General features: G+C 43.5%; 53 protein-coding genes (1 of these 53 running past the window's edge). 20 read left to right on the forward strand and 33 right to left on the reverse strand.

Annotated elements, in window-relative coordinates; all coding sequences use genetic code 11:
* Positions 1-127: 127 nt before the first annotated feature.
* Positions 128-688: a hypothetical protein gene (locus QZX97_RS17390; RefSeq protein ID WP_295655016.1), complete on the forward strand. Its 561-nt coding sequence runs from the start codon at positions 128-130 to the stop codon at positions 686-688.
* A 179-nt stretch (positions 689-867) separates the two neighbouring features.
* On the opposite strand, the gene QZX97_RS17395 is transcribed toward QZX97_RS17390, so the two are convergent.
* Positions 868-1629 carry a glycosyltransferase family 2 protein gene (locus tag QZX97_RS17395; RefSeq protein ID WP_295655018.1) on the reverse strand — a complete coding sequence of 254 codons (762 nt, stop codon included), beginning with the start codon at positions 1627-1629 and terminating at the stop codon, positions 868-870.
* Between the two features lie 64 nt (positions 1630-1693).
* On the reverse strand, positions 1694-2146 hold the full coding sequence (locus tag QZX97_RS17400) for a 3-oxoacyl-ACP synthase (protein ID WP_295655020.1): 453 nt from the start codon (positions 2144-2146) through the stop codon (positions 1694-1696).
* A gap of 547 nt (positions 2147-2693) precedes the next feature.
* Here QZX97_RS17400 and QZX97_RS17405 point away from each other — a divergent pair.
* The 3 genes from QZX97_RS17405 (at position 2694) to QZX97_RS17415 (ending at position 15882) form a co-directional block, all read left to right on the forward strand.
* Positions 2694-12140, forward strand: coding sequence for a gliding motility-associated C-terminal domain-containing protein (locus QZX97_RS17405; protein WP_295655022.1), 9447 nt, complete (start codon positions 2694-2696; stop codon positions 12138-12140).
* 90 nt (positions 12141-12230) lie between these two features.
* Positions 12231-13130, forward strand: coding sequence for a PorP/SprF family type IX secretion system membrane protein (locus QZX97_RS17410; protein WP_295655024.1), 900 nt, complete (start codon positions 12231-12233; stop codon positions 13128-13130).
* A 217-nt stretch (positions 13131-13347) separates the two neighbouring features.
* Positions 13348-15882, forward strand: coding sequence for an outer membrane beta-barrel family protein (locus tag QZX97_RS17415; protein WP_295655025.1), 2535 nt, complete (start codon positions 13348-13350; stop codon positions 15880-15882).
* A gap of 28 nt (positions 15883-15910) precedes the next feature.
* Here QZX97_RS17415 and QZX97_RS17420 read toward each other — a convergent pair whose 3' ends face one another.
* Genes QZX97_RS17420 through QZX97_RS17440 form a run of 5 tightly spaced genes read right to left on the reverse strand, consistent with a single transcriptional unit; the run spans position 15911 to position 20834 of the window.
* A complete protein-coding gene (locus tag QZX97_RS17420) occupies positions 15911-16930 on the reverse strand; it encodes an asparaginase (protein ID WP_295655027.1) in 1020 nt (339 codons plus the stop codon).
* A 39-nt stretch (positions 16931-16969) separates the two neighbouring features.
* Positions 16970-17737 carry a TatD family hydrolase gene (locus QZX97_RS17425; RefSeq protein ID WP_295655029.1) on the reverse strand — a complete coding sequence of 256 codons (768 nt, stop codon included), beginning with the start codon at positions 17735-17737 and terminating at the stop codon, positions 16970-16972.
* A gap of 53 nt (positions 17738-17790) precedes the next feature.
* Positions 17791-18774, reverse strand: coding sequence for an FKBP-type peptidyl-prolyl cis-trans isomerase (locus QZX97_RS17430; protein ID WP_295655031.1), 984 nt, complete (start codon positions 18772-18774; stop codon positions 17791-17793).
* A 60-nt stretch (positions 18775-18834) separates the two neighbouring features.
* On the reverse strand, positions 18835-19821 hold the full coding sequence (locus QZX97_RS17435) for an FKBP-type peptidyl-prolyl cis-trans isomerase (RefSeq protein ID WP_295655033.1): 987 nt from the start codon (positions 19819-19821) through the stop codon (positions 18835-18837).
* 2 nt (positions 19822-19823) lie between these two features.
* Positions 19824-20834 (reverse strand): bifunctional oligoribonuclease/PAP phosphatase NrnA, encoded by a 1011-nt coding sequence (locus QZX97_RS17440; RefSeq protein WP_295655034.1) that lies wholly within the window; start codon positions 20832-20834, stop codon positions 19824-19826.
* Positions 20835-20955: 121 nt separating this feature from the next.
* Between QZX97_RS17440 and QZX97_RS17445 the strand changes: the two genes are divergently transcribed.
* On the forward strand, positions 20956-21375 hold the full coding sequence (locus QZX97_RS17445) for a nucleoside-diphosphate kinase (RefSeq protein WP_295655036.1): 420 nt from the start codon (positions 20956-20958) through the stop codon (positions 21373-21375).
* Positions 21376-21646: 271 nt separating this feature from the next.
* On the opposite strand, the gene QZX97_RS17450 is transcribed toward QZX97_RS17445, so the two are convergent.
* Together QZX97_RS17450 and QZX97_RS17455 are read right to left on the reverse strand one after the other, a co-directional pair.
* Entirely contained in the window at positions 21647-21937 is a 291-nt protein-coding gene (locus QZX97_RS17450; RefSeq protein WP_295655038.1) for a DUF721 domain-containing protein, read from the reverse strand.
* Complete coding sequence (locus tag QZX97_RS17455) at positions 21924-23033, reverse strand: DNA replication/repair protein RecF (protein WP_295655040.1); 1110 nt, start codon at positions 23031-23033, stop codon at positions 21924-21926. Before QZX97_RS17455 ends, QZX97_RS17450 begins: the two co-directional genes overlap by 14 nt.
* 132 nt (positions 23034-23165) lie before the next feature.
* Between QZX97_RS17455 and QZX97_RS17460 the strand changes: the two genes are divergently transcribed.
* The 3 genes from QZX97_RS17460 to ytxJ all read left to right on the forward strand — a co-directional run bounded on the left by QZX97_RS17460 (position 23166) and on the right by ytxJ (position 25040).
* On the forward strand, positions 23166-23843 hold the full coding sequence (locus tag QZX97_RS17460; protein ID WP_295655042.1) for a tetratricopeptide repeat protein: 678 nt from the start codon (positions 23166-23168) through the stop codon (positions 23841-23843).
* A gap of 134 nt (positions 23844-23977) precedes the next feature.
* Positions 23978-24472 (forward strand): 6,7-dimethyl-8-ribityllumazine synthase, encoded by a 495-nt coding sequence (gene ribH, locus QZX97_RS17465; RefSeq protein WP_295655044.1) that lies wholly within the window; start codon positions 23978-23980, stop codon positions 24470-24472.
* A gap of 238 nt (positions 24473-24710) precedes the next feature.
* Positions 24711-25040, forward strand: coding sequence for a bacillithiol system redox-active protein YtxJ (gene ytxJ / locus QZX97_RS17470; RefSeq protein WP_295655045.1), 330 nt, complete (start codon positions 24711-24713; stop codon positions 25038-25040).
* Between the two features lie 89 nt (positions 25041-25129).
* On the opposite strand, the gene QZX97_RS17475 is transcribed toward ytxJ, so the two are convergent.
* Positions 25130-25531 carry an OsmC family protein gene (locus tag QZX97_RS17475; RefSeq protein WP_295655047.1) on the reverse strand — a complete coding sequence of 134 codons (402 nt, stop codon included), beginning with the start codon at positions 25529-25531 and terminating at the stop codon, positions 25130-25132.
* 96 nt (positions 25532-25627) lie between these two features.
* Here QZX97_RS17475 and lipA point away from each other — a divergent pair, with 96 nt between their 5' ends.
* Genes lipA through QZX97_RS17495 form a run of 4 tightly spaced genes read left to right on the forward strand, consistent with a single transcriptional unit; the run spans position 25628 to position 27904 of the window.
* On the forward strand, positions 25628-26506 hold the full coding sequence (gene lipA, locus QZX97_RS17480) for a lipoyl synthase (RefSeq protein ID WP_295655049.1): 879 nt from the start codon (positions 25628-25630) through the stop codon (positions 26504-26506).
* A gap of 24 nt (positions 26507-26530) precedes the next feature.
* Positions 26531-27082, forward strand: a complete 552-nt coding sequence (locus QZX97_RS17485) for a sigma-70 family RNA polymerase sigma factor (protein ID WP_295655051.1) — start codon at positions 26531-26533, stop codon at positions 27080-27082.
* A gap of 2 nt (positions 27083-27084) precedes the next feature.
* Entirely contained in the window at positions 27085-27339 is a 255-nt protein-coding gene (locus tag QZX97_RS17490; protein WP_295655053.1) for a hypothetical protein, read from the forward strand.
* A complete protein-coding gene (locus QZX97_RS17495) occupies positions 27314-27904 on the forward strand; it encodes an anti-sigma factor (protein WP_295655055.1) in 591 nt (196 codons plus the stop codon). Before QZX97_RS17490 ends, QZX97_RS17495 begins: the two co-directional genes overlap by 26 nt.
* A gap of 7 nt (positions 27905-27911) precedes the next feature.
* Here QZX97_RS17495 and dcd read toward each other — a convergent pair whose 3' ends face one another.
* Positions 27912-28448, reverse strand: a complete 537-nt coding sequence (gene dcd / locus QZX97_RS17500; RefSeq protein WP_295655056.1) for a dCTP deaminase — start codon at positions 28446-28448, stop codon at positions 27912-27914.
* Between the two features lie 70 nt (positions 28449-28518).
* On the opposite strand from dcd, the gene QZX97_RS17505 reads away from it, so the two are divergent.
* From QZX97_RS17505 to QZX97_RS17515, 3 genes are read left to right on the forward strand one after another with little or no spacing between them, the layout of a single operon-like run.
* Complete coding sequence (locus QZX97_RS17505) at positions 28519-29160, forward strand: 4'-phosphopantetheinyl transferase superfamily protein (RefSeq protein WP_295655057.1); 642 nt, start codon at positions 28519-28521, stop codon at positions 29158-29160.
* Complete coding sequence (lipB, locus tag QZX97_RS17510) at positions 29160-29882, forward strand: lipoyl(octanoyl) transferase LipB (protein WP_295655059.1); 723 nt, start codon at positions 29160-29162, stop codon at positions 29880-29882. The genes QZX97_RS17505 and lipB overlap by 1 nt, the downstream gene beginning before the upstream one ends.
* Positions 29879-30589: an SGNH/GDSL hydrolase family protein gene (locus QZX97_RS17515; RefSeq protein ID WP_295655061.1), complete on the forward strand. Its 711-nt coding sequence runs from the start codon at positions 29879-29881 to the stop codon at positions 30587-30589. The genes lipB and QZX97_RS17515 overlap by 4 nt, the downstream gene beginning before the upstream one ends.
* Here the strand turns inward: QZX97_RS17515 and QZX97_RS17520 are convergent, their stop codons facing one another.
* From QZX97_RS17520 to QZX97_RS17545, 6 genes are all read right to left on the reverse strand, one after another.
* Positions 30590-32017, reverse strand: coding sequence for an L-serine ammonia-lyase (locus QZX97_RS17520; RefSeq protein WP_295655063.1), 1428 nt, complete (start codon positions 32015-32017; stop codon positions 30590-30592). It lies immediately after the preceding gene.
* 215 nt (positions 32018-32232) lie between these two features.
* Positions 32233-33021: a mechanosensitive ion channel domain-containing protein gene (locus QZX97_RS17525; protein WP_295655064.1), complete on the reverse strand. Its 789-nt coding sequence runs from the start codon at positions 33019-33021 to the stop codon at positions 32233-32235.
* Between the two features lie 34 nt (positions 33022-33055).
* Positions 33056-35002, reverse strand: coding sequence for an OmpA family protein (locus QZX97_RS17530; protein WP_295655066.1), 1947 nt, complete (start codon positions 35000-35002; stop codon positions 33056-33058).
* 14 nt (positions 35003-35016) lie between these two features.
* On the reverse strand, positions 35017-36009 hold the full coding sequence (locus QZX97_RS17535; protein ID WP_295655069.1) for a PorP/SprF family type IX secretion system membrane protein: 993 nt from the start codon (positions 36007-36009) through the stop codon (positions 35017-35019).
* On the reverse strand, positions 36006-37070 hold the full coding sequence (locus QZX97_RS17540; RefSeq protein ID WP_295655071.1) for a gliding motility-associated C-terminal domain-containing protein: 1065 nt from the start codon (positions 37068-37070) through the stop codon (positions 36006-36008). Before QZX97_RS17540 ends, QZX97_RS17535 begins: the two co-directional genes overlap by 4 nt.
* Before the next feature lie 6 nt (positions 37071-37076).
* Positions 37077-38594, reverse strand: a complete 1518-nt coding sequence (locus QZX97_RS17545; protein WP_295655073.1) for a hypothetical protein — start codon at positions 38592-38594, stop codon at positions 37077-37079.
* A gap of 434 nt (positions 38595-39028) precedes the next feature.
* Here QZX97_RS17545 and QZX97_RS17550 point away from each other — a divergent pair, with 434 nt between their 5' ends.
* The 3 genes from QZX97_RS17550 (at position 39029) to QZX97_RS17560 (ending at position 40446) form a co-directional block, all read left to right on the forward strand.
* Positions 39029-39445, forward strand: a complete 417-nt coding sequence (locus QZX97_RS17550) for a hypothetical protein (RefSeq protein WP_295655075.1) — start codon at positions 39029-39031, stop codon at positions 39443-39445.
* A gap of 28 nt (positions 39446-39473) precedes the next feature.
* Entirely contained in the window at positions 39474-39860 is a 387-nt protein-coding gene (locus QZX97_RS17555) for a hypothetical protein (RefSeq protein ID WP_295655077.1), read from the forward strand.
* A gap of 103 nt (positions 39861-39963) precedes the next feature.
* Entirely contained in the window at positions 39964-40446 is a 483-nt protein-coding gene (locus QZX97_RS17560; RefSeq protein WP_295655079.1) for a hypothetical protein, read from the forward strand.
* Between the two features lie 362 nt (positions 40447-40808).
* Here the strand turns inward: QZX97_RS17560 and groL are convergent, their stop codons facing one another.
* From groL to miaB, 8 genes are all read right to left on the reverse strand, one after another.
* Positions 40809-42449, reverse strand: coding sequence for a chaperonin GroEL (gene groL / locus QZX97_RS17565; protein ID WP_295655081.1), 1641 nt, complete (start codon positions 42447-42449; stop codon positions 40809-40811).
* Between the two features lie 85 nt (positions 42450-42534).
* Positions 42535-42810, reverse strand: a complete 276-nt coding sequence (locus tag QZX97_RS17570; RefSeq protein WP_295655083.1) for a co-chaperone GroES — start codon at positions 42808-42810, stop codon at positions 42535-42537.
* 231 nt (positions 42811-43041) lie between these two features.
* Positions 43042-43401: a preprotein translocase subunit SecG gene (gene secG / locus QZX97_RS17575; RefSeq protein WP_295655085.1), complete on the reverse strand. Its 360-nt coding sequence runs from the start codon at positions 43399-43401 to the stop codon at positions 43042-43044.
* A gap of 11 nt (positions 43402-43412) precedes the next feature.
* A complete protein-coding gene (locus tag QZX97_RS17580; RefSeq protein WP_295655087.1) occupies positions 43413-45467 on the reverse strand; it encodes a hypothetical protein in 2055 nt (684 codons plus the stop codon).
* Between the two features lie 21 nt (positions 45468-45488).
* Positions 45489-45998: an LptE family protein gene (locus tag QZX97_RS17585; protein ID WP_295655089.1), complete on the reverse strand. Its 510-nt coding sequence runs from the start codon at positions 45996-45998 to the stop codon at positions 45489-45491.
* A 9-nt stretch (positions 45999-46007) separates the two neighbouring features.
* Positions 46008-47234, reverse strand: coding sequence for a sigma-54 dependent transcriptional regulator (locus QZX97_RS17590; RefSeq protein WP_295655091.1), 1227 nt, complete (start codon positions 47232-47234; stop codon positions 46008-46010).
* 82 nt (positions 47235-47316) lie between these two features.
* The gene (locus QZX97_RS17595; RefSeq protein WP_295655092.1) at positions 47317-47700 is read right to left on the reverse strand and encodes a four helix bundle protein; all 384 of its coding nucleotides are present in this window, start codon (positions 47698-47700) and stop codon (positions 47317-47319) included.
* 40 nt (positions 47701-47740) lie between these two features.
* Positions 47741-49162: a tRNA (N6-isopentenyl adenosine(37)-C2)-methylthiotransferase MiaB gene (gene miaB, locus QZX97_RS17600; RefSeq protein ID WP_295655094.1), complete on the reverse strand. Its 1422-nt coding sequence runs from the start codon at positions 49160-49162 to the stop codon at positions 47741-47743.
* A gap of 200 nt (positions 49163-49362) precedes the next feature.
* Between miaB and QZX97_RS17605 the strand changes: the two genes are divergently transcribed.
* Entirely contained in the window at positions 49363-51204 is a 1842-nt protein-coding gene (locus QZX97_RS17605) for a hypothetical protein (RefSeq protein ID WP_295664849.1), read from the forward strand.
* On the opposite strand, the gene QZX97_RS17610 is transcribed toward QZX97_RS17605, so the two are convergent.
* The 8 genes from QZX97_RS17610 to gcvH form a co-directional block, all read right to left on the reverse strand.
* Complete coding sequence (locus tag QZX97_RS17610; RefSeq protein ID WP_295655097.1) at positions 51205-52059, reverse strand: DUF4198 domain-containing protein; 855 nt, start codon at positions 52057-52059, stop codon at positions 51205-51207. It abuts the gene before it with no gap.
* A 79-nt stretch (positions 52060-52138) separates the two neighbouring features.
* Entirely contained in the window at positions 52139-52441 is a 303-nt protein-coding gene (locus QZX97_RS17615; protein ID WP_295655099.1) for a type II toxin-antitoxin system RelE/ParE family toxin, read from the reverse strand.
* The gene (locus QZX97_RS17620) at positions 52438-52662 is read right to left on the reverse strand and encodes a hypothetical protein (protein WP_295655101.1); all 225 of its coding nucleotides are present in this window, start codon (positions 52660-52662) and stop codon (positions 52438-52440) included. The genes QZX97_RS17615 and QZX97_RS17620 overlap by 4 nt, the downstream gene beginning before the upstream one ends.
* Positions 52663-52713: 51 nt before the next feature.
* Positions 52714-53328 carry a SprT-like domain-containing protein gene (locus QZX97_RS17625; RefSeq protein WP_295655102.1) on the reverse strand — a complete coding sequence of 205 codons (615 nt, stop codon included), beginning with the start codon at positions 53326-53328 and terminating at the stop codon, positions 52714-52716.
* 59 nt (positions 53329-53387) lie between these two features.
* Positions 53388-55499, reverse strand: a complete 2112-nt coding sequence (gene feoB, locus QZX97_RS17630; protein WP_295655104.1) for a ferrous iron transport protein B — start codon at positions 55497-55499, stop codon at positions 53388-53390.
* Between the two features lie 12 nt (positions 55500-55511).
* Entirely contained in the window at positions 55512-55727 is a 216-nt protein-coding gene (locus tag QZX97_RS17635; protein ID WP_295655106.1) for a FeoA family protein, read from the reverse strand.
* Between the two features lie 195 nt (positions 55728-55922).
* On the reverse strand, positions 55923-56318 hold the full coding sequence (locus tag QZX97_RS17640) for a VanZ family protein (RefSeq protein ID WP_295655108.1): 396 nt from the start codon (positions 56316-56318) through the stop codon (positions 55923-55925).
* Positions 56319-56699 (reverse strand): glycine cleavage system protein GcvH, encoded by a 381-nt coding sequence (gene gcvH / locus QZX97_RS17645; RefSeq protein ID WP_295655110.1) that lies wholly within the window; start codon positions 56697-56699, stop codon positions 56319-56321.
* 121 nt (positions 56700-56820) lie between these two features.
* Between gcvH and QZX97_RS17650 the strand changes: the two genes are divergently transcribed.
* Positions 56821-57671, forward strand: partial view of a Gfo/Idh/MocA family oxidoreductase gene (locus tag QZX97_RS17650; protein ID WP_295655112.1) — the 5' portion only. It continues 166 nt past the right edge of the window; 851 of the gene's 1017 nt are visible here — the first part of the coding sequence; the start codon lies at positions 56821-56823; the stop codon falls past the right edge of the window.

Genomic DNA, 57671 nt, shown 5'->3' on the forward strand with positions numbered 1-57671 from the left:
AACTCTGAAAGCAGATTCATCATCGCATTGATTACAAGGTTTTAACCCTAAAGCAGGTGCCGTCAACAGCTAACGGCACCTGCTTTACTTAATTAATTTTTGGCTGGAACTTTTAAAAATTAACACAATGAAAAATTTACAGTTATGCATTTTGTTTGTTGTAGGGCTTTTTTTACAAAACGCTATAGCGCAAAAGCCACCTATGGGTATATACCTTACCCAAGCCGATTATTTGAACCACAAATTGAGTTATGTTACCCAAGAGGGCAACATCAGGCTGAATAATATGTTTAAAAGCAGCAATATAGTGGTGAACGATGCCGGCACAAAAAAGGTATTGATGAAAAAAGAAATATTTGGCTACCGCTCAGAAAATACTGACTACCGTTTTTTTAACAACCAGGCCTACAAAATAGTGGATGGTAAAGATTTTTACATCTATACCCATCCGATTTTGGTGCCCGACCAGAAAGGTTTAAAAAGCGTTACCGCCTATTACTTCAGCCCAAAAGTTACCGACACCATTGAAGCATTGACCAAAGGCAATGTGGAAGCGGCGTACGCGCAAAACACAAAATTCAGGTACATGGTCGAGGGGCAGTTCCGGTCGGACGATGACCTGGCGGCTTATGACAGTGTAATCAAATCCTTTAAAATCAAGTACCTCTACGCGGAAAGTACAAAATAATTACAAACAAACCGTATAAAGTTTGTTTAAAGAAACATGAACTGGTTAAACTAATTGTTGTTTATTAGTTTGATTGATTGAGAATCTGAGTTCATGAGTGAGTGCAAGGGGGTGGGAGCATCCCCTTGTGTTTTTTCTAAGCTTCTCGATATACAGTTTGTTTCATTATGGTTTCACCCTTATCGGGAAAACACATTGTATTTAATGGTACAATAAATAGCGCGGAAAGCGTCTTTCATACCTATCTTTTTCCCTTCCTCGTAGGTACGGCCGTAGTAGGATATGCCCACTTCATAAATACGGATGCCCGGTATGCGCGATATGCGGGCGGTTACCTCGGGCTCAAAGCCAAAGCGTTTTTCCTGCAATTTGAGCTTTTGTACCAGCTCGGTCCTAAACACCTTATAGCAGGTTTCCATATCGGTCAGGTTCAGGTCGGTAAAGGCGTTTGACACCAAAGTGAGGAAACGGTTGCCTATGGAGTGCCAAAAGAACAAGATACGGTGCGGCTTGCCGCCCATAAACCTGGAGCCGTACACCACATCGGCATGACCTTCCAATATGGGCCTTAGCAGAATGTTGTACTCGTTAGGGTCGTACTCCAAATCGGCATCCTGGATGATGAGGTATTGGCCTGTAGCCATTTTTATACCGGTATGCAGCGCCGCGCCCTTGCCCTGGTTATAATCATGTTTGTAATATTTGATATTGACATCCGCATTGTTGGAGGCGTAGTTGTTGATAGCATCTTCAGTGCTATCGGTGGAGTGGTCGTTAACGATGATGATTTCCTTATCCAAACCATGGATCAGTTGCACCGACTTGACCTTGTCGAGTATTAAATGAATGGTCCTGCTTTCGTTATAGGCAGGGATAATGATGGATAGGGTTTCGGCCATATTGAATATCGGGTGCATGCCCGTTTTAGCGGACAATATCAAAGTGGCAAAGATATATTTTATTTTGAGAACCCCTTTTTGTACGAGCCAATTTTGGGTATCCGCTTTAATAAACAGCTATAATTTTATACTGCTTTCCGTTCATATCAAAACTATCGCCCGCCTTGCAACCCGTTAGTTTGGCTCCAATCGGCGATGCTTGCGATAACGCGAAATAAGTTTCATCATCAATCATAAAAGTACCCGCACTGATAGCGATGTAAAAATTACCGTGGTCGGTATGCACCAAACTACCTGGTTGCGCAATGGCCGAGGTAGCCGATATCGGTATACGCTTTAAGGCGGCCATCAGTTTATTGGCCTCGTTGAGTTGCCCGGCATTGCGGTCGGCTTCCTGTTGCGCCATAGCGCGGCCGGTTTCGTACCTATCGTCGGCGCTGCTTTTGGTTTCTTCGTTGGCCGATTGTTGAGATGCATGGATGGCATGGGCGACAGAGTCGATACGGTTTTGAACATAATCAATGCAATATTGGTGCAATACTGCTTTCAAATCGTACATAACGGATAACTTCTTTCTAAAATCATGGGCGAAAAATTTCTAAAAACTATGCGAAGATGTACATTTACTGCAACCAATTGTAAAACCCGGTCAAATATTTAAATCGAAAAAAGTGTCGCAAAAACAAATTATAGCAGAAATATAATTTTTTTGCAACAATGATAGTAACATTTACAAAAAGATAACTGTATGATTGACGATATATCAAATTTACCGCCATTTTATACAAATTACGGGCTTTTATTAGCGCCTAAGGATGCAAAAAGCATGACACTACAGGATGGCTCATCCAACTTTTAATTATAAGTTCGTAGCTACAATTATTAACCTTCTATAACAATAGAAACAAAAAAGTACGAAAAGTGTAGCCTTTACATTTAATTATTTTTTTCTTAAAAGGAAATTATGGTTAGATTTTGCAGCTTACCCTTTTACAATATACATATAACCAAGCAGATACCATATTTTTTATAAAATTAAACTAAACAGTTTTAACTGTATATTAAATTTATTGTTACGACCAATTAAACTAAATGAAACCCAAAAGATGAAAAAACTCTACTTATTCATTTTCATGATTGTAATGGCCCTATCGCAAAACACAGCGGTATATGCCAGTACTTACAAACCAGTTACCGCAAAAGTAATTGCACCACCTGCCGCGCAAACCATTACTTTTACTCCATTTACCACCCCGCAAACTATTACTGCGGTTGTTAACGATGTAACCTTAACCGCTTCTGCTACTTCGGGTTTGGCAGTAAGTTTTAGCAGTAGCAATACTGCCGTTGCAACAATAATAGCGGGTAAAATACACCTGATAGGCCCGGGTACAACAACCATCACAGCCTCGCAGGCCGGTGATGGTGTGAAGTGGCTGGCAGCAACAAACGTTTCGTACACGTTAACAGTAAACGCCGGTGTACAAGCGGTACTTAGTGCATTTCCAAGCGTTTCGGTTGCTTTACAATCTGCCGACCTGGCTTTGCCGGCTGTTAGCTCTTACGCGGTTGCAAGCTTTCCGAACAATCCTATTATATATAGCATAACCGGCACAAGCGGGCCAAATGTGGCAACCATTATAAACAACCGTTTGCATATGCTGGGCACGGGTACGGTAACCATATCGGCAACACAACCGGGTAATGGTAAATTTGCCGATGCCGCCGCGTTAAGTGCTACTTATACTTTGACAGCACCGGCCATACCCGTGTTTACCCTCACTATTGGCAACAAAGCATTAGGAACTGTTGATTTTGACCCTGGCGCTACATTTGCAGCCACGGCGTGGACATCCACCATTACCTATTCAACTACCAGTTCGAATATTTCTATCATAAATAATAAAGTACACTTAATCAGTGTAGGTACAGCAATTCCGATTACAGCGACAATTACCTATCCTTTAGGAAGCGGTGGCACGGCAACCGTATCATCAGCAGTCAATACCACTTTAAACGTTACGGCGGCGGCCGTGGTAGCATCCCCGGTGATCAACTTCACCGCACCGGGATCGAAAGCATTTAGCAATGTGGATTTTACACCGACTATTACCAGTACCAGCACATCAACTTCGCCCATAACATTGACCAGCAGTAACCCTTTAGTGGCTACCATAGTTAATGGTAATATACATTATGTAGGTGTGGGTACATCTGTTATCACAGCAGATCAGGGCGGTATACCTTTAGGCGTGCAAGGATCGCTTCCGGCCGATGTTTCACAAACCTTAACGGTTACTGCACCAACAATTACGTTAACAAACCCAGGCGCAAAAACAGTAAACACTGCCGATTTTGCTCCCGCGGCTACCGCATCGTTAACCAATATCCCGGTAACATTCAGCGTATCACCTGCCTCTATAGCTGTCATGCTTAATGGCAATATTCACTTAACAGGAGGAACGGGCACAGTAACGCTTACAGCAACACAATCTGCCGCCGCAATTGCTGCCGGTTATCCCGGCCCTGCGGATGCGACAACTACATTCACTGTTGGCGCGGCCACCACTACCATACCGTCCTTTACATTTGCTGCATTAGGAACTGTTGCCTTTACAAGCACCGATAAGGCTGCACCATTAGCGACTTCTACAAATACAGTAATACCCATTACTTACACCAGCAGCAACCCGAACGTAGCTGTTGTAACCAGCTCCGGTACGTTACACTACGTTGGCGCACCACCGGCACCAAATAATACAACTATCATTACTGCATCACAAGGCGGCGGCACGCTGGGTTCGACCACTATCCCACCGGATGTACAAAACTTATTAACAGTTACACCACCGCTTATCACATTCCCTACTATCGGTACAAAACCGTATACCGCTACAGATTATAGCCCCGGTGCAACCAGTAACAACGCGGCCAACTTTATTTATTATACCAGCAGCAACCCTGCTGTAGCCACTATCAACAATACCCTTACCGGTACGTTGGCCGGTGGTACAGGCTACACTAACGGCACTTACAATAATATAGCTTTGGTTGGAGGTTCGGGTAGCGGCGCTGTTGCAGCTACTGTAATTGTGGCCAGTGGAGTAGTAACTACGTTTATTGTCACCACACCATCAGTACCAACAAGCCCATCAAGTTATGCAGCCGGCGATGTTTTGACGTTGGCCATCCCCAATGCCATAGGTAATGGCAGCGGTTTTTCGTTTACAGTTACCGGTATTACCAGTTTGGTACACTTTAACAGGAATGTACCTGCGGCCCCAAACAATACTTCAGTTATTACCGCTACACAAGGTGGCGGTGTAAACGGTATCCCGTACGGTTATATTAACGGTAGCAGCACCATTGTAGGTGGTTCGGGTTATACAAATGGCACCTATACCGGTGTACCGCTGACAGGCGGCTCAGGTACCGGTGCTTTAGCAACAGTGGTTGTAAGCGGCGGCGCTGTAACTTCGGTATTGGTTACCACAGGAGGTTCTGCCTATACTATAGGTAACGTTTTAAGCGCAGCGGCAACAAACATTGGTGGCACGGGTACAGGCTTTAGCGTTACCGTATCGAGCACTACAGCCCTTGCAGCCGATGTAACGCAGGTTTTAACACTAACCACACCTGCAATCAACTTCCCGCCATTAGGCACAAAACAATTTACTACTACCGACTTAAACCCCGGTGCAACAGGTGCTTATTTGAGCACAAACAGCGTTGATGCCGTTAGTATAGTAGCCGGAAGCGGTTATACCAATGGCAACTATTACAATGTTCCACTGGCGGGCGGTACAGGTACCGGTGCTACAGCAAACATTACCGTTATAAACGGCGTTGTAACCTCGGTGCTGATTACCAATCCGGGCACGCAATATTCAGTAAACAATGTATTGACGCCGGCTACGCCATTCAGTGCTACCGGATCGGGCTTTAGCCTTATTGTTAGCTCCGTAAGTGCAAGCTTGCCTGTAACCTATACCAGCAGTAACCCTGCAGTTGCTACCATTGTTAACGGCTTTATACATTTTACAGGCGCGCCTGCTGCGCCTAATAATACTACGGTTATTACTGCATCGCAATCGGGCCCGGCCAATGGCACCAGTTTAGGCGCATTCGCAGTACCTGCTCCTGTATCGCAAACATTGACCGTTACCCCACCAACAATTACTTTTAACCCTTTAGGTACAAAAACTTATTCGGCGACAGACCTTAACCCAGGTGCATCGAGCCCGGTTAATACATTAATAACCTATACCAGCAGCAATACAGCTGTGGCAACTATCAATAATAGTGGTATAGCAGGTCTCAAGTCTTTAACAAATAGCAATGGTCAAAGCATATCAGGTGGTACAGGCTATACTCCTGGTACCTATATCGTACCGTTAACTGGCGGCACAGGTACAGGCGCAACCGCCCAAGTGATAGTAGGGCCAACATCCAGCTCTACTTCAACCAATTTGGCCACGTTAATAACAACTACAGTATTTACATACGGCGTAACATCAGTCAACATCTTGAGCAGCGGTTCAGGTTATAGTGTTGGCGATATTTTGACCGTTCCGGCAGCAAGTCTAAACAGCGGCAGCAATGTACCTCCAGCGATAGGCTTTTATGTTACCGTATCATCCGTAGGTTCATTCATACATTATATTGGGCCGGGCACTACAAACATTACCGCGTCGCAAGGTGGTGGCGCTACCGGAACACTTACCTTACCTGCTGATGTTACCCAATCGTTAACTGTAACATCACCGGTAATCACATTTGCCGCTGTGCCAACACAAAAGTTACCGGCAGCCGACTTAAACCCGGGTGCCATAAGCACGCTTACCACCACACCGATAAGTTATACCAGCAGCAATACAGCAGTAGCTACCGTATTAACCTCAAGCATCACTGGCTTCAACTTAAATCCAAACTATGCAGGTTCGGGTTATATAGTAGGCTCTTATCCAAATGTGCCACTTACAGGCGGTACAGGAACCGGCGCTACTGCCACCATAACCGTTGTTGGCGGTTCGGTATTCAGCATAACTGTTAACAGCGGAGGAACTGGTTATACCGTTGGCGATGTATTAACAACATCGAATGCCAACCTTGGTGGATCTGGCGTTGGATTTGTTGTGTCGGTTGCGTCGGTTAGCGGTGTATTACACTTCGTGGCAGCAGGTACAACAAATGTTACCGCAACACAAGGTGGCGGGGCAACAGGTACAGCTACCTTATCGGCCGATGTTACCCAACCCGTAACCGTTTCACCGTTTACCATTACATTCGCAGCACTGGGTTCAAAAACATTAACAGATGTTGATTATACCCCAACTGCAACCAGTACAAACACCAACGTTCCTATTACTTACACCAGCAGCAATCAGGCCGTTGCTACTATTGTTGGTGGTAACATCCATTATATCTCCACTGGTACTACCACAATTGAAGCAACTGAACAAAACAGCCCAGTTGGAACTGTGGCTCCTGCCACCGGAACCTTACCGGGAGACGTTGCCCAGGTACTAACCGTAACTGCACCGATATTAACCTATCCAACACAATTTGGCGCAAAAACTACATTAAGCACAGATTTTGCACCGGGTGCAACCAGCACGCTTACAAACACTGCTATAAATTATACCAGCAGTAATACCGCGGTCGCCACCATTACTCCATCAAGCCTGATTAAGTTAAGTGTAACCAATCCGGGTATCAACTATGTATCCGGTACTTATGCCAATGTGCCTCTAACCGGCGGTAGTGGCTCTGGTGCTACAGCTAATGTCACCATAATAGGTGGCCTTGTGGGTACGGTAGCCATTACAAATGGAGGCACCGGCTATAAAAACGGCGATGTTTTATCGGCTACGCCGCTAAGCCTTGGTGGTATTGGTACAGGTTTAGTTATAAACGTAGTAACGGCTGGGCCTGTTGTTCACATTACTGGCCCGGGTACATCAACCATAACCGCAACACAAGGCGGTGGCGCAACAGGTACAACTACATTACCTGCCGATATCGCGCAGACGGTGACGGTAACAACACCTGTAATTACGTTCCCTGCGTTGGGCACCAAACAATATTCGAATGTTGACCTTAACCCGGGTGCCAGCAGTACAATTACAAGCATACCAATTACCTACACCAGCAGTAATGCTGCGGTAGCAATAATCAATACAACGCTTACCGTTAGTTCATCGTTCGCTATTGGTTCGGGCTATACAAACGGTACTTATCCGGGCGTTGCCTTAACTGGCGGTAACGGTGCAGGTGATATCGCCACCATTGTTGTGGCCGGCAATGTTGTACAATCGGTAACTGTTACCACAAGCGGAACAGGTTACCTTCCCGGCGATTTACTGACTGCTCCGGCAGCAAGCATCGGCGGTACCGGATCGGGCTTTAGCATTGCTGTAACGGGCTTTAACAGCTTTATACACTTCAACCCTAATGTACCGGCCTCGCCTAATAATACAACTACCATCAAAGCATCGCAAGGCGGCGGCGCTACAGCTTCCAACACTTTACCGGCCGATGTTTCGCAGGTGTTGACTGTTACCGCTCCTACCATTACCTTCCCGGCTTTAGGTTCGATAGCATACGGTAATGCGGATATCAACCCCGGCGCAACCAGTTCGGTTAATCTGCCCATTACGTACACCAGCAGCAACACTGCTGTAGCTGCTATTACAGCTGCAGGGCAGATAAGGCTGATAAACGCGGGTACTGCTACTATTACCGCATCGCAAGGTGGTGGTGCTACCGGTTTGCCGGGCATACCTGCCAACGCTACATCGACCTTAACGGTAACTGGCGGACCGCTGATTACTTTTGCCGCATTAGGATCAAAAGCTATAAATACTACCGACCTTGCACCAGGTGCAACGAGCACATTAACAACTGTACCGATTGTATATACAAGTACAAACCCCGCGGTAGCAACCATTGTTAATGGCAATATCCATTTTGTTGCAACTGGGACTACAACTATCGAGGCTACCCAACAAAACAGCCCTGCCGGTACAGTTGCTGGGGCTACAGCAACTTTACCAGCTGATCAAACACAGGTTTTAACGGTAACAGCACCTGTTATTACTTTTACTACAGCACAATTACCTGCAACAAAAGCAATACAAAGTGTTGATCTTGCTCCAGGCGCAACCAGTACATTAGCAACTGTGCCGATAACCTACACCAGCAGCGATGCTACAATAGCTACCATTGTTAATGGTAATATTCACTTTGTTGGCTTAACCGGCAACGTAACAATTACAGCATCGCAAGGTGGTGGGGCAAGTGGCACCGCTACCCTTCCTAAAGATGTAGCTTTAACTGTTGCGGTAACCGCACCAACAATAACCTTTACAGCTCCTGGCACTAAAGCATTCGCTGTGGTTGACTTTACGCCTGTTGCTACCAGCACCTTGCCAACCATACCGATCACCTTTACCAGCAGCGACCCTAATGTTGCTACTATTGTAAACGGCAATATCCATTATGTAGGCTTGGGTACGTGTACCATTACTGCTTCACAGCAAGTGGCCGCAAATGCAGCAGGTTTACCTGCGCCACCTGATGTACAACAATCGCTTACCGTTACTGCTCCAAGCGCCCTGGTATTTACAGCATTAGGTTCCAAAGCGTTTAGCTCCACTGATTTGGCTATTATCGGTACGGTTACCAGTTCGTTGAACCAAACGGCGCCGATAACCTTTACCAGCAGCGACCCAACTGTTGCTACCATTGTAAACAACCAGCTGCATTATGTAGGTATAGGAAGCTGTATAATTACCGCCAGCCAGGCGGGAATAGGTAATATACCTGCTCCACTTAGCGCAACATCAACTTTAACGGTTACACCTGCGGTACTTACAGTAGCCCCAACATCGGCATTTGGAACCCTACCAATTGGCACTGCCGATGCGACGTTAGCGTATACAAGCACCATCTCTACAACTACCTTCCCGGTAACTTATACCAGCAGCGACCCAACAGTTGCAACTGTTATTGGGGGCGTGTTACATATTACCGGAACCGGAACGTGTGTAATAACAGGCAACCAATTTACAGGTACCAACTACCAGCCATTGCCAACACTTTCAACTTTGAACGTTACTGCAATACCAGCCACACCTACCCCTACTATAAGCTTAACCGCTTTAGGTACCAGGCAGTATAGTAACAATGGTGATATTACGCCAACGGCTACCGTAAGCAACGGTACAACCGTTACGTTTACCAGCAGTAACCCTGCCGTGGCAACAATTGTTAACGGTAACATACACCTTACACCGCCAAGTTTAATTAATGGTGTGTTGACATACCCAAGCCCTAACACAACAGTAATCACTGCTACACAAGGCGGTGGCCCAACGGGCGTTCCGGGATCGTTGGCAGCTGATGTATCGACTACATTGACAGTTACCCCTGCTGGTATCCTGTTCCCTCCGTTGGGCGTTCAGAAATTTAATACGAACGACCTTGCACCGGGCGCAACCAGCACGTACATTATTTTGAACTCCAATAACATTGCGCAGCCGATAACTTATACCAGCAGCGACCCGACTGTAGCGACCATCTTAAACGGCAATATCCACTTTGTGGGATTAGGCACTGTTGACATTACTGCATCATTAGGTAATGTGATAGTACCCGATGTAACGCAAACCATGACCGTGGTAGCGCCGGCAATAACGTTTGCTGCTACCGCTTCGAGGCCCTTTAGTTCATCCGATCTTCCCGGTAATCAAATCGGAGCCACCAGTACATTGGCTACCGCGCCTATTACTTATACCAGCAGCAACCCTGCCGTTGCTACCATTGTAAATGGTAACCTACACTTTGTCGGTGTAGGCATTACAACTCTAACGGCATCGCAACCGGCTGTTGGTAATTCAACAGCGCCATTGAATGCCACGCAAACTTTAACTGTAACAGCGCCAACGCTTACTTTCGCTGCTACCAGGACACAGGCATTTACTTTAACCGACCTTGACCCAGCCGCAACAAGCACGCTGACTACGGTACCAATTACTTACACCAGCAGCAACCCTGCCTTGGTAAGCATTGTGAACGGTAAACTGCACTTCCCGGTGCCAACGTCGAACTTAACCAGTAATACAGCTATTATCACAGCAACACAGTTAGGTACCGGTAATATACCTTTGCAAACCGCCATCCAAACGCTAACGGTAACCCAGGCTATACTATTCCCGAACCCGTTTGTAAAAGCTTACGGCGATCCTGACTACAGCCCTGCTGTTTCAACCTTCGGTACAGGGTATCCGGTTGCATACTCCAGTGCAACAACTACTGTTGCAACAACAGTAAATTCTGGCGGTGTTACCAATGCTTTGGTGCACATAGTTGGTACAGGTACCAGTGTTATTACAGGTACACAAGCGGGCGATGTACTCACCTCTGCCGCAGCATCAACAACTGCCACACTAACCGTAACCCAGGCACCAATGACCATTACGCCTAAAAACGTAACCATAACTTATGGCAGTCAAGCAGTTCCTGTGTTGCCAGTAAGCTATTATGGCTTTAAAAGCGCGTCGGGTGGTGTTCCTTTGGACGATAGTACCAAGTTCTCCACACAGCCTACAGTGTTTGTTAACGGACAAACGCCGAATGGCAACTTCGCTGCCTTACCGGTTGGTACTTATACGTTAAATGCAGCAGGTGCTGTGTCGACCTTGTATACCTTTACCTATGGTACAGGCACATTGACGATAGTAGCCGCACCTCAAACATTAACCTGGCTGCCTGGTGTTACAACAATTACTAAAACTTTTGGCAGTGCTGATTTTGACCCATTAGCCAGGAGCACCGGCGATCCGCTTGTTTACACTTCTTCGGACCCAACTGTAGCAACCGTTAATGCAAATGGAACCGTACATATTGTTTCTACAGGCACATGCACACTTACGGCAACATTAAACCCAACATCGGGCAATTACACCGGTTCGGCTGTGTTGACCAAAACATTGGTAGTTGTACCGGGCAATCAAACCATAACGGTAAATAATATTCCTGATTTGTTAAGAAACGCGGCACCTTATACACCAACCGCTACTGCTTCATCGGGTTTACCGGTTACAGTTAGCGTTACCGACCCATCGTTTGTTAAAATTGTGAACGGCAATATTGTACCGTTGCACGTTGGCACTACGCAGGTAACCTTTAGCCAGGCGGGTAATGCAAACTGGAATCCTGCTACATCGGTGTTGGTTTATGTAAATGTTGTTGACCAAACCGGAAGCAATGTATTGGTTCATCAGGCGGTATCCCCTAACGGCGACGGCGTAAATGATTTCTTGTACATAGAAGGTATATCAAACTACCCTGTAAACCATGTTAAGATTGTTGACCGCAATGGTGGTAATGTTTTTGAAACTGACAATTATGATAACAAGAACAATGTATTTACCGGCAAATCGAGCCATAACGGCAATAAATTACCGGGTGGTACCTACTTCTTCATTGTTGATTACAACATAGGTGCTCAGCAAAATCATATAACAGGTTATTTTGTTTTAAAATATTAATCAAGTTTTACAAATCCATGTGGGCACTAAAAGCCCACATGGATTATACCATCAAAAAGCAACAAAATCATTTAGCAAATAATCATTAAGATGAAAAAACACTTATATATAGTATTACTGGCAGGTGTGGCACTACAGCTGTGGAGCAACAAGGCAATGGCTCAGGAACCATTCACTTTTACCCAGTACATGAATGATATAACCCCTATAAACAATGCCTACTCTACTATGGACAATGCAGGCAATTTAAGCGCAGTTGGACGCAGGCAGTGGATTGGTATTAACGGTGCACCCTCATCGTTCCTGTTCAATGGTAGTGTGCCTATTGCCGGTATTGGCGGTGCCGCGGGACTTTCCTTTTTACAGGACAAGATAGGCTCGGAAAATCTGACCGAAATAAATGCCTTCTTCGCCAAAAAGGTACAATTATCGGGTACCAATTTTTTATCGGCATCTATTAACGCCGGTTTCAGGAACCACAAGATTACCTATTCCACTTTAGACCCAACCGACCCTTCGTTCCAAAACAGCGATGTAAACGAAACCATACCCAACCTTGGTTTTGGCGTAATGCTTTACGGCAGTAACTATTATGTTGGCTTGTCGTTGCCACGTTTATCGTTAGGTGGGAATACTTCTCAAGGCTTACCGAACGATTATTATCTTACTTCGGCATATATCACCAACCTTGGCTCCGATTTCAAACTTAAACCATCATTATTGTTATCTTATCAGGGAACTGCCCTGCCGCTTGAATATAATATTGCTGCAACTTTGTATGCTAAGGAGGTGCTTGGCGTAGGCATTAGCTATCGTAACGATAGCGCGGTAGCAGGTATATTGTCGGTGAACATTAATAACAACATCCAATTTGGTTACAGCTACCAATTTAGCGTAGGCACCTATGCCCTGGGTGGCCTCAATAACACTTCGCAGGAACTTACATTGAGCTATCGTTTTGGCAAAAATGTGGTTACCAAGCTTTTGTAAGCTACTACACTTAAAACAAAAAGCCCCCGATAAATCGGGGGCTTTTTGTTTTTATCCTCTTTTGCAAATTTTACATAGAAACCCTTACGGCGATTATAAATTTGCAACTTAATGATTAGGTAACAGTATATTTACTATTCGATGGCAATTTTTATTGCCTAAATCCCAATTTACTCCAATTTCTTTTTGGATTTTTGCCGACGCTTTAAAATCATTTATGAAATATATATTACTGATCGCATTATTCTTTTTTGCTTATCCATTCGCTTACGCTCAAACAAATAATGCCGGTGTTAAAGGTAAGATCACAGGCAAAGTAACCGATGCAAACGATAAAACGCCTGTTGAATATGCCACGATAGCTATTTATAAAGAAGGGAGCAAAACCCCAATAAATGGTTCAACAACGGATACCAAAGGCGATTTTACCATAAATAACTTGTCTTTTGGTGAATACCAGATCGCAGTTGATTTTATCGGATACCAACATTATATCATAGACCACGTAATTATTAGTGCGGCCAAAGCAAACGTTGTGCTCAATAACATTTCAATTGTACCTGTAAAAAGAGAATTAAATAGTGTAACTGTAACAGCCAAAGTAGCGACGGTTGAAAACAAAATCGACAAAATGGTTTACAACCCGGCAAACGATCTTACATCGCAGGGCGGTGTTGCTACAGATGTATTACAAAAGGTACCTATGGTTACGGTTGACATTGATGGCAATGTTAGTTTACAAGGCAACTCCAATGTACGCTTCCTTATCAACGGAAAACCATCGAGCATATTTGGGGCAAGCCTTTCGGATGCGCTGCAATCTATACCGGCCAGTCAGATAAAGAGCATAGAGGTAATTACCAGTCCGGGTGCTAAATACGATGCCGAAGGCACAGGAGGCATCATCAACATCATATTAAAAGACAGCAAGATTCAAGGTGTTAACGGCAGCGTTAATGCCACCGCGGGTACGCGATTGGAAAACGGCTCGTTTAATATAAACGCCCGCAAGGGTAATTTTGGTGCGGGGGCTTATTTTAGCGGCAACGAAAGAATAAACAGTACCACGGTTAACACCAATGACAAAAGCTCTTACAATGCTAAAATGGACTCGCTGGCACACCTTTACCAAGTTGGCAATAGTGCGCTTACCCGAAGTGGCTACCAAACCGGATTAAACCTTACCTGGACGGTAACGCCAAAAGACGAGTTAACCGCCTCATTCGGTTTTAACCACTTTGGCAGGCAAAATAACGGGCTTACCAATACCGACCAACAAACCACCTATGGCCCAACATTTACCGATTTGATGAGCAACCTGAACTCGTACAACAAATTCAAGTCGAACTCGAGTGATTATAGTTTGAGCTACAAAAAGACGTTTGCTAAAGACGGGCAGGAATTGGATGTGTTGTATAGTTCGAGTTACAGTAACAACACTGATTATTTTACACAGGCTACGCAATACCTCAATAGTACGCAAAAACCTTCAGGTTCGATCGCCAATAACCCGGGAACGGATAACCAAACCAATATTTCTGTTGATTATACGCAGCCGGTAACCAAAACCTTCACGATAGAAACAGGTGCCAAAGCCATTTTTGAGACATTGAGCAACTCGGTGTTGACCGATACACTGCTGAATAATGGCGATTACGGTTTAAACGCTCACCAGACCTATTCATTTAACTATACCAGGAATATTTACGCTGCCTATCTATCGTTAACATTTACCCTGTTTAACGACTTTATAAATGGTAAAGCGGGTTTAAGGTATGAGCGTACTGATACCCAAGCAGATTTTCAAGGGGTTTCTATCCCGAGCTATAATACGTTCGCGCCATCGTTTGTATTATCGCATAAAATTGATGATAGCCAATCGATAAAGGCCAGTTTCACGTACAGGTTGCAAAGACCGGGATATAACGATCTGGACCCGTTTTACAACATCAGCGACCCGCATAATATCAGCACAGGCAACCCCTACCTAACACCCGAATTAGGCCATAATTTTGAGCTGGGTTATAATAAAACATTTGATGGAGGCGCTAACATCTATTTTGCCGGATTTTACCGTTATAATACAGACGATATACAATCGTTCACTACCTCCTACCCTAACATTGTTATAGAAGGTACGAATTACCCTAACGTATCGCTTACGCAACGCTTTAATTTAGGTACTGAAGCGTCAACGGGTGCCAGTATATTTGGCTCGATACCTGCCACTGACAAGCTAAGCTTTCGCTCGAACATGTTTTTTATGGACCGGATAAGCAAAGAGCCCGGTTTGCCAACTACGAGCGGCTTCGGTTATCGTATCAACTTTAACGCGAGCTACACTTTTCCGAAGAGTTTAGTGGTAGAAGCTTTTGGCAATTACAACTCATCGCAAACAACCATACAGGGTAAAAGCCCGGCGTTTGCGACCTACAATATTGCCATGCGCAAGTTGTTTTGGAACAAAAAGGCGAGCCTTGGCCTTACAACAACCGATCCGTTTAGCCAGTATCTGGAACAAAAAAACATCACTTCGGCAGCTAATTTTAACCAAACCAGCATCCGTCAGGTGCCATTCCGCTCTTTCGGCATCAGCCTGAGTTATAAATTTGGGAAACTTGAATTTAAGAAGGATAAGGACAGTAAGGATAACAAGGACAATGGCGACGAAGACAAGGATAATCCAAATACGGTACCGCAAACCCCGCCGGCAGGGCAACAACAGGGCAAACAAAGCAATAACAAACCTTAACTGCTAAACTACTTTAGCAGGTATATTTCTAATACCAGGTCAACTCGCCACGCAGGTCTTGTTCCAACATGCGGGCTACTTTGTGCGGGTCGTTTTCCAGGCCAAGCACGTGCATTGTTTTGGTGATGGCGGCTTCATAGGTCATATCATAACCATTAGCAACGCCCATGTCTTTTAGTTGTTTGCTGGTTTCGTAACGGCCCAGTTCAACGGTACCTACCTTGCATTGCGATATATCGAGGATAACTTTACCGCCATCAATGGCATTTTTCAGCATATCAATAAACCAGGCATCGGTGGTGGTATTGCCGGCACCAAAGGTTTCCATGACGATAGCCCTCACATCTGCCTCAAGTATGGTGCGCACAACTTTAGCGCTTATACCCGGATAGAGCTTTAAAACGGCTACATCGTTCGATAAATTTTTGTGCACCTTAAATGGCGCGTCTATTGGCTTCCTGATGTAGTTTTCGCTAAACTTAAGGTGTACGCCCGACTCGACCAAAACAGGGTAGTTAGGCGACCTGAATGCCTCAAATTTTGAAGAATTATATTTAAAGGCGCGGTTACCGCGAAAGAGTTTATAATCAAAGTAAATACCTACTTCGGGCACCTGCGCGCGGCCATCTTTGATAGAAGAGGTGATCTCGATAGCAGTCATCAGGTTTTCCTTCGCATCAGTGCGGATGGCACTGATTGGCAATTGTGAACCGGTAAATATTACGGGTTTTGCTAAATTCTCGAGCATAAAGCTCAAGGCTGATGAAGTAAAGGCCATCGTATCTGAGCCATGCAGAACAACAAAGCCATCTACCCTATCATAATATTTTTCAATAATGCCCGCCAGTTCGCTCCATATTTCGGGATTCATGTTTGATGAATCGATGATATGATCGAAAGAACGTACTTCAATTTGACAATTGAGGCGTTCCAATTCGGGCACGTTATCCATGATCTGCTCAAAGTTGATGGGCTTGAGCACTTTGGTTTTCGGATCGGTCATCATACCTATCGTTCCGCCGGTATAAATGATCAGTATCTTAGTCATGGATGGTATTCAATTATACTATTTAAAATCAATTTCCTTTTATACTCCAAAAATGGTTTTGGAGTTGTCTGTTGTTATAGCCGCAACAATACTTATATCTACCCGTTGTATATCGGCAATTTTTTGAGCAATATAAGTGAGGTACGAACTCTCGTTAGGTTTACCGCGGTGCGGCACAGGTGTAAGATAAGGAGAATCTGTTTCTAAAACGATATATTTTAAGTCAATTTGTTCAATTATTTTATCCAAACCCGAGTTTTTATAGGTAACTACCCCTCCTATACCCAAATAAAAGCCCAAAGCAATTACTTTTTGTGCCTGTTCCAATGTTCCGGTAAAACAATGGAAAATCCCACGGAGCTTTTCATCCCTTTCATCTTCCAAAATTGCGTATACCTCATCAAAGGCATCGCGGCAATGGATCACAATAGGTAAACTAAGTTGTTTGGCCCATTTTATTTGCCTGCGAAATGCTTGTTGTTGTTCGACCAGCAAGGTCTTGTCCCAATACAGATCAATCCCAATCTCGCCAATGGCGTATATCTTACGGGTATCTGCAGCTTTTACAATTTGATCGAGCTCGGTTTGCCAGTCGGCCTTTACATCGCAGGGATGCAAACCCAACATTGCAAAACAGTTTTCAGGATACTCACCTACCAGTGTATCAATCATTCCGATAGAGGCTACATCAACATTGGGCAAAAAAAGCCGGGTAACCTGGCTGTCAAAACAGCGCTGCATCAGTAGGGCGCGTTTGTCGGTATCTGTTTGGTAATATTGATGTGTGTGCGTATCGGTTAACACCATGGCGCAAAACTAACAAAAAAATGCCTCCTGTTTGTACAGAAGGCATTACCTTATTACGATTTCTTTGCGGTCGTCGCCGATTTTTTTACGCCCGGCTTGGTTGCGGCAGGTTTCTTTACCGCATGGTGTATCCGTTTCACCTTTACCAGTTCGAGGTCGAAGACCAATGGCGTAAAGCCCGGTATGTCGGCACCGGCACCTTGCTCGCCATAAGCTAATGACGATGGGATAACCAACGTTGCTTTTGCACCCTCGTTCAGCAACAACAAAGCTTCGTCCCATCCGGGGATAACTTCGCCTTTGCCTATGGCTACTTTAATGGGTTCATATTTACGGCCAGGTTGTTGTAAACCTGCAGCTGCTGCAACAATTTCGATGCTCGAGTCGAACACTTTACCGTTAACAGTATGGCCTGTGTAGTTTACATAAGCCGTATCACCCGCCAACGGTTTAGGTTTTAACGATGGTTTGGTTACAATATATTTTAAACCAGTTGAAGTTGTTTTGTAAACTTTGTGGCTTTCGGCAACATATTTGGTGATTGCCAGGCCCTCGGCTGCTTTCATTGCCTCCATCGCCTTGTTACGTTCGGCTATGGCGTCGTCCAATGATTGCACTCTGCCAATTTTTAATAAAAACACCACATTGCTGCCTTTTGGGAGGTATGGCGGGCGTTGGTCTTCGTGGCCAACAAATATCGAGTCGGATGGTATTTTAACCATAGCGCTGTCGTTTAAGGCCAACAGTGGGAAAATATCCATCAAATCGCCAATGTTTTGGGATGCCTGCACCTGCAACTTAACCGGGTGCCCTTGCACATACGAACTGAACAGAATAGAATCTTTGCCTGTTTTTTCAACCACATCAAAGGTTATTACATCGTTCAATTTAATTTTATCGCCTGTATTGCCCGTAAAAATATGGTACGATGAGCCTTTAGGGCTTAATTGAAAAGTTATCGGCGCGGCATTTTGAGCATTTACTTTATACAAAAGCAGGATACTCAAGGCAGTAAGGAAAAATGTTTTTTTGTTCATTGCTTATCAAATAAAAAGCCTCTCCGAAACGGAGAGGCATAGTATCATATTGTTTAATTGTTACTTTTTGGTCTGTGGCTGTTGCACTTGCCCCTGTGGTATAGTTGGCAGCACAGGTTTTGGTGCATTGGGGTTAGGGTGTTTAACGTCCACTATCTCCATTTCAAATACCAACGGGGTAAACGGACCAACCAAACCTTGCATACCTTGCTCGCCATAAGCCAAGCTTGAAGGGATAATAACCGTTGCCTTAGTGCCTTTTGGCAATAAAGCCAGGGTTTCGTCCCATCCGGGTATAACAGCGTGTACGCCTACAGGTATACGTACCGGTGCGTAAGGGCGGCCCGGCTGTACCCTTTTGTTTTGTTTGGCCACATCAAGTATGCTGGTATCGAACACTTTGCCGTTCAAAAATTTACCTATGTAGTTAACCACGGCTGTATCACCGTTTGCTGCTTTAGGCCCGTTACCTTGCTGAGTTATAACATAGCTTAAACCCGATGCAGTTGTAACAACGTTTAACTTGTTATCGGCAATGTACTTTTTGATTTTGATAGGCTCATCGGCTTTTATCTTATCGTTCAAGCTTTTGAAATATGCTGATATCTTTTTATTGAAAACAGAATCGGGTTGTTTTTTATCCTTAGCAAAAACTTTCTCGATCCTTACACAATAAACATAGTATTTACCTTTAAAGCCCGGAGGTTTAGGTTGACCCGACCTTTTACTCGCCGTATCGGCATTGATCTTGAGTACAGCGCTGTCGCCTTCGCTCAACAATTCCAAACCTGATATCAAGTCGCCTTTAAATTGTGGCTTTGATACCTGGGTAGCCCATTGGTGGCCCATTTCATAGGTGCTCGACAATACAGAGTCTGCCTCGTTTTTGATTACACCATTGAGGCTTATTACATCGCCTTCTTTAATTTTGGGGCCACTTTTGTCTTCAACTATATTATATAGCATCCCTCCATCGCCTTGTTTAAAATTTTTGCAGCCTGCCAAACTCGCAGCGGCCACCACTAAAAGCACTAACTTTTTTTTCATTTTTACTGTATTAATAGTTTTTTGTATTCCGGTAATATGGTTTTAAATTGTTGAATTACGTTTTCTAATGTATCGTCAGAGGCTCCTCCGGCCGCATTGCGGTGCCCGCCGCCGTTAAAATATTTTTTACATATCTCATTGGCCGGAAACTCATCCCGCGAACGGAGCGAAAGTTTCACTTTATCAGGGCGTTCTACAATAAACGCCGCTAATTTAATCCCTGCAATCGACAATGCGAAATTAACTACACCTTCTGTGTCGCCGGTAACAATATCAAATTGTTCCAGCTCTTCGCGGGTAACTGTGATCAGAGCCGTACGATACTCGGGCAACACTTCGAGTTTGTTGCTCAGGCAATGGCCCAAAAAGCGCAGGCGCATTTCTGATGAATTGTCATAAACCAATTGATGTATTTTCGAGTTTTCGGCACCGGCATCGATGAGGTCGGCAACAATGCGGTGCACCGTGGCCGTAGTAAGTGGCAGGCGGAATGAGCCGGAATCGGTCATGATGCCGGTATAAAGGCAGGTAGCCACATCTTTGCTCAACAAATCCTTTTCGTGCATGATGTTTACAACAAACTCGTAAACCAATTGTGCACTGGCGCAGGCATTAATGTTCCATACCCGGTAATCGTCAAAATCTTCGGGTTCAAGGTGATGGTCGATCATTATTTTTATTGCGCCGGTTTGTCTCACCACTTCGCCCATTTCGTTGATGCGGGACAGGTTGTTAAAATCGGTACAAAAAATAATTTCGGCATTGTTGATAATCGCGTCAGCCTGCTTGATATCATCAGTGTAAACCAAAACATAGCCATTACCGGGCATCCAGCTAAAAACCTCCGGATAATCTGTGGGGGTAATTACCTTAACATGATGCCCCTTTTGTATCAAATAATTATACAAACCAAGTGCCGAGCCCATAGCATCGCCATCGGGCTTGTGATGTGTTGTAATTACGATTTTTTTAGGGCTGGCTAATAATTCTTTAAGCGAGGCGATATCTAACATTAACTTGAAAAAGAATTGCAAAGCTAAATAAATTAATGAAATACAAAACCACCAGTTTAGTTGAACGGCTTTATTTTTCGGTAATAAAAGCATACTTTTGCGCAGTTTTTAAAGATAAACAATGGATACCAACAAAACCTTTACCATGATAAAGCCTGATGCTGTTGCGGCAGGCCACATCGGAGCTATTTTAGATAAGATAACCAAAAGCGGTTTCAAGATCGTCGCTTTAAAATATACGATGTTGAGCAGCCAAAAGGCCGGTCAGTTTTATGAAGTACACAAAGATCGTCCGTTTTATAAAGACCTGGTGAGCTTCATGTCATCGGGACCAATTGTAGCCGCAATTTTGGAGAAGGACAACGCAGTTGAAGACTTTAGGAAATTAATTGGCGCTACCGATCCGGCAAAAGCTGAACCTGGTACCATCAGGAATTTATTTGCAAAATCAATCGACGCGAACGCTGTTCATGGTTCGGATTCGGACGAAAATGCGGCCATTGAAGGCAGCTTCTTTTTCTCTGCTTTCGAAAAATTCTGATTTTTTTGTAAGTATTTGATTTTTAACGAAACTTTTGCGTAGCTTTGTTCGTATACGGGGGTGTATTAGTTAAATTCATCCCTGTATAATTAAAATAAAAAAGCCCCTAAATACTTCTTCTACTCGATAGTAACACTATTGTTGTGTTTATATTGCTATAATTTCTACCATTTTCACCCTGAAATCCAGTTCGTGTTTTTGGTTCCGGGCATTTTCCTGATGTTATATTCATCTTTCCTTACCGACATCCGTGCCAAAGATCGCGCGGCACTTAGAGGAAAATAATTTCGTCTACCAATTCGTTTCCAGCTTTTTCGTTTATTTTTTGAATGATTTGCGTATGCATCATCTGTATCTCTTTTTTGATTACAGATGATTCTATTTTTAGGAAGAGTTTTTTGTTGTAGATGTAAATCTCTTTTGTGCGGTTGGCTACCGATTTGCCCATTAAATCGGGCCAGGTGGCAATTACCGACGTTTCATCAAACTTACGTTTGATTTTGTAGACATTCAGCATCTGCTCGATCGCTTCTTTTATCGACTTATCATTAGTCCTGCCCATGTGCAACTTCTCCTTTGTTAACATTAAATAACGATATAGCTATACCTAAGCCATTAAATATGTCCTTAATACGGGCCGCGCTGGTATCGGTAATAAACACCTGCCCAAAATCATTGTCGGATACCATTTGCATCAATTTACGGGTACGGTCCTCGTCCAACTTATCAAAAATATCATCGAGCAACAGCAATGGCTTATAACCTTTTTGTTGCTGCAAAAAACTATACTGCGCCAGTTTAAGCGCGATTAAAAAAGATTTTTGCTGCCCTTGCGAACCAAATTTTTTCATGGGCATGCCATGTATGGTAAACTCCAGTTCATCTTTATGTATCCCGCAGGTGGTGCGCTCCAATATCCTATCCCTTTCAACCGAACCGGAAAGCAGCGATGCAAAATCATCCGTCAGCAATTGTGAAACATATACCAACGACACCTGCTCCGCATCATCGCTAATATATTGATAATGCTTGTTGAATATCCCGGTAAAGGCATCCATAAACGCTTTACGTTTTTGAAAGATGATATTGCCCGAAGCAATGAGCTGCTCATTATAAACTTCGAGCAAGGTGGGGTCGTATCTTCCGGTATCAGCTATCAGCTTCAGCAGCGCGTTGCGATTGATGAGGGTTTTATTATACGTTATCAGCTCATCGAGGTATTGGGTATCGGTTTGCGATATCACATTGTCTATAAACTTCCGCCGCTCCTCACTTCCATCAATAATAATGCTTACGTCATATGGTGAAATCATTACCAGCGGGAACAGGCCGATATGATCGGCGAGGCGTTGATATTCTTTCTTATTGCGCTTGAACTGTTTTTTTTGATTGCGTTTTAGCCCGCAGGCTATCACTTCTTTTTGATTGTCTTTTTCGAATACCCCATTTACCATGAAAAAATCGGCACTTTGCTTTATCTGCTGGCTATCGATGGGATTAAAATAACTTTTGCATAACGACAAGTAATGGATGGCATCCAGCAGGTTGGTTTTACCAGCACCATTGTTGCCGGCAAAGGCATTTACCCCGGGCTGAAAAGTTAGTTCGGCCTCGTTATAGTTTTTAAAATTAAGCAGCGAGAGTTGTTTTAAGTGCATGGTGTATATTCCTCAAAGTTACTATTTAAGGCCGTGAACGGGCTTAAAAAACAGGTTAAATATTTAACATAAAAAAGATATTGCTAAAAAAATCTAAAACCGTATTTTTGCACTCTTAATTTTAGACGAAAAATGCCAAATACAGCAGTGAATACTCCTATTAATACCGCAAACAAAGACCTTGGCCTTACCGGCAAATTTGTTATCGACAATCAAAAAAGCCTCATTTTTATCGCATCAGCCATTGTTTTGTTGGTATTGGGATATTTTAGTTACCAAAAGTTTTACCTCGCACCACGCGAAACAGAAGCGACAGAACAAATGTATGTAGCACAGGATTTTTGGGCAAAAAAAGACTGGGACAAGGCGATTAAAGGTGATGCAGGTTACCCCGGCTTCGAAAAAATCATCAGCGATTACAGCAATACAAAGGCGGCCAACCTGGCTTATTTTTATTTGGGCACTGCTTACCTGAACAAAGGTGAGTATTTGAAAGCCATTGATAACCTGACCAACTTTAGGGGCGACGACAACATTATATCGGCAGAAGCTTTTGGCGAAACCGGTGATGCTTATGTTGAGTTGAAAGACTACAGCAAAGCTGAAACTTATTTTAAAAAGGCGGCCGACAAAGCAAAAAACAATTTTAGCAGCCCGTTTTATTTGAAAAAATTAGGTTTAGTTTACGAAGCTGAAAACGACAACAAATCGGCTTTGGAAACTTACAAAAAAATAAAGAGCGATTACCCTACCAGCACCGAGGCGCAAAGTATAGATGAATACATTGCCCGCGACGAGGCAAAGCAATAAGCACTAAAAAGGGTATTTAGCAAAATACCCATATTTACCCATAATTTGTGTTGGTGAGGGATAGGGAAATTCGAAATCGGAAATCAAAACAACACCCATATTTACCCATATTATAAGGACAATCGGTTATTAAAATGGCAACACAATTAAAAAACCTGTCTGATTTTTCTGATACCGATATCCCTTCGGCTATCAACTACAAGTTCGGGATTGTTGTTGCGGAGTGGAACCCGGTTATTACCAATGCGTTGTATGGCGGCGCGTATCAAAGTTTAATTGACCACGGTGCCTTGCCTGATAATGTTTATACCTATTCGGTACCGGGCAGTTTTGAACTAACTTCGGGCGCTGATTTGCTTTTGAAAAACCTAAAATTGGATGCAGTAATTTGTTTGGGTTGTGTGATACAAGGCGAAACTCGGCATTTCGATTTTATTTGCCAGGCAGTGGCAAATGGCATTAGCAATGTGGCTATTAAGTATTCGAAACCTGTTATATTCGGCGTTTTGACTACCGATAACCAACAACAAGCTGCCGACCGGGCGGGCGGCATACATGGCAACAAGGGCGTTGAGGCGGCAGTAACTGCTATTAAAATGGCAAATTTAGCTGAAACATTAAACAATTAATTTCGTTATATTGCGTTATATTTCTCAAATTGTTGTGGTATTATGAAAAGATTGATTTACATCGCCATTTTATTAATTGCATTAGGTAGCACTGTATCGTCATGCAGGTCGCAACTGTGTGCTGCATACGGTTCCAACCATAAATAAACAGCATCCTGTCAAATTTTTTCAATTATGCTCCCCCAGCATAATTATTGGCTTATTTTTGTATTGAAATACAGCACAACGCAAAATAGTTATGACTAATTGGACATTATTGGAATCGGCCGGGCAGATAGACGAGATAAAGAAACAAGCCGGTTACAGCATTATTTTTAAACACAGCACACGTTGCTCCATCAGCATGATGGCTAAACGAAAGTTTGAAATGGAAGTGGGTGACCTTCCGGATAATATCTCACTTTACTTCCTCGACCTGATAAAACACAGGGACCTGTCAAACAAAATTGCGACCGACTTTCAGGTACACCACGAGTCGCCCCAAATGTTATTGATTAAAGATGGCGAGTGTATTTTAGACCAATCGCACAGTGAAATATCAATTGAAGAAGCGGTTACTGTGATGTGATGCGCAAATTAGTAAATGTGCGTATATGCAAATTGATTTGCTCCTTTTCATTTGCACATTTACCGACTCGCATAGCTGCACATTGGTAACTACCAACCGAAATCAACAGTCTTAACTAACTTTTCGCTTAAGCTAAAATAAACCGGGCAGGTTAAAGCCGCGTCTTCCAACAATTTTTTTTGTTCATCGGTATATTTTATCGTGAATTTAAATTGAACCACGATTTCGGATACGCGTCTAGGATCGGCAGCCATAATTTTGGTTACGGCAACGGAGGCATCGTCTAAATTGATACCATGTTTAGCTGTCCTGATGGCCATGGTGGTGAGCATACAAGTACCCAATGAGGTTGCCAACAAATCGGTTGGCGAAAACGCTTCGCCTTTGCCCTGGTTATCAGTAGGTGCATCGGTAATAATTTGGGTGCCCGATTGTAAGTGAGTATTGTTGGTGCGTAAGCCGCCAACATAAACGGTTTCGATAGTTGCCATAATGCTTGATGTTTTTTGGAGTACAAAGATTATCATTCGTTGGTAACAATTGAAACGATTGGCATAATTTAATGTTATTTACCTATTTTTGTTACCATGATTGATTTACCGGTTGTACCTACAAACCAAAACCAGCGCAAGCCAGATTGGCTGCGCGTTAAGCTCCCTGTAGGTAAAGAGTACGCGCACGTGCGCGGTTTGGTTGATAACCATAAACTGCACACCATTTGCGAAAGCGGAAACTGCCCTAACATGGGCGAATGTTGGGGCGCCGGCACAGCTACATTTATGATACTGGGTAATATCTGTACGCGCTCGTGCTCGTTTTGCGCGGTTGCTACCGGAAGGCCATTGGCTGTTGATTTGGATGAACCAAACCGCGTAGCCAATTCGGTAAAACTGATGCAGGTAAAACATTGCGTGATTACCTCGGTAGACCGCGATGATTTGAAAGATGGCGGATCGATTATTTGGGCCGAAACCATCAATGCCATCCGTCGCGAAAGCCCGCAAACTACTTTGGAAACTTTAATACCCGATTTTAGGGGTGTTTGGGAAAACCTTGACCGTGTAACAGCAGTAAGGCCAGAAGTTGTATCGCATAATTTGGAAACCGTTAGGCGCTTAACCAAAGAAGTACGGATACAGGCAAAATATGACCGTAGTCTGGAATGCTTGAGTAGGATTTCGGCAACCGGTTTAAGAACCAAGTCGGGCATAATGCTTGGCCTTGGCGAACAGGAGGAAAATATATTAGAAGCAATGCAAGACCTTTTTGCAGCAGGTGTACATATTTTGACTTTAGGACAATATTTGCAGCCGACAAAAAGCCATCACCCGGTAGTTGATTGGATAACCCCCGAAAAGTTTGAACAGTACAAACAAATCGGACTCGAAATGGGTTTCAGGTATGTAGAAAGCGGGCCGCTGGTAAGATCATCTTATCATGCGGAAAAACACTTGTTTGATTTTTAAAAAATCCTTTATACATTCACGCTATTGACTAAGAAACGTAAAATATCCCTTTCAGAAGAAGATTTAGTGCACTCGTTGCGCAATCGCGAGAAAATTGCGATTGAAGCTTTATACGATATGTACTCAGGATCACTTCTTGGCGTTATAACGCGGATAGTTATCGATGAGGCTGTCGCTGAAGATGTTTTGCAAGAAACATTTATAAAAATTTGGAACTCATTTCAAAGCTATAGTACAGAAAAAGGCCGTTTATTTACCTGGATGGTAAATATTGCCCGTAATATGGCGATTGATAAAATAAGATCGAAAGATTTTAAGAACCAAAACAAAAACCAAGAACTTGAAAATAACGTAACTTTTATAGACGAACAAGTAAACACAGTTTATAAGCCGGAGTTAATGGGTATCAAAGACTTAGTTGAAAAACTAAAGCCCGAACAGAAAGTAATATTAGACCTTGTTTATTTTAAAGGCTACACCCATGTGGAGGTAGCTGAGGAATTAGATGTACCCTTAGGCACAGTTAAAACCCGTTTGAGAATGGCGATAATACAGTTACGTAAATATTTTAATTGAGAGTGGAAGACATAAGGGCATATATAGAAACAGGTATTTTGGAGCTTTATGTTCTGGGCGATATAAGCCCCGAAGAAAAGCTGCAAGTGGAGGGGATGGCCGAAAAATATCCGGAGATCAAAGCTGAAATAGCCGAGATTGAAAAAGCATTGGAAGCTTACGCTTTGCAAAATGCGGTAGAACCTTCAAATCAACTGCGCGAACAGGTGTTAAATAGTTTAACAACCGGGTTTGCAAACAACAATAACAGAACTTAAAAAAGACACTGTAGACAATATTGTACCTTTTACCAAGGCTAAAAGCGTTAATTTTTATAAATATGCTTTTGCGGCAAGTGTGTTGGCGTTGGTTGCCTGTATTTGGGGATTGATATCATTGAACAGCCAGTTAGAGCAATCAAACTCCGTCATCGCATCGTTGCAGGTTAAAAACCAAAGCTTTGCCAACAGGGTAAATTTATTGGATAACGAGGTAAACGTGTTTCACGACCCGGAAATCAAGTTGGTGAAACTGCAAGGCCTTCCAAAAGCCCCTGGCGCTAAATTGACATTGGCCTGGAGCCCGCAAAAAAAGAGGGTAATGATTGATCTGCAGGATATGAAACTGGCCGCCAACGACGAAGCCCACCAATACCAGTTATGGGCCATTGTTGATGGCAAACCGGTTGACTTGGGTGTATTTGATGCAGCAAAAAGCGACACTACGGGCATGAAAGAGATGAAGTCGGTAGCCAATGCAGTAATGTTTGCCGTAACTTTAGAAAAACGTGGTGGCGTATCAAGCCCTACTATGGACCAAATGGTGGTTTACGCCAAGATATAATCCCAAGCTAAAATTTATTCTTCCACATCATACTTTCAACGGGCCGGGTTGTTGGGTTATTGTATTTTGCGTTGCCTTTCGTATTATAAAGGGTTTCAATTTCGCCTTCTACCACAAAGTATATCAATTGGCCAATAGGCATACCGGCATATATCCTAACGGCTTGTTGGGCCGATATCTCCAGTGTCCATGTATTGCAAAAGCCAACATCGCCTTTGCCTGCTGTAGCATGTATATCGATACCCAAGCGCCCGGTGCTCGATTTCCCTTCTAAAAAAGGCACGTGCTGGTGAGTTTCGGTATACTCCATCGTTACACCGAGATACAATAAATTGGGTTGTAGTACAAATCCATCCTTTGGTATTTCAAAATGCTCTATCTCGTTATGCGCTTTGGCATCGAGCACGCGGCTTTTGTAATTGGCGAGATATTTCCCCAAATGAACGTCGTAGGAATTTGTGCCCAGGTTCGTCCTGTCAAATGGCTCGATGATAATGTTTCCCTTATCTATCTCTTCTAAAATACGTTTATCCGATAAAATCATATACTTACAGCAGTTGGCCTAAATTAGAATTATTTGATATAATTTTGCATGATAATTTCAATTAAACTTTATGGCCGTCGCCTTTAGAATGCGTGTTGATGATGATACAGAGTTTGCGCTCTGGAAAATAGAGGAAGAGGCCGAAGACCTATACAAGCAACTACAACTGAACGACCAGGAGAAGGCAGTTGTTGAAACATTAAAGCACGGTAAACGGCATTTGCACTGGCTCGGTACGCGGGTATTGTTACGTACCATGTTGAACACCGACGAATACATCGATTGCCAGGTTGACGAGCATGGCAAACCGTACCTTGTGAACATGCCTTACCATATATCGCTGAGCCACTCATTTGATTATGCTGCGGTGATGCTGAGTAAAAGTAAGCCTGTCGGTATCGATATTGAGTTGATAAGTCCAAAGGTTGAGCGTATTGCCCATAAGTTTTTACGCAAGCAAGAGCTAGCCTATGTCGATCCGGAACATAAGGTAGAGAGCTTGTATGTATGCTGGTGCGCAAAGGAAGCCGTTTATAAATGCAACGGGCGCAAGGTGATATCTTTTTTAGATCATATCCTGCTTGAACCATTTACCGGATACGATGCCGGAACTATAAAAGCAACCATAGTTAAAGGCGATTTTAACCAAATCTTTGATGTACACTATATGCATTTTAACGATTATATGTTGGGCTACGTGAAAGGGAAATAATGAAGAACAAACAAGTGATATTTCAGGATTGGGGCTTAACAGATTACAAAGTGGCCTGGGATAGACAAGAGGCTATGTTAGCCGACACCGTAAAGTTGAAAACCGAAATAAGGGACCTCAAAATGGAGTCGCCGGAGATACTTGTCGATATAGCTACCCCAAACTATCTTGTTTTTTGTGAACACCCGCATGTATATACCTTGGGTAAAAGCGGTAAACCCGAGCATTTGCTGTTAGACGAAAACGGCCTTAAAGAAAAGAACGCGACCTACTACCCTATTAACCGTGGCGGCGACATCACCTACCATGGTCCAGGTCAGATCGTATCGTACCCGATATTGGACCTTGACAACTTTTTTACCGACATCCACCTTTACCTGCGCACGCTGGAAGAAGCTGTGATACTCACTATGGCGGACTATGGGCTGAAAGGTGAACGCTATCCCGGCTATACCGGCGTTTGGCTCGAACCTGAAATGCCGGAAAAAGCCCGTAAAATTTGTGCAATGGGCGTTCGTTGCAGCCGATGGGTGACCATGCATGGGTTGGCCTTCAACGTAAATACCGACCTCGATTACTTTAAAAACATTGTGCCATGCGGCATCGATGATAAAGCAGTAACCTCTATGCAGGCTGAATTAGGCCATGTTGTTGATATAAATGAGGTCAAAAAAAACCTAAAGCATCATATATCCGTATTATTTGAAATGGATATGGTATGAAAACCCTTTTCTTCTTCTTTTTAAGTATCGCAAGCCTGGCAGGTTGCGCTCCGCAAAGCTCTGATTTCCAACCTTCTGTTCAAGCAGATACTACGAAGCTCAAAGGCCCTTATCAATACCTTGCTTTAGGCGATTCGTATACCATTGGCCAATCGGTCGATACTACCCAATCGTTTCCTTATCAGTTAAAACTGCAACTGCTATCTCGTGGCTATCTGGTAAACAACCCGAAGATTATCGCCACCACCGGCTGGACTACCAACGACCTGATCAACGGGATCACACAAGCCCGCTTAACCCAAACTTACGATTTTGTAACCCTGCTTATTGGTGTAAACAACCAATATCAGGGACTAAGCCAGGCTGACTACCGCACCCAATTTGTGCAGCTCCTCAATTCGGCTATCGGTTTCGCCAAGGGCAATAAGCTGCATGTATTTGTACTCTCGATACCCGATTACAGTGTTACACCATTTGCCAATGGCCTTAACCAGGCTAATATTGCCGCACAAATCAATCAATTTAACTACATCAATCAGGATGAGAGCACTAAGGCAGGCGTAAACTACCTCAACATTACCGATATATCGCGTATGGCAGCTACCGACCCAACGCTTGTCGCTATTGACGGGCTCCACCCGTCCGGAAAAATGTATGCCTTGTGGGATGCCCAGCTCGCACCCTTGGTTGTCGCGCAACTTAAATAGCTAACACTCCGGCAAACTCAAGGGTATGTTGATGGCTAAACCACCATCAGATGTTTCTTTATATTTCGAGTTCATATCCAGGGCGGTTTGCCACATGGTGCTTACTACAGCATCCAGGCTCACTTTAGCATTATCCGGGTTGCTTTGTAAAGCCAACTGCGATGCCGTTATGGCTTTAATGGCGCCCATGGTATTCCGTTCGATGCAAGGTATCTGCACCAATCCGCCAATCGGGTCGCAGGTGAGGCCCAGATGATGTTCCATGGCAATCTCTGCCGCCATCAATACCTGCCGCTGCGAGCCCCCCAAACACTCTGTAAGAGCGGCTGCTGCCATGGCCGATGAAACACCTATCTCAGCCTGGCAACCGCCCATAGCGGCCGATAAGGTGGCGCCTTTCTTAAATATGCTGCCTATCTCCGAAGCGATTAGCATAAACTTGATGATGCTATCTTCGTTATAGCCATCGCAAAACACAATATAATACTGTAATACTGCCGGTACAACACCTGCTGCCCCGTTTGTGGGGGCTGTAACCACTCTGCCGAAGGAAGCGTTTTGCTCATTCACCGCCAGTGCGAAACAACTTACCCAATCCAATGTATATTTAAAGCCGCTGCCGCCATTGCGAATGGCTTGTATCCAGCTTGGGTAGTCGCTGTACTCTGCATTGCTCAACAGCTTTTTGTTTAGCGATGCTGCCCTGCGGGCAACGTTCAGCCCCCCCGGTAAATTGCCCCTAGTATGGCAGCCCAGGTATATGCATTCGTTTATTATCCTGAAGATATTGAGCACCCCATCGCGGGTCTCTTGTTCGCCGCGCCAGGCCAATTCGTTCTCCATCACTACGTCCGACACCTTGAGGCCGGTTTTTAAGCACCAATGCAACAGGTCGTTGGCTTTATCTATCGGGAATGGCAGGTCAACTTCCTTTTTTGATGATGACTGCTCATCTTCGCGAACCACGAACCCACCGCCAACCGAATAAAAAGTTTCGGATATGGCCTTCCCCGTACTCAAAAATGCCTGAAAAGTGACCGCGTTGGGATGAAAAGGCAAACTCTCGTTATACAAAAATATCAGGTCTTCTTCTTTTATAAACGGTATGGTAGTAGTACCACCCAAACATAACCGATGACCATCCTGTATGGCGTCAATTTCAGTCCCTATGTAGTGGATATCAAAGGTAACAGGGTCAAAACCACTCAAGCCTAACAGTATGGCAATATCGGTACCATGCCCTATGCCCGTTTTAGCTAATGAGCCATAAAGCAGTATCTTGATTTGGCTCACATATTGCAAACAGTCTTTATCCAGCAAAAGCTGCACAAACTGCTGTGCCGCGCGCCAAGGGCCCAGGGTATGCGAGCTTGACGGGCCTATCCCAATCTTAAAAATATCGAAAACCGAAATCTGCTCTCTTTGCATGTATCAACTTTTTAACATTAACAGTTTCGCAATCAAAAATCACACAAGGGGGGAAAAAGTAGGAATTATTAAAGCTTTTCACCGTTCAATCATTCCTTCAATCCTTGGCAGGGGGGAAAAAGTAAGAACTTTTCTATGACCTCTTTCTTACGCTTTGCGCGATGCGCCCAACGCTCTGCTCTAAACAAAAATACAAAATTTCGAGCTGATATTCGCTATATGGTGGTAGGGAATTTAACCCCTGCAGCTTTCAGGTCGCGCAAAATATGCTCCTGTAAAGCGTAATTGGTGCTCAGGTAAATATTGGTATTGCACCATACTTTCACAGCTACTTTTACCCCATCTAACTCTATTGCCGATACGCCAACTATTGGCAAAGGTTTTGCTAAAATATGGTCTGTTTTTTTTATGGCCTCCCGTATGATATTTTTTACCTGATCGATATCGGCTGCATGGCCCAATTTTATTTCAAAATCCAGCCTGCGCTTGCCTTCGCGGGTTACATTGGTAATCACCTCGTTAAATAATTTACCGTTGGGTATAATCACCGTTTTGTTATCGGCCGTAAGCACAACCGTATAAAACAACTGTATCGAAGTTACCACACCATCAACTCCTTGGGCTACAATGTTGTCTGTTACCGTAAAAGGTTTTAACAGCAAAATAAGCACCCCGCCTGCAAAGTTTTGGAACGTGCCCGATAAGGCCAAACCGATGGTTACCCCACCGGCGCCTACTACGGTTGTAAATATGGTGGTAGGTATACCAACAATATCCAACACAATAATGAACAGTAATATATTGAGCGCAGTTAAAGTGAGACTGATGAAAAATGGCTGGAGCGATGAATGTATCTGCTGTTTCGACATCCGGCTTTTGATAAGCCTTTTGAGCAGTTTTATCAACCAAATACCAATAACCAGTATTAATATACCGGTAACCAGCCGCGAGCCATATTGCACCGACCAATTGGATGCTTCATCATAAAATTTCTGAGGATTCATGACGCTAAATTAGCCATTTTATAACAACGATGGTTTAGTTGCTGAGCACTTTAAACTCGGTTCGCCTGTTTTTTTGGCGGCCTGTCGGGTTATCCCGCCCGTCGGGGAATGTATTTGGCGCGATGGGCCTACTTTTACCATAGCCCATGGCGATGATACGCGAAGGTTCGACACCTCTTGAGATGATATAATCCACACAGGCTTGGGCCCTCTCTTGCGACAGGGTCATGTTATATGCATCGTTACCAAACGAATCGGTATGTGAACTGAGCTCGACCCGTATTTTAGGATTGTCCAACAAAATCATAACCAGGTCGTTCAAAATTATTTTTGAGTCCACCCTTAGCGTAGCTTTGTTAAAGTCGTAAAATATGTTGTTGATAATAATGGGCCTGTTTACCTGATAGCTCTGCTCGCAGACAGTCGGATTATATAATGTATCCGACTTGGTTGCCGTAATAGGCGGTATGGGGATGTTTTTTGTAAAGTACCCTGGTTTCTGTAACCGCAATATATAAGTATGTTTGGTAGAAAGCTTAAATGAATATTGCGCTGTACGATTGGTGGAAATCGAATCGATAGGTTGTTTTGTCAGCGAATCAATCAGGATAACTTGGGCATCACGCAGTAGCTTATTGGTTGCGCAGTCAATTACAGTTCCTGTTAACAATGGCGAGTAAAAGTATACCTTGATCAAATTCAGGCAGCACTCCGATTCGCGGTCAGAACTTACGTAAACCGTACTTTCATCCTTATCATCAGGATAATAGTATAAGTCGTCTTTGGTGGAGTTGTAAGGGTAGCCCATATTGAGCGGCGTGGTCCAATGGCCATCCGTGTCAAAACTTTCAAACAAGTCAAAACCGCCCATCCCTACCAGGCCTTTCGAACTATAAACCAGCCTATGCTCGTTTGGTTTGTAATATGGCCCTTGCTCATCGTCGGGGGTATTAATGGTATTGCCTAAATTAACGGCATTAACAGGTTGCCCGTTGGCATCAAGGTCGCTTTCCCAAATATCGGTCCCGCCAAATCCACCGGGTTTGTTCGATGCGTAGTAAAGACGTTTGCCATCCGGGGTTACAAATGGCGTCATCGAACTATAACCCTCGGTATTTACAAAACTGTTTAGTTTTTGCGGAGTAGACCATGTTTTGTTGGTCAACTTGCTTTGATATATCTCCACCACGGCCTTACTTCCTTTGGCATACCAAATAGTGAGGTACATTATTTTACCCGATGCATCGAGGGATGGCGTACTGTATTGTGCATCTGCTTTTTCCACTGTCTGGAAATCCACCTTCGTTACTTGTACGGCCGTTTCCTTGTTGCGTACATAAATCTGATTGGTATGCCTTGGGCTACCGGTGATGGTACGCGATGAAGTGAACCAAAACTGGCCGCCACTTACACTGATACCAAAATCCCCGGCATCCGCATTGAAATTGCCTGGCATTTTTACCGCCTTTATTAAAGGTGGCTTAATCATTTGCGCTTTTGCGAACAGGGAATTGTTTAATTCTTTGTTGGCAGTTTTGATGTATTCCGGTGTAGGTTTTCCGGCGGCTATGAACAGCTTTAGCTGCGCGATGGATTCATCATAATGATTGTTCGAGCGGAGGCATATGCCATACCATAGGCGCGCCAATGGATAACTGGCTTCGTATTTATCGACAACCGCTTTGTACCAGGGCTCTGCTTGCCTGTCGTTATGGTAAAGTCGGTACGATTCGGCGAGGTTGTAGGTAATATGCCCTAATTCCTTTTCCAGTTGCTTTTTGCTCAAACCTTCCGAAAAATAGGGCACCGCAGTTCCTTTTGATGATGAACTTTTATCGTTTAGTGCCTTGTCGTAATAATAGGCGGCCGTGTAATAGTCTTTTTCAGCGAACGATTTGTCGCCCATATCTTTGTAGGCTTTTACCTGGCCCATAGCAATATTGGCCATCAGCATCAAGATCACAAAGCCTACTTTTTTCATAAATCAAGGTCTCATCAAAACCTCGGGCATATCTGTTCGCGGTTGGCCAGGCGGTGTGTTAATACATAACTTAACGAAAGCTCGTACCCACCTTGCCCGTTAATTGCCGTTTGTAGCGGCGAATTATTAAAATCGTAACTGATCCCGATGATCATATTTTTTAAGTGAAAGCCGGTATTGGCTATCGCGGCGGCGTTAACCTGATACATTCCGCCTATGATAAAGCTATAGTCTTCCTGCATCCTAAACTCAACGTTTAAGCCTGTTGCAATAATACGATTTTGTTGCTCATTTACATACATGGCATGCGGGGTAATTTCAGCATTATTTGCAACTTTTATGCGGGCCCCGCCATGAACGGTATACCTAAACGGCATGCGGCCATTTAATCCGTCGCTTGTCAGCGTACTGTTGGTCGGTACCAGGTGTGCCGCGCTTACACCGCCAAACAAGTTTACCGTGCTCGATGGGTCGCCATTATAGTAAAATACGCCTGCGCTCGAGTCAAATACAAATGCGTTTGTACCTGCAATACCGTCCGTACCGGCATTTGGGTCATAGCCTACTCCCGGGGTGTATTGATTATCCAATTGCAATTGGCTTGAGTTAAAGCTACGGTTTATAAAACCAGCTTGTACACCAAAATTTAGTTTTTGATAGCCGTTTCTCGAAACAGGGATCTGATAAGCAAATGACCCGTATGCGGCAAAGTAGTTAAAACCAGCGCTTCCGGCTGTTTGGTCGATTACATTAAGGCCTAACGAAACTTTGTCCGATGTCCGCATATCTCCCGAAAAAGCTGCTGTACGGTACCCGCTGCCCACTCCGGCCCATTGATTTTTAATATTGGCGGTAACGCGCGCGTCGCCATCAATTATACCGGTTAAAGCGGGGTTTAACCACAGTGGATAAGCATAATATTGCGAAAAATGAGGGTCTACTTGTGCATAAACATTGTTTAAGCAAAAACCAAGTAGCAATACGCTGATCAGTATTAATTTTTTCATCTCAATAAAGTTATTGTTCCTCTTTTACTTACTTGTTGGCCGTTATTCATAACAGCGCTCACATAATAAACATAAACGCCTACCGGCTCTTTGGTCCCTTTAAATGTGCCGTCCCAACCATCGGTTAAATTGCTTGTGCTGAATATCATTTCGCCCCATTGGTCGTATACCGAAAACTTCATCGTTTTGATGCCTTCGCTGTGTACGTGTACCATATCGTTTTTACCATCACCATTAGGTGTAAATGCATTTGGCACATATATAAGGTCAACCTGGTTTGGTACGGTAGCTGTAACCGCGCCTGATACCGCGCTAACCTGGCAACTCGAACCGCCAAGCGTCATCACCAAAATAGTAACTGATTGGTTTATCTGTAAGCCGCTAACAGTGTGCGACAAGCCGGTACTACCAGTACTTGGGTCGCTAAAGGTCAGCCCGTTATCTATGCTCACCTTGTACCCGGTAGCACCTGCTATCGGGCTCCAATTAAAAGTGATGCTGTTATCGGTAATGGTACCGGTGCTAACCACCGGCGCTGGTAATGGTTGTAAAATATGTACCTGCGCCAACTGCCTGCTTGAAACGCATCCTGTAATGGTATTTGTTGCTTCTGCATAATAACTGGCATCGATGTTTAACACTGGTGTGGTGAACGTGGTGCCGGTAAACAACGGGGTGCCGCCTGTAGCTGCCGCATACCAGTTAATAATAACATTGGCACTACTGCTGCTTGCTGTTAATGTTGCACTTGAGCCCGGGCAAACCGACACATCTTGAGTGCTAAACTGATCGGCAGGTGGTATCATTACGTATACAGCTGTCCTTGTAGTCGAGGTGCAGCTCCCGGCATTCGTAGCGTCAACATAGTAAACCGCATTGGTAAATAAAGCGGGGGTGGTAAAAACAGCCCCGCTGAATACTGACGAACCTCCGCTAGGTGATGAATACCAGTTATAGGTAAACCCAGATTGCGGGTTTGATACACTCAATGTCGCCGACGAGCCATTGCATGTTTTTACCGTATCGGCAACTAATGTAGGCGCCGTTGGAGGTGGCGCCAAATTGACCTATACAGTGGCCAACGTGGTACTTGAACATGTACCGTTAAAACTCTCAACGTATAATATGATATTGGTGGTAAGGGGCGCGGTTGTATAAGTAGTTCCTGTATATAATAAATTGGTTTTAGCCGGTGAATCGTACCAATTGTAAACTACACCAGCCTGCGGGTTGGTAATGGGCACGGTTACAACACTACCGGTACAAGTTGGTATTGCCGATTGTGAAAATAAAGGAGTCGCCGGAATAGGCAATATAGTTAATGTAACCACATTACTGGTCAATGGTACCAGGCACGATCCTGAAAGCACAATGCGACGGAGGTAACTTGTGGCGATAAGCACTGGGGGTGCAAAGTCTGCCGAGGTAGCACCTGGTATATCGGTAAAATTTAAATTATCGGTCGAAAATTGCCATTGATAGGTGTATCCGCCATTGCCGCCAGTAGGTGTACTTCCCAATATGGCAGAGGGGCTGCCTACTACGCAAAAGTTGGTTACTGCGGGGGCCGTAATAACATTGTTGCTTACTGCAGGTAAAATATTGATAATGGCCACATTACTATAATTAGGTACCGAACATACCCCTGACGTTACCACACGACGATAAAATGTTGTTATAGAAATTGATGGTGGATTATAGCTGGAGGATGTGGCACCGGCAATATCAGCGAAATTGATAGCGTCGGTTGATGACTGCCATTGATAGGTGTAAACACCGCTACCACCGCTTGGCGTATTACCCGTAATAATAGCTGGCGTGCCGCTTGCGCAAAAGCTGGTTACTGCAGGCGAATTAATGGTATTGTTAGCCAAAGCCGTAATTATGGTAATGCTTACCGAATTGCTTACCGAGGGCAGTGTACAGTTGCCTATTACAATCCTACGGAAATATGTGGTTGCAGTAACTTGTGCAGGGCTATAATTGATACTGTTTGCTCCGTTGATATCTGTAAAATTCACGTTATCCGTCGAGCTTTGCCATTGATAAATCAAACCTCCTATACCACCTGTAGGTGTACTGCCTGTAATCAACGGCGAGTTGGCTACCGAACAATAGCTTGCTACAGATGGAGCCGATATCGAATCGTTGGCTATAGGCGCCGTGGTAAGTACGGTTACGTCATAAAAAGAGTCGTATGCGGTTACGCCCGCGGTTATCGTCATCCGCCTGATATCATAAATAAGATTCCCGCTGGTAGTGTTTACCAATAACGATGGCGGGTAGTCGGCTGTATTGTTTATGCCCGGCGCGGCTACCCAGGTGCTGCCTTGCAAAACCTGCCATAAAAAGCTGTCGGGCACAGTTGTTTGAATATCGCCTTTGATAACGATTGACGCACCTGAACAAATAGTAATGGGCTGCGGGGTAAATGCATTGTTCAATTTGGTTTTATTTACCCACAGTTTATTTGCTCCCGCCACATCCGGGCCATTACCCGCCACTTTATTTGAGGGCAAGGCAAACAGCAAATGGGGAAAGCTCAATAAAAGTACAAACGCGGTGTATATAAATCTCTTTTGCATGCTTCAATTTTTTAAAACAGGCCAACAAGTAAAAAAATGTTCTGAATGTTTCATTACTGACCTTTTACGCAGCTGTTTATAAAAGGTTGCAAACCAGCGGGTTCTTTGCATTTTTCTATTTTGAATATTTTTTGAAACTAAAAGAAAAAACATTTCGTAAAAGCAAATTGACATGATTTTAAACAGGCACATTAGTCCAAAAAATGCGTTTTAACGCAATTTTTCCACTAAAATGCTTAATAAGCCGCTGAGAGTTCTTTGTATTTACAAACAAATGTTAATAACCCTAAAAAAATGTTAATAACCTATGCTTTATAGCGATGGTTATTAACATCATAACAATAGAAATAGCCTTTAAATTTATTGTCGGCATTTTAATACACCAGTTTGGTAAATACAAAACGAATTGATGATTCACCTAAACTATTAATTTGATGGAGCTATATAATGTAAATGATGAAGTAATACTTTTAGGCGATTTTGAATTTATCTGCTATACCCTAAATACGGGCGAAAAGGTTTTTCAGCATACCCGCATTTTAAATATTATCATGGCCGACTATTCCAATCAAAACCTCCACAAGCACCTCGCCGTTCTTATTCCATACCTGCCATTTCTTTTTATCCAGCGAAAAATAAGACTAAGCATCGTATTCAATAAAAACGGCCTTAAAACCAGAGCCATATCATACGCCGATTTTAAGCTGATATGCGAAGCTTTTACAAAAGCCGATAAAGACGGGCAACTGGAGCCCAAATTCTTTTTGGCAGCTATATTGAGCAAATTGTTTCTAAATTATGATAGGGAGCGCCTGGTCTCTGATACTGCTGTGGCGCAACCATTTAAATAAACCCTTCGTAAGCACTGAACTTAAACCTATGAACATCAACATGACAACTTTCGGAACCTATAAAATAAACGATAAGGTTATTTTACTGCTAACCAGCGATGCTTCAAACGCCAGTTTTTTTTGCGACGCCACACATATGCTATATCATCACATCAATGCAACAACAAAAATTTTTCCATCGTTGTTTAGTTATCAGCCAGGCACCATAATTATAGATTACGATTTTATAAAAGACGATTTTCAAGGTTTAATCAGACGTATCCGCACGAATATGTTTTACAACAAACTTAAAATATGCTGTTTAAAAACCTCGGCCAACATGAAAACCGATGATGAGTTGCGTGTTATTGGGGTCGATTTTTTTATATATAGAAAAAGCATCGCTCCGTATGGCCGCTATAACATTAACATATAAGCCGTAATTGGTGGGTAAATTGCTGTTATAAATACGTTTAGGCTTTAAAAACAACGTTCTTAAAGATTTTTTATCTATATTTAAATCCGAATTGATTTAATTGATGAGAAAACGGTATTGGCTGGCCGCGCTTTTTACTTTATTAATGCATGTGGCCTCAGCGCAGAATAATTATTGCGATGATTTATCGCGAGATACCGATGCGGTTAGCAAGGCTATTAGCTGGCGTAGCCCCGATTTAAATATTTCCCTAAAAAGTACGCTTACAGATACTACTGTTCAGGTTTGGGCCAATTTCAATATTAAACAGCAATCAGAATTTATTGCCGAAGAAAACGGGCTATTCATCCGCTTTGACGATGGAAAATCGCTCAGGTTTTTTGGGCAGCGCGTTACGCGCAAATACATCAGCGCCCGCGAAGGTTTTTTTTATGAAACAAGTTTATTGCTGAACCCCAAAAACTATGAATGGTTTAAAACAAAGAAGATTACTAAGTTTCAGATTGCCGGTGTGGATGTTGATATTGCCGATGACCTCGCCGTGCAAATCGAATCGTACGCCATTTGTATGAGTGGGATGAAATAGCACACCTTAGCTACTTATCCATCCTATCGAAAAGCATCTTTATTACTTGAACAGGGTTACAAACACGTGTGGACCCTCTACTATCATCCAAACCATTACAAGGCTTGATATGTTTTTTGTTTTTTCACTTATTGCTTTCATGTCTGTTGTATATCAAACCTTATGCCCGATATTACCTGATAGACCTTTTAAAGCGAAATACGTTTAATACGGGCTTGTAATTTTTAAAATACCCGCTAAATTCCCGTTTTGTATCCGATGAATTACAAATCTCACAACCGGCTGCCCCACAAAAAAGAAATCCCTGTCTGTAATAACAGACAGGGATTTACAAAATGTATGTTTACGGCAACCGGATGATATTACATCATGCCGCCCATGCCACCACCCATTGGGGCGTGGTTATGGCCACCGGCAGCATCATCAGATGCTTCGTCTGCCAATACAACTTCGGTAGTCAATAGCATTGCTGCAATTGATGCTGCGTTTTGCAAGGCTACGCGGCCCACTTTAGTCGGGTCGATAACACCTGCACCAATTAAGTTTTCGTAAACATCGGTACGTGCGTTATAACCATAGTCGGCTTTGCCTTCTTTAACTTTTTGCACTACTATCGAACCTTCGATACCTGCGTTTTCGCAAATCTGACGTAAAGGCTCTTCAATTGCACGACGGATAATTTGGATACCAGTATTTTCGTCTTCGTTAGCCCCTTTAAGGTCTTTCAAAGCTTCAACTGCACGGATGAAAGCTACACCGCCACCAGCTACAATGCCTTCTTCAACAGCGGCACGGGTTGCGTGTAATGCATCATCAACACGATCTTTCTTTTCCTTCATTTCCACTTCCGAAGCAGCACCTACGTAAAGTACAGCAACACCGCCCGATAATTTGGCTAAGCGTTCTTGTAATTTTTCTTTATCATAATCTGATGTGGTAGTTTCAATTTGAGCTTTGATTTGGCCAACACGTGCTTTGATTTCTTCAGATTTGCCCGAACCGTTGATAACGGTTGTATTGTCTTTGTCAACAATAATTTTTTCGGCAGTACCTAAGTAAGTCAAATCGGCATTTTCCAATTTGTAGCCTCTTTCTTCAGATATTACAGTACCGCCTGTAAGGATGGCGATATCTTCCAGCATCGCTTTACGGCGATCGCCAAAACCTGGTGCCTTAACAGCAGCAACTTTTAACGAACCACGGATTTTATTCACTACCAAAGTAGCTAACGCTTCACCATCAAGGTCTTCAGCAATAATCAACAATGGTTTACCGGTTTGTACTTGTTTTTCGAGGATCGGCAATAATTCCTTCATCGAAGAAATTTTCTTGTCGTAAATCAGGATGTAAGGGTTTTCCAACTCTACTTCCATTTTATCCGCATTGGTTACAAAGTATGGCGATAAGTAACCACGGTCAAATTGCATACCTTCAACAGTTTTTACTTCTGTTTCAGTTCCTTTTGCTTCTTCAACGGTAATTACACCGTCTTTACCAACTTTGGCCATAGCTTCGGCAATTAACGAACCGATAACTTCATCGTTATTGGCCGAAATTGAAGCAACCTGTTTTATTTTATTGTTGTCTTCGCCCACTGCTTGCGATTGTGATTGCAGGTCTTTAACAACAGCCTCAACAGCTTTGTCAATACCGCGTTTTAAATCCATTGGGTTTGCCCCGGCAGCTACGTTTTTAATACCTGCGGTTACAATGGCCTGGGCCAATACAGTAGCAGTTGTGGTGCCATCACCGGCTATGTCAGCAGTTTTTGAGGCTACTTCTTTAACCATTTGAGCGCCCATGTTTTCTAAAGCGTCTTTCAGTTCGATTTCTTTAGCTACGGTAACACCGTCTTTAGTAATGATTGGTGAACCAAATTTTTTATCGATAATTACGTTACGGCCTTTAGGTCCTAAGGTTACTTTAACCGCGTTTGCTAAAATATCAACGCCACGTTTTAATGCGTCGCGTGCTTCAACATTGTATTTAACTTGTTTTGCCATTTTTTTAATTTTTTGGATTAATGATTTTTGATTTATTGAACTTTTTTGAGTTAATCCATTCTTCGATAACTCAATCAATCAACAATTACAACACTGCGTAAACGTCAGATTCACGCATAATTAAATACTCTTTGCCTTCGTAAGTGATTTCGGTACCGGCATATTTTCCGTATAAAACCTGGTCGCCTACTTTAACTGTTAAAGGCTCATCTTTTTTTCCTTCGCCAACGGCAACAATGGTTCCGCGTTGTGGTTTTTCTTTGGCAGTATCCGGGATGATAATGCCCGATGCGGTCTTTTCTTCGGCAGCAGCGGCTTCTACAACCACCCTGTCTCCAATAGGTTTAATGTTTAACGACATAGTTATACTAATTTATTTTATTAATTGATTATGATTAATTTTCAAGGTGCAATGAACACGAATAGTGCCAACACGTATTAATTGTACAAATTGACGCCTGTGTTGTCAAAATTTCATTAAGGTTTTAGGCTACTTAACATTAACTTGATATTGCCGTGCCATCGTGTCAGTATAAAAAAACAAAAAAGGGCTTAAAATTAAGCCCTTTTTAAATATCAAGATGTGCCTTGATTATGGTTTTTTAGCCGGTGCAGGCGCCGGCGTTTGCTGCAAACCACCAAAAGGCGATGCGCTATTTGGCGTAGATGCCGGTTGCGAAATCTTTTTCACCTTGTCGTTGTCAATGCTTCCATTATCCGATTTTGCTATACCGCCTTTACCAACAACGTTGATCAGTAGCGACAGGCACATTAACGCTATAGCCAATATCCAGGTGCCCTTCTCTAAAATATCACCTGTTTTTTGTACGCCCAACAATTGGGATGAGCTCGAAAAATTTGACGACAAACCTCCGCCCTTAGGGTTTTGTATCAAAACGATAAGTCCCAACAAAACACAAACAATAATGGCAATAACTATTAAAAAATACATTTTATACTAATTTAATTGATTTTTCTTTCCAACAATTCAATCTGGGCCACAAAGTAACTGCTTTTTTCCGGGAATTTCAACAATAATTTTTTGTACGTGGCAATGGCCTTATGATACAGCATCTGGTCGATATAAATACGCGCCAAAGTCTCAGAAACAAGTGCATCCTGATCCTCGGCACTCTTTTTCGCTTTGTTCTCGTTGTCTAACTTGTCATTGCTCGGCGGCTTTATCTGTGGCTCTTCTTTAATAAAGCGTTCAATAATCAGGTCTTCTTTTTTACCCGCATCAAATGCCGGTTCCTGTTTACTTAAATGTTCGATGCTTCCAACATGAAAAATATTTTCGTAGTACTGCTGTTGCAATTCGCCGGGCACTTCTTTGTGCATTATATCGGGCGTAACCTGTTTATATGGTGTATAAGGTTGATAAGTACCCGAATGCTCGCGACGGGTTTTATCTAACCACCACATAAAACTGTAAGGCATTTTATCATCGTGATATTTTGACACCCTTTCGTCGCCGACCAAGGTATATTTGTTGGTGTGATGAGCAACAACCTCTTCAGGTTTAGCAGCATCGCCGCCGGCATCTTTGTCTGTAATTGCTGTGGCCGCTGCCTTATTGTTAAACTTATCGCCAAAGGCAAAGAAATCCGTGGCCGCAATGTTGCCAATTATCAGCTTTTCCTCTTCGTTCAACTCATCGCTTACCATTGCCACAGTTGGCTGCACGTCGGGGATTGCGGCCATACCAGGACCGATATCTTCCGGCTCTTCAATTATGGCTTCGTGCAATACCAAACCGGTATCGTCATCTTCCTCCTGAACCGTTTCGTCAGCATCACGGGGTATAACCCCGTCTTCTACAATTAGTTTAAAGGAATCCTGTTCAAATTTAATATCGTCGATGCCGGTTATTTCATCAAACACCTCATCGTCTATCTGCGTTTCGGGCACCGTTTTATCAACCGGCAAAGCCGTTTCTTCTTCAATTGCCGAATCATATTCTTGTTCATCCGCGATCGTATCGTTTTCGGGTACGGGCAACAAAGCACCTTCAGACTCAAGCTTAGGTATCTGCGACTCTAATACCGCAATATATTGATCTTCATCAAAAGTTCCGTCCTCGGCGGGTTCGGGTTCAATAGCCTCCGTTTGCGGCAAGTAGCCATTTTCATCGTCTAAAGAAGTCTCTATTTCCCCTTCTTCTGTATCTATGGGTTTAGCAACATCCAATTCATGGTTTACGCTTTCAACTTCTTCGTCAGCTTGTCCTTCTGCTGCCACCATTGGATCTTCACCTAATGGCAATGGTATTTCATCACTTTGTTCCCGCTCATCACTCAACTCATCTTCCCGTTCAAGGGCTTGTGATTCGTCTGATGATGGTGCCGGTATATCTTCAACCTGTCCGTCCCTATCAATTGCGATCTCCTCAAGCTCGTCTCCCTGCGGTTCCTCTATCATAAGCTCAGAATCGCCCTCTTCTCTTTGCTCCTGCTCTTCCGGTTCTGGTTCTTCTACTGGTGTATGTAGGTCGACTTCGTTATCAACGGGCTCTTCTTCCAACCTATCGGCCATCGTCTCTTCTATTGATTGGTCGAATGGCGCTATTTCATCGTATACCGGCTCTTCTTCCTCTGTCGGGGCTTGGGCCAACATCGTGGTTTCTGTCTCTTGTATTGGTTCGGCACCATCCGACATAAAAGCTATCTCCGGTTCATTTGCTGGAAGGTTAGTAACATCTTCTGTCGCTATTTCAACATGTTCATCAACACTTGATAGTGCGGCCCAATCAGAATGAAGTTTTTCCGGCTGATTGATAATTTTGTAAAGCACTGCCCTGTCGGATGCATAAGCCGACGCGCTTTTCAGTTTTTCGTTAAATTCTGATTCAGAGGTATCTTTGTAAGCACGTGCCAATAGCGCGCGCAATATTCCAACATGCGGATATTTTTTTACCAGACTTTCCAGTTTTTCAGCTTCATTATGGCTTACCTTTTCGGGATTGGAAAGGATGCTGAAAAAAAATTCTGCCTGGTCACTGTTAAATAAGTTCTCCACGATGTTAAAGTAAGGATTTGGTTACCAATTTGCAAAGGCCTTGTTAAATATATCTTCTGTTAGCTGTTTATTGATACCTTGGATAAGTGTTTGCTCCTGCGGAGCCGGGTCGCCGGTAAAATCCATATACCGCGAAAAAGTCACGTTTTTGAAGTCGTTTTTCTTTTCCGGGCTGGTATAAGTAACACTAACACTAATGGTTAAACGGGTTTGCCCTGCTACGGGGGCCCTGTTATCAGCAGTTGCTTGTATGGCTACGGGGGCAAAACTATAACTTGTAATTATACCTTCAAGAGTTGCGTCAGCTTCGCCTCTTACTATAATCAATTTGGTTGTTGTACGTATCTTGTCTTTAAGCGCTTCCGTAAACACCTGGCTCAGGTTGTTTACAACCAGTGGTGCATCGTTTTCAAAGTACTTTACGTTAATGGTTTTCAGGTTATCGGGTATCGATGCGCCGTTTAACCTTACCTGGCACGACGATACCAACAAAACCAGTGGGAGAACCAATAACAATAATCTCTTCTTCATCATTACAGATTATAAATTTAACTCTTTTATTTTACGATATAAGGTCCGTTCAGAAATACCGAGTTCCTGTGCCGCAAGCTTACGTTTGCCTTTGTGCTTTTTCAAAGCCTTGCGTATCAGGTCCGATTCCTTTTCTATCAGCGATAGCGATTCTTCTACCTCCTCGGCGGCGTGCGTAATGTTAAAATTTTCACCGTTATGGGCGGGGTGCTGTATAGTAAATTGCTGCTCGCCGGTTTTTGGCATCTCAATATCGCGATACAACTGGTTTAATACCTGCGGATTTCCCGCAAAATTTGCCGATGCCCCACCATGCTCAATAATTTCGGCCACCAATTTTTTTAAATCAACCATGTCTCGTTTCATATCAAACAGCACTTTGTATAAGATATCCCTTTCTGAGAAATCTTCCTTCCCCTGGTTTTCTATCCGCATCGGCAGATTGCGGTTGCCTTGTTCGTGCGGTATATAGGTTAGCAAAGTTTGCGCGGTGATGGTGCGGTCGCGCTCAAGAACAGCCAGTTGCTCGGCTATGTTTTTAAGCTGCCTCACATTACCGGGCCATGTATAGTTAATGAGCACCTGCTGAGCGGCATCATCCAGCTGTATAGGCGGCGAACGGTACTTGGCCGTAAAGTCCGAAGTGAATTTACGGAAGATGAGATAAATATCCTCTTTCCTGTCGCGCAAGGGCGGTATGCGCAATGGCACAGTATTTAAACGATAGTACAGGTCTTCACGGAATTTTCCATTTCTAACCGCTTCGTAAACATCCACATTGGTAGCGGCTATTACACGTACATTGGTTTTCTCAACTTTTGATGAACCAACTTTGATGTACTGCCCCGATTCCAAAACCCGTAGTAAACGCGCCTGTGTACCTAATGGCATTTCGGCTATCTCATCCAAAAATATGGTACCGCCGTTTACGGTCTCAAAATACCCCTTACGCTCTCCAACGGCGCCGGTGTAGGCACCTTTTTCGTGACCAAATAATTCCGAGTCAATCGTTCCTTCGGGTATGGCGCCGCAGTTAACCGCTATAAACGGCCCGTGCTTGCGCGGACTCATTTGATGTATAATGTGCGAGAAAACCTCTTTACCGCTCCCGCTCTCACCGGTTATCAGCACCGAAATATCGGTAGGCGCAACCTGGTTGGCAATATTTATGGCCCGGTTCAATAACGGCGAGTTGCCGATAATGCCAAAGCGTTGTTTTATTTCTTGTATCTCCATAATTCAGAGTCAGGAATCGAGAATCAAGAATTAAGATTTTTTCCTGATGTCAATTCTAATTATTATGTTCTTTTATTGACGACTAATTATCGCCTCTGCCTTTATTATCATCTTTTAAAATGTATTCCCTAAACGAAAATATCATTTTTTGTATCTCACTGACCAACTCTAAACATTGGTTTAATTTTTCTCCGTCGCCATATTTCCTACGTTCACAAATTAACAGTTGTGTTTCTGTTTCGTATGATGACGTTAGCGCTGTTGACAAAAACTCTCCAAAATGCACTGCTGTTCTTTTTCCAGAGCCCTCGGCGATATTTGATGGTATAGAACAAGAACTTCGATTTATTTGGTCAATTAAATTATAACGTTCGTCGGCGGGCAATCCTTTACAGTAGTCATACGTTAAATCTGTAAAGTCCATCGCTTTCAACCAAACATTAAGTTTCTTGAAATTGTGCCTCATTCGTCTTAATTCTTGACTCTCGATTCTTGATTCTATCCCCCTAATCAACTATTTTACCAATAATAGTAGCCGTTGTACAATTCTCGGCCATTACATTAACATACTGCCCCGGTTTACAACGCTCATCCTTCGGAAAAACCACCATTGCGTTCTGGTCGCTCCTGCCGCAATAATCATCTGCCGATTTTTTTGATGTGCCTTCTATCAATACCTTTTGTACTTTGCCTATTTGCGCTTGCAACCTGTGCAGCGAATATTGCTGCTGTTTGGCCACAATCTCCTGTAGGCGTGTTTTCTTTACATCCTCAGGTATATCGTCTGCATAGCGTTTTGCCGCCAAAGTGCCGGGCCTTTCAGAGTACATGAACATATAAGCATAATCGTATTTTACATAATCCATCATGCTTACGGTATCCTGATGTTCCTCGTCTGTCTCACTGCAAAAGCCAGTAATCACGTCGGTTGACACGGCGCATTCCGGTATGATCCGGCGTATGGCATCAATTCTGTCGATATACCATTCGCGGGTATAGGTACGGTTCATCATCTCCAATATCCGGCTATTGCCCGATTGTACCGGCAGGTGGATGTAATTGCAGATATTGTCGTATTTGGCAATGGTGTGCAAAACCTCGTCGGTAATGTCTTTGGGGTGCGATGTAGAGAAACGCACACGCAAATCGGGATGGACCAAAGCAGTCAGTTCAAGCAAACGGGCAAAATTTACATGCTCCATGGTTTGTTCATCTGCCCATTTGTACGAGTCAACATTTTGTCCCAACAAAGTCACCTCGCGGTACCCTTCGCTAAATAGGTCTGTACATTCTTTAATAATAGAATGTGCGTCGCGACTGCGCTCACGCCCACGTGTAAACGGCACTACGCAAAACGAGCACATATTATCGCAGCCACGCATAATGGATACAAAAGCGTTTATGCCATTGCTATTTAAACGTACCGGCGTAACATCCGCATAGGTTTCCTCGCGCGAAAGCAGAACATTTACCGCCTTTTGGCCACTGTCAACCTGTTCTATCAAATTGGGCAGGTCGCGGTAAGCATCGGGGCCAACCACTACATCAACCAATTTCTCTTCTTCCAAAAATTTCGACTTCAACCGCTCGGCCATACATCCCAAAACACCTACAACCATCCCCGGGTTTTTGCCTTTGGCTACCTTAAATTCCTTTAAGCGGTTACGCACCCTTACCTCGGCATTCTCGCGGATAGAACAGGTGTTGATGAATATCACGTCAGCATTTTTAAAATCGGTAGTAGTTTCAAAACCATTGTCCGATAAAATAGAGGCTACAATCTCGCTATCCGAAAAATTCATGGCACAGCCATAACTCTCGATATAAAGTTTGCGCCCATTTTTTACCATCGGGCTTTTATCCAACATCAACGCCTCTCCCTGCTTGCTCTCGTCGTGCGTTTTATCCGGTATATCTAATCCTATCATCGTAAAAATTAAAACGCAAAAATACACAAATATTTATATCAGATGACATAATGTCAGCATATAAAAACCATCGCTTTGTAACTATTGCCGTTAAAATCCGTTTGTTTAATAACCTGCTTATTTATTGCACCTTACATCAAATTTAAAAACTATGTTTTTGATATGGATGCAAAATGAATATCTTGCAATTGCGGTTTACTATGGTGATAAAATTTATAAAACAACGATGGAAAAGGATTACGTTAACCATTACGGCTTCCATAATCCTTTTTTTGGCTGTTTTGGTATTGCTCATCAATTTCTATTGGTCGCCCGTATTGGGCGAAAAACTGAAAGCCACCATTTTAAAAACAACCGACAGCCTGTATTCGGTTAATTTTTCTAAATCGAGCCTTAGTTTTATAAGGGGCGAACTGACTATAGACAATATCGAACTAAGGCCAAACATGGCTGTTTATAATCGTAAAAAGCAAGCCCACCTGGCACCTAACAGTTTATACAGCCTTAAAATACAACGTCTGGTCATCCATCACCTACATCCTTTAAACTTGTATTTCAATAAAAGGATAGATGTTGACCAGATAACCATCAGCACGCCCGATTTGCATGTGAGTTACGAACAGAACCGAGAACAGGATACGATCATAAAAGATAAAAAAACACCTTTTCAGTTGATATCAAAGGTTTTAAATTCAGTGCATATCAACAGAATATTATTAAATGATGTAAAATTCAGCTATTCGGACAATACTCCGAAAAAAGCCAACAAAATTGAACTCAACAACCTGAACTTTATCGCTACCGACCTCCTCATCGACTCGACCACACAACAAAGTACATCCCGCTTTTTGTTTTGTAAGGATGTTAGCCTCGAATTCAATGATTATAGCGGCACCGTTGCAAATAAGCGTTACGCTTATAAAATAGGTTCGCTCAAATTTTCAACATTAACATCAAAGCTGATTGCGAGTAAATTAAGTTTCGGCCCCGTAAAGAGTGTGAAAGAGTTTTTTAAAGGCAATAATGATGATTGTTTTGCCTTTAGCCTCGACTCGTTATGGCTGAACCATTTCGATTATAAAGCTTATAGTAAATACCATAGCATACTGGCATCATCGCTGCGGCTGAGCAATGGTAAATTCGAAATGTATTCGAACCCGGCGCCAAACGACAGTTCGATTGACCAAAGCCTCAACTTCCCACAGGTATTGTTGCACAAGCTAAAGTTGAATGTTAAAGTAGATACCTTACTGGCTAAAGCACTGAATGTTTACTATACCGAGTACAGCTTTAAGTCGGGCCAAAACGGAACGGTTAGCTTCAACAACATCAACGGCTCCATTTTTAACATTACCAACAACAAAGATGCTTTGCTTAAAAACAATATAGCACATGCGGATTTTACGGCTAATTTGATGAATGCGGCAAAGATGACCACCAGCTTTGCTTTTAACCTGACTGATGACAGCGCGCCTTTCAGCTATAAAGGTAGCGTTGGCGCCGTGGACCTACAAAAGATAAACCCAATCGCTGTCCCCTTGGGGATGGTTAAAATTTCATCGGGCATGGTAAAACAACTCGACTTTGATATGCAGGCCAACAAGGATATGGCCACGGGTAAAGTAACCGGGCTATATAACAACCTTAAAATAGTGTTATTGAAGAAAAACGAGGAAAATACGCTGAAGCGGATGAGTATAGTTTCCTTCCTGGCCAATGCTATGATCATTAAACATGATAACCCCATGCCCAACCAACCTATCCGGGTTGTTAAAGTAGTATGGCAACGGCGTCTTTATTCGCCGTTTTTTAGTTTTATGTGGAAGTCGCTTTTGGCAGGCATTAAAGAAAGCGTTGGTTACGACGCCAAAACAGAACGGACTGTAAAAGAAAAGATAAGCGAGTTTAAACAAAACAAGCTGACCCGCAGTGCCCGCAAGGCAGAGCGTATACAAAGGCGCGAAGCCCGACAACAAAAAAGGGCATTACGCAAACAGCAGCAGGAACTGATTAAAGCCCAAACCACCACACCGCCCGATTGATTAGTGCGAGTTGCCCAAACCAAACTCTTTGTAGGTGTTTGGCATAGTTCCATTGTTGCTGAACGCAAAAGAATAGGCAGCGCCCCATTTTTCGTAATCGTAATCTTTTGAGGTGGATGGTTCAACATACATCATACGCAACAAATAAATACCCTCACGGCTAACGTTTAATGAGACATTGCCCAATGCATCGCCAATTAGTTTTTGAGGGTATACTCTGCCCGAAGATGTTTTAATCAATAAATCGACTTTTGCATTGGGCAGTGGTTTGCCTTTAAACTTGATTTCGGCAGTTACCTCATCGCCATAATTTAGTTTATAGGGATTTTGTTTGAAAGATATTTCGAGGGTATGGTTAAGCACGGCTGTAAAGGTACCCCCTGTTGGCTTATCAACCGTCACCAGGCTTTTTAAATAGCAGGTCGTTTTTGTCCGGATACGGTTCTGCCCAACATTGTTCACCTTTTCGGATAGTTTGATCAGCCCTTCGCTTTCCAAATCGGTAACAAAGTCGGCTTTGTCTATATCCTCGGGCTGAAATGTCTTTACCATTTCAATCATGGCCAAGCCGCTGCTGTTGAGTTTGGTAGCCAAAACAGGGGCTGTATTATCTTGCATATGGGCTATCACATCCACTCGCTTACCATCCTGATAGATGGCAAATTTTTCGGTAGAAGCACGGTCATATTTTTGCTCTTTGGTACGGTCGAAAAGCTCGGCCGAAAACAAATGGACGTTTAAGCTGTCGCCCTTATGCATAAAAAAGTTTTCAGGTACCAAAACATAATCTTCGGACCACGAAATCAAACCAACGACAAACACGAGCGGCAAAACAAACCAAAAACGAAGTTTCATATATTCTTTAGAAAGTATAGAATCCAAAAATAGGATTTTTTTGAAGTAATTCGACCCCTCAAATTAATTAGCAATCATTTTACAACAATTGCTTTGTCTTTTTCGGATTTTGCCTGTTATCAATGAACGCAACTAACTCAATTACATTTTTTCCAGGCTTGACCCGGTATATCACGGACACTTGTTTAATGATGACGCCAATATGTGTGTTTTTTGTTTTATAAGTCGGGCGCGCTATTAGAGGTTCGTTGGCCAGGGTCTCCAGATAATCAAAAACGCGCTTGGTGAACTGCCTTATTTCTTTCTCTGTCCAATGTATCTTCAGGTAATCGATACGTTTTTGCAACGTCTCTCCCGCCTTTTCCGACCAGATAATTTTCATATCATTCCAAAGCGTTTTTTCGCTTCTTCATGGTCGAACGATTTTCCGTTATCCAGTTGCAATATCCCTTCCAAAACATCCGCTTGTTGTTCGCTGTTTAACTCATCGAACCAATCGGCATCGCGGTTTTTTAACAAAGATTGTATATCCCTGATGAGGCTTTCATCATTGGTAGAGATTATAGCTTGCAGCAAATCTAACTTCTCCGCTTGTAAGTCCATTGTTAGGTGATTTTATTGATACTAATTTACAGTTTATCTACAACTTTTGCTTTAATTTTTTTCCACTAACTCCACCTCAGCCACGGGACTAAACAGATAAACTCTTTTACTACTTACCTCAACACATCTGTAACGCTTTCGCAAGCGCTCTTCTTTACGGAAAACGCGCCCGTCTTTCAGCTTAAACAACGCTTTGTCGGGGAGTTTCTCCACGGTCAAATGGTCAGGTTTGGGGGCATCGTATTTGCGCAGGGAGCGGTACAGGTTCAAATCGGAGCAGCTTGAAGCCGCAGGATTGTCCAGGTAACTGATAATGGCATGCTTAACTTCCTGCGGAAAAACTTCCATCTCAAAAAAGGGCTGCATCATCCGTTTAAAATTAGCTTTCCACTCGGCGCCATGTGGCTTCACTTTGTGCTTGTGTTCGTTCCAGGTATGCAGGTGTGCAAACTCGTGTACGGTGGTAACCAAAAAAGCGTAAGGGTTAAGGTCGTAGTTTACCGATATGCGGTGGCTCTGCCCTCCAAAAGGATGGCGATAGTCGCCAAATTTTGAATTGCGGTTACGCGATACCTTAAACTCACATACAAAATAATCTATCCAACGGCTAATAAGCGGTGCGGCTTTGGGCGGCAGATAGGTTTCAAGAATTTTTACTTTATCCAATTTTACCTCTTGCTCAAATATCGGGTTTTTTGCCGGGCATGCGGTAACGCCAAAGTAAATTATTTCAACACGTGGAAGGTGATAAAACTGGCCACATAGGCCAGGACCGTCATATAGGCAAATTGTGCAGCAGGCCAGCGCCAGTCTTTTGTTTCGCGGTAAACTACGGCCACTGTGCTGGCACACTGCATGGCAAAGGCGTAAAACATCATCAAACTCATTGCAACCGCCAAAGTAAATACCGGCTCGCCGGTATCGGGGTTACGGGCTTCGCGCATTTTTTGTTGTACCGACTCCATTTTTTCAGCACTGCCGTTAACACTGTACATGGTAGCCATCGTGCCTACAAAAACTTCGCGAGCGGCAAACGAGGTGATGAGCGCTATGCCGATTTTCCAATCGAAGCCCAAAGGTTTAATAACAGGTTCTATCACATGCCCAAGCATTCCGGCGTACGAGTTTTCCAGTTTTTGGGAAGCAATCATCCGTTTAAGACTGTCGGGAGCCACTTTTTGATAGGATGTTTGACGGTACTTGTCGTCTATCTTACTAAAGCGCCCGCCCGGCCCGAACGAGGCCAATACCCACAAAATAACCGATACCGCTATGATGACCTTACCTGCCTGGAAAACGAAAGTTTTCGACCTGTCCCACATGCTGTGCAGCACATTACCCCAACGCGGTGTGCGGTAAACGGGCAGTTCCATAATAAAATAACCACGCTCGCGCGATTTGAGGATATATTTCATTACCCAGGCCACAACCACTGCGGATACCAGACTGAACAGATACATGGCCGTTAAAGCCAAACCCTGCATATTGAATATCCACCATACGTTTTTATTGGGTACCACCAGCGAGATGAGCAAGGTATAAACCGGCAAACGTGCCGAGCAGGTTACCAGTGGGGTAACCATAATGGTAATCATCCGGTCTTTCCAGCTTTCGATGGTGCGCGTGCTCATAATGGATGGTACCGCGCAAGCAAAACCACCAATCAGCGGCACAACCGATTTGCCGTTCAAGCCTACTTTGCGCATTATCTTGTCCATCATAAACGTAACGCGCGACATATAGCCCGTATCTTCCAAAATCGATATCAAACCAAACAAAATAGCGATCTGCGGGATGAAGACCATCACACCGCTCAAGCCGGCTATCACACCATCCACCAGTAAATTGGTGAGCGGGCCGACGGGCAAATATTGGTGCAGGTTGCTTTGCAGCCAAACAAAGGCGTCGGCAATTAAACCCATCGGGTATGCCGACCAGGCAAAAATAGACTGGAAAATAAACAGCAGTATCCCAAAAAAGATAACAAAGCCAAACACTTTATGTGTTAATACCTTATCAATGCGGTTACTGATGGATTCTTCCTCGGCTGTTACTTTTTTGGTCACTGTATCGTATAGCAGGTCGTTTATAAAATTATAGCGCGCCATAGTTTCGGCACCTTGCGCTTTCTGCGAGTGGAAAGCATGTTCCTTTTCCAGTTCTTCTATCCTGTCGCTTTGCTCAGACGATAAAAATTCGAGTGTTTCGTGCTGATGGGCCAGCTGCAGCGCAAAATAGGGGTTTGCGACTGCTATTTCCTTTTTTATATCGGCAATGAGTTGAGGGGCCAGAGCTTCAACGTCGATGCTGTCTTGCTGTAAGGCTATTTTATTGGCGAACGCGATGGCTTCTTTGAGTTTGTCAATACCCTCGGTTTTCCTTGCCGAAATAGGTACTACCGGAACACCCAGTTTTTCGGCAAATGCATCTACATCAATGGTGATATCGGCTTTTTTGGCCATATCCATCATATTCAACGCAATAATTACGGGTATTTTCAGGTCGGCAACCTGGGTATAAAGCAACAGGTTGCGCTTTAGGTTAGTGGCATCGAGTATCACAATAACCAAATCGGGGTTCAACTCATTGCTCCTATCGGCCAGTACCGAAAACACAATGGCCTCGTCGCGGCTTTTGGGATAAAGGCTATACGCACCGGGCAAGTCAATCACTTCAGCCATGCGCCCATCGGGCAGCGTGCAATAGCCCACTTTCTTGTCGACCGTAACACCCGGAAAATTTCCTATTTTTTGATTAAGCCCGGTCAGAACGTTAAATAACGTGGATTTACCGGTATTAGGGTTACCTACAAGCGCAATTCGGATATCAGCTTTCAAGGTATTTCGGTTCTACATCAGTACGATAGTGGCTGCTTCGCGTTTACGTAAACTTAACTGATAACCGGCAACGTTTACGGCTATCGGGTCGCCAAGGGGTGCTATGCGGTCAACCCTGATCTCTTCGCCGGGTAAACAACCCATTTCCATCAATTTCACCGACATTTCTAAATCAGTGAATTCCTTTACGGTTCCGCGTTCGCCTACTTTAAGTTGTGACAGCCTCATATCATATTTATAACGGCTCTAATTTAGCCCTTATTTATAATAAATCCAAATAAGAAAAGCGTGATTGATGTCACATTTTGGTCAGGAGTGCCGGGGGCAGTTTTATAGAAAACTTTGGGGCAGCCGCAACTTTTATGAAACAAGCTGCAAGAGCTTGCCATGGTAACCATTAAAACCATCGCTACAGCGAAAAATCTATTTTTTTTCATAATGCGCAGACCAGATAGCAATTAAAGCCCCAAATAAACCCATTCCGGTACCTACGCAGTCCGCGAACAAATCGGCCCATTCGCCGCTGCGCCAGGTAAATACATAAGCTTGTAAAAGCTCGATCGTTCCCCCGTACAGCAAAGGTATCAACAAACAACAAAACGATTGCATGGTTGTTAAATTGTGCCTGTTATTTTTCCGTATCTGGCCGCTGCACAGTAAAGTTGTTAAAACAAACCATAAACCGCAATGGGTCAATTTATCGAACCCGGCAAAAAATAAGGGCGACTGGCTAACGCCACCCAACTTAATGGTACAAAGTATAAAAATAAACAAGGCCCACCATAATGCGGGCCTTCGATATTTTAAAATGGCATTCATTTAGTGCCCTATCAGTTTCTTATAATCGTCTACAGAAAGCAGAGTATCAACTTCCGAAGGATTGGCAATAGTTGCTTTTACAATCCAGCCATCACCATACGGGTCGGAATTTACGAGCTCCGGAGCGGAATCTAATTTGCTATTAAGCTCTAAAACCTTTCCGGTAACAGGCATAAACAAATCGGAAACTGTTTTCACGGCTTCGATGGTACCAAATACAGCTTCTTTTGCAATATCCTGAGTAACGGAGTTTACATCGATATAAACAATATCACCTAACTCGCCCTGGGCAAAATCTGTTATACCGATTATTGCTATATCGCCTTCAACTTTAACCCACTCGTGGTCTTTTGTGTACTTTAGTTCTGCCGGAAAATTCATTTCGTTTTGTTTTAGTGCTTCAAAAATAGCAAAACTTTAAACTATCGCAATACGCAAACAACCAACCCGGAAATTATAAACCCACCATGAAAATTAAATGGTTTATTTGCTATAATTGTGCATGTCAAAACCAATAACAACAGGCATCATGTCATATGGCATGTCGGGCCGAATATTCCATGCTCCGTTTGTGCATGCTCATTCGGGCTTCGCGTTAAAGGGAATAACCGAGCGCAGTAAAAAGATAGCTTCCGAACGTTACCCGGACATCATCAGCTATAACAACAACGATGAGTTGCTGAACGATACGGAAATTGAACTGGCCATTGTAAACACCCCAAACAACACCCACTACGAACTGGCCAAACAAGCATTAAAGGCCGGTAAGCACGTACTGATAGAAAAACCAGCCGCTGCGTCGGTTAAAGAGGTGCAGGAATTGTTCGACCTTGGCACCCAACACAACAAGCAGGTGTTTATTTACCAAAACCGCCGTTGGGACAGCGATTTTATGTCGGTAAAGCAAATCATCGAAAGCGGCAGGTTGGGACAGTTGAGCGAAGTTTGTTTCAGGTTCGACCGGTTTAAGCCCGCCCTTAGCCCCAAAATATTCAAAGAAGTTGCCTCAACTCCCGCCAGTGGTCTGGTGTTCGATTTGGGCCCGCATCTGCTCGACCAGATCATCAGCCTGTTTGGCAAGCCACTCAGCTTTGCCAAAACCACCGGCATTTACAGGCCGGGCTCGGAGGTTGCCGATTACTTTTTTTACCATTTAAAATATCCCAACCAGTTGAATGTATTTGCCGCGTCGAATTTAATGGCCGTGCAAGCCTTGCCCGCTTTTGTAGTTCAAGGCGCCAATGGCACGTTTATTAAAGATCGCGTTGATCCGCAAGAAGAACAACTGGACAAAAACATGCTGCCCACCGATGAAAAATACGGAATTGAAGCAGCAGGTGTTGAAGGTAAACT

This window comes from uncultured Mucilaginibacter sp. (assembly GCF_903893715.1).
GTDB lineage: Bacteria > Bacteroidota > Bacteroidia > Sphingobacteriales > Sphingobacteriaceae > Mucilaginibacter.

Coding starts and splice junctions, on each gene's coding strand:
- QZX97_RS17390 (WP_295655016.1), top strand. CDS start 128: ATGAAAAATTTACAGTTATGCATTTTGTTTGTTGTAGGGCTTTTTTTA.
- QZX97_RS17400 (WP_295655020.1), bottom strand. CDS start 2,146: ATGTACGATTTGAAAGCAGTATTGCACCAATATTGCATTGATTATGTT.
- QZX97_RS17405 (WP_295655022.1), top strand. CDS start 2,694: ATGAAAAAACTCTACTTATTCATTTTCATGATTGTAATGGCCCTATCG.
- QZX97_RS17410 (WP_295655024.1), top strand. CDS start 12,231: ATGAAAAAACACTTATATATAGTATTACTGGCAGGTGTGGCACTACAG.
- QZX97_RS17415 (WP_295655025.1), top strand. CDS start 13,348: ATGAAATATATATTACTGATCGCATTATTCTTTTTTGCTTATCCATTC.
- QZX97_RS17420 (WP_295655027.1), bottom strand. CDS start 16,930: ATGACTAAGATACTGATCATTTATACCGGCGGAACGATAGGTATGATG.
- QZX97_RS17425 (WP_295655029.1), bottom strand. CDS start 17,737: ATGGTGTTAACCGATACGCACACACATCAATATTACCAAACAGATACC.
- QZX97_RS17430 (WP_295655031.1), bottom strand. CDS start 18,774: ATGAACAAAAAAACATTTTTCCTTACTGCCTTGAGTATCCTGCTTTTG.
- QZX97_RS17435 (WP_295655033.1), bottom strand. CDS start 19,821: ATGAAAAAAAAGTTAGTGCTTTTAGTGGTGGCCGCTGCGAGTTTGGCA.
- QZX97_RS17440 (WP_295655034.1), bottom strand. CDS start 20,834: ATGTTAGATATCGCCTCGCTTAAAGAATTATTAGCCAGCCCTAAAAAA.
- QZX97_RS17445 (WP_295655036.1), top strand. CDS start 20,956: ATGGATACCAACAAAACCTTTACCATGATAAAGCCTGATGCTGTTGCG.
- QZX97_RS17450 (WP_295655038.1), bottom strand. CDS start 21,937: ATGGGCAGGACTAATGATAAGTCGATAAAAGAAGCGATCGAGCAGATG.
- QZX97_RS17455 (WP_295655040.1), bottom strand. CDS start 23,033: ATGCACTTAAAACAACTCTCGCTGCTTAATTTTAAAAACTATAACGAG.
- QZX97_RS17460 (WP_295655042.1), top strand. CDS start 23,166: ATGCCAAATACAGCAGTGAATACTCCTATTAATACCGCAAACAAAGAC.
- ribH (WP_295655044.1), top strand. CDS start 23,978: ATGGCAACACAATTAAAAAACCTGTCTGATTTTTCTGATACCGATATC.
- ytxJ (WP_295655045.1), top strand. CDS start 24,711: ATGACTAATTGGACATTATTGGAATCGGCCGGGCAGATAGACGAGATA.
- QZX97_RS17475 (WP_295655047.1), bottom strand. CDS start 25,531: ATGGCAACTATCGAAACCGTTTATGTTGGCGGCTTACGCACCAACAAT.
- lipA (WP_295655049.1), top strand. CDS start 25,628: ATGATTGATTTACCGGTTGTACCTACAAACCAAAACCAGCGCAAGCCA.
- dcd (WP_295655056.1), bottom strand. CDS start 28,448: ATGATTTTATCGGATAAACGTATTTTAGAAGAGATAGATAAGGGAAAC.
- QZX97_RS17505 (WP_295655057.1), top strand. CDS start 28,519: ATGGCCGTCGCCTTTAGAATGCGTGTTGATGATGATACAGAGTTTGCG.
- lipB (WP_295655059.1), top strand. CDS start 29,160: ATGAAGAACAAACAAGTGATATTTCAGGATTGGGGCTTAACAGATTAC.
- QZX97_RS17515 (WP_295655061.1), top strand. CDS start 29,879: ATGAAAACCCTTTTCTTCTTCTTTTTAAGTATCGCAAGCCTGGCAGGT.
- QZX97_RS17520 (WP_295655063.1), bottom strand. CDS start 32,017: ATGCAAAGAGAGCAGATTTCGGTTTTCGATATTTTTAAGATTGGGATA.
- QZX97_RS17525 (WP_295655064.1), bottom strand. CDS start 33,021: ATGAATCCTCAGAAATTTTATGATGAAGCATCCAATTGGTCGGTGCAA.
- QZX97_RS17530 (WP_295655066.1), bottom strand. CDS start 35,002: ATGAAAAAAGTAGGCTTTGTGATCTTGATGCTGATGGCCAATATTGCT.
- QZX97_RS17535 (WP_295655069.1), bottom strand. CDS start 36,009: ATGAAAAAATTAATACTGATCAGCGTATTGCTACTTGGTTTTTGCTTA.
- QZX97_RS17545 (WP_295655073.1), bottom strand. CDS start 38,594: ATGCAAAAGAGATTTATATACACCGCGTTTGTACTTTTATTGAGCTTT.
- QZX97_RS17550 (WP_295655075.1), top strand. CDS start 39,029: ATGGAGCTATATAATGTAAATGATGAAGTAATACTTTTAGGCGATTTT.
- QZX97_RS17555 (WP_295655077.1), top strand. CDS start 39,474: ATGAACATCAACATGACAACTTTCGGAACCTATAAAATAAACGATAAG.
- QZX97_RS17560 (WP_295655079.1), top strand. CDS start 39,964: ATGAGAAAACGGTATTGGCTGGCCGCGCTTTTTACTTTATTAATGCAT.
- groL (WP_295655081.1), bottom strand. CDS start 42,449: ATGGCAAAACAAGTTAAATACAATGTTGAAGCACGCGACGCATTAAAA.
- QZX97_RS17570 (WP_295655083.1), bottom strand. CDS start 42,810: ATGTCGTTAAACATTAAACCTATTGGAGACAGGGTGGTTGTAGAAGCC.
- secG (WP_295655085.1), bottom strand. CDS start 43,401: ATGTATTTTTTAATAGTTATTGCCATTATTGTTTGTGTTTTGTTGGGA.
- QZX97_RS17585 (WP_295655089.1), bottom strand. CDS start 45,998: ATGAAGAAGAGATTATTGTTATTGGTTCTCCCACTGGTTTTGTTGGTA.
- QZX97_RS17590 (WP_295655091.1), bottom strand. CDS start 47,234: ATGGAGATACAAGAAATAAAACAACGCTTTGGCATTATCGGCAACTCG.
- QZX97_RS17595 (WP_295655092.1), bottom strand. CDS start 47,700: ATGAGGCACAATTTCAAGAAACTTAATGTTTGGTTGAAAGCGATGGAC.
- miaB (WP_295655094.1), bottom strand. CDS start 49,162: ATGATAGGATTAGATATACCGGATAAAACGCACGACGAGAGCAAGCAG.
- QZX97_RS17605 (WP_295664849.1), top strand. CDS start 49,363: ATGGTGATAAAATTTATAAAACAACGATGGAAAAGGATTACGTTAACC.
- QZX97_RS17610 (WP_295655097.1), bottom strand. CDS start 52,059: ATGAAACTTCGTTTTTGGTTTGTTTTGCCGCTCGTGTTTGTCGTTGGT.
- QZX97_RS17615 (WP_295655099.1), bottom strand. CDS start 52,441: ATGAAAATTATCTGGTCGGAAAAGGCGGGAGAGACGTTGCAAAAACGT.
- QZX97_RS17620 (WP_295655101.1), bottom strand. CDS start 52,662: ATGGACTTACAAGCGGAGAAGTTAGATTTGCTGCAAGCTATAATCTCT.
- QZX97_RS17635 (WP_295655106.1), bottom strand. CDS start 55,727: ATGAGGCTGTCACAACTTAAAGTAGGCGAACGCGGAACCGTAAAGGAA.
- QZX97_RS17640 (WP_295655108.1), bottom strand. CDS start 56,318: ATGAATGCCATTTTAAAATATCGAAGGCCCGCATTATGGTGGGCCTTG.
- gcvH (WP_295655110.1), bottom strand. CDS start 56,699: ATGAATTTTCCGGCAGAACTAAAGTACACAAAAGACCACGAGTGGGTT.